Below are 56,893 nucleotides of genomic sequence, written 5' to 3' on the forward strand. Positions count from 1 at the left end.
AAGAGCGTTACGATATGGCGACGGTGGTCCGCCTCATTAGATATATCAGCTTCATTATTCTTATTCTGGGGCCTTCTCTCTACATTGCCTTAACAACATATCATTATGAAATGATACCGACTCCACTGCTGATCAGCATATTGGCTCAGCGGGAATCCGTTCCTTTTCCGGCATTTCTAGAGGCGTTAATTCTGGAGGTCACCTTTGAGATTTTGCGTGAGGCGGGTATTCGAATGCCGCGTGCGGGTGGACAAACGGTATCCGTTATAGGAGCACTTGTATTGGGTCAAGCGGCGGTGGAAGCCGGAATTGTTACCCCGCTGCTTACGATTGTAGTAGCCCTGACGGGGATAGCCAGTTTTGCAATCCCAGCCTACAACATGGCGGTGGCTGGGAGATTGTGCCGATTTATTTTCATGATACTGTCTGCGTTCATGGGGCTATACGGCGTTACATTGGGGCTGATTGCGCTGATTGCTCATATGAACAGTCTGAGTTCCTTCGGGGTGCCCTACATGGCGCCTTTCAGTCCTTTTGTGCTAGAGAGCCAAAAGGATGCCGTATTGCGACTTCCATTTTGGATGATGAAGAAACGTCCTAAAAGCATTACGTCTAAGAATCAGAAACGAATGAAGGATGGAAGCGGGACTTCCTCTTCTGATAAAACCACGCCGATGCAGGAGGGGGGCAATCAGGGTGTATCAGGGGAAGAGGAATGAACAAAGTGCAGTAACTTTTAAGGGAAGAATAGGGAGACTGTGTTTAGTCCTGTTACTGTTCGCTCCATTGTTATCCGGTTGCTGGGATTCTGTGGAGTTAAACCAGAGAGCAGTAGTAGCGGGGATAGGAATTGATATGGTGGGGGAGTCAGAATATGAGGTCTCCCTGCAAGTGATCGTGGCAGATGAAATCGCTGGAGCCAAAGCGAGAGGAGATACCCCTGTCGTTTTGTATCGGGAAAAGGGCAGAAGTCTGTTTCAAGCGATCCGCAAGGCTTCGCAAAGGGTTCCGCGGGTCATTTCTATGGCGCATATCAAACTGGTCGTTATTGGTGAAAAGCTGGCACGGGCTGGAATCGGCGATACGATGGATTTTTTGGAAAGGTCTACAGAAATCCGACTGCCGGTGAAAATGCTGGTGGTACGTGGTAATACTGGGAAGGATGTACTGGCAATCATGACCGCGATCGGCCGTATTCCCGCGAATGATATTTCAGGAAAGCTGGAAACATCGGAGCGTTTGTATGCCGGGAATTACGCGGTGACTATCGACGATGTCATTCGCAGCCTGTCTCATAAGGGTGGCGGGCCTGTGCTGACGGGCATAGGGATCAATGGGAATTTGGAGCAGGCCCCAAGCAAGAGCAATGTGGACAATATTGTACCGAAAGCCATTGTTCATATTAACGGAATGGGGGTGTTCAAAAAGGATCGGCTTGTCCGCTGGTTGGACGATGACCGGGCCATTGGACTGTCTATGATCAACAACAAGGTGAAAAGTGCCCAAACAACACTGAGCTGCGGGAAGAATAAGGAAACCATTGGCATCGAAACCTTGTTTTCTGCAACCAATATACACACTCGGATGGAGCAAGGAGAGCCTATTTTTGTGATTAACCTAAAACAGACCGGGGCAATACAGGAGGCCGAGTGCTCGATTAACTTACAAAGTCCGGAGGCGATGAAAAGACTGCAGGAGCAATGGTCAGAGGAGACGAAAAAAGTGATCGCTTCAACAGTCAGGGACATTCAGCGTACCCGCAGCGATGTAATAGGCTTTGGCCTCGCGCTGGAGAGGAGCCATCCCCAACAATGGAAGAAGCTCTCTCCCGATTGGAGTCGTTATTTTGCGGAAAGTACCGTTCGTATTCAAGTGACTTCTATACTGAAACACACTCAGTCGCGTACTAACCCATATTCCAAGGGGGAACCAGACTAGTGAAAAATAGAACGAGGAGGGAAGGCTATGAAAAAAAAGGTACAGATAGGTGCAAAAGAGATGATCTCTCTTATGGTGTTGTTTGAGATGGGCACATCCATGATGTCTATTCCTGGAAGGAATGCGGGCAAGGATGCATGGATCGCCATCCTCATTTCCACGGTTCTGGGAGCAATGCTTTTTGTATGCTATGGCAGCCTTCACCGACGCTTTCCCAACTTGCTCATGACACAGTACTGCAGAACCCTTTTGGGCAAGAAAGCAGGGAGTACGCTTGCATTTTTGTATATCGTGTTTTTTCTTTACGGCGGGGCACGGGATCTTCGGGACACGGGAATCCTGATTGCCGACCGGACACTTCAGCATACGCCGTTGACAGTCATTTGTGCCTTAATGATTGGACTTGTCATGTATGTGATGTATTTGGGAATCGAGGTTGCAGGCCGGACGGCCATCATCATGTTGATTTTGCTACTGCTGCTGGGCTTGGCTACCAATATATTAATTTTGTTGGCAGGCATTGTAGATATGGGTAATATATTGCCCATAGCCGAGCATGGCTGGCAGCCGATATGGCAAGTTGTTTATTCGCAAGCCGTGATGCTACCGTACGGCGAGATGGTTACGTTTGCGATGATTCTCCCCACATTAAAAAAGAACTATCGTGCCAACGGGGTAGGGGTATCTGCTATATTGTTCGGAGGGCTGCTCCTGTCTATGGTTACACTGTCCAATGTGCTGGCACTTGGAGAGGATGTGTTCAAACGGGCGACCTACCCGCTACTCTCGATGATCAGCAAGGTCGAAATATCTGATTTTATCGACAGAGTCGATGTCATCGGAGTTATGAGCGTTATTATTTTTGATTTTTTTAAAATTTTCATCTTCTATTATGCCGCGGTTAAAGCCGCAGAAGATGTATTGAGAATATCCTACCATAAACTGATCCTGCCATTTGGGCTGATTATGTTAGTCTCTTGTGTATTGATGGCACTGGGCTATCAAGATCACCTTCAAACAGGCGAGTTAGTGCTGAAATGGGTGTTTCCGATATTTGCCGTATTTTTTCCTATCTTGTTGCTAATCGTGTCGTGGCTGAGAAAGACCCGGAATAAAAAGGGAAAGGAAAATGTCTCATGAGTCATCGTCTTGCCGACAAAAAACATCGGTATCGGTCAAATGCTCATTTTGATGTTCCATTTTATTCTGGGAAATGCGGTCGTAAGGGTGCCTTGTTCTTTCATTCATTATTTGTTTACGTTATCCCTTGTTTGTTCTTTCTGCTGGCTCTCTTGCGAAGAAGCAGAGGAAGTAGTAGAAACTTTGAGGAAACGTGACCATTGTGAGAAAAGGAAGCGAAATGCGTTTCCTATTGGCTTTTTTCCCACATATATAAAGAACACGATAAGCATTCCTGCCAGAACGACATATTCCGATGGTCGCATCGTGCGAAAAGCCAATGAAATAGGCTCCCAAGGATGACGCGCACCGAAAAGCCATTTTATCGATATGCTTGTTCCCAGCATTAGCAGCATAAAGAGCGTGAATATCCATACTGTCTTCATAAAATATCCCTCCGATTGTAAATAAGCCAAGCATGTACTCCATGTATACATTGTGTTGCAAAGCGGCACAATTTATCCGATCTCATTGACTTGAAATAAATTAAGATTTATACTTATTCTAAATTAATTTTTATTGTGATTATAAGTTTATAATAAATATAATCTGCGTTGATTAAGGGAGATGCGGTATGAGAACTCTAAATTTAACTTCGCAGCGCCAAGCGGTATATGATGTGGTTCGTGAGGCCCACGATCATCCTACTGCTGCCGATGTTATGAATCGGCTAATGGAGCGCGGATATAATCTGGCCTATGGAACGGTCTATAATTCATTACGTTATTTAACGGATAAGGAATTAATCCGTGAGCTGAAACTAGGAGAAGCTGCTAGTCGTTATGACGGTCGAATGGACGATCATCAGCATATTATTTGTCAGGTATGCGGCCGAGTAGATGAAGTGATGAGTGAAGTCCCACACGATTGGATTGATACGGTTGCGCATGAAACGGGATATACCATTGCCCATGCCCATGTCGTATTCGGAGGAGTGTGTAAGGAATGTCAAAGCAAGCGAATCAAGTAACGAATCGTATTAAAGTGGCTGACATGCCTAGACGCGTAAAGGGCAGTTGGACATCCATGTTGTCTGCCCCGTCTACACCTGCGGTGCAGACGGTTCCTTCTAATGAACCTTTGTATTGTCCGACCACACGTCGCATCATTCTGATCAGTTCCGTGCCGGGTGTAGTCCACGGTGTGGTGCGTACGTTGTCAGATGCGTGTTTTGACGTGATGGTCTTCCATCGCTGGGAGCCTGAAGTGCAGCGTCATTTGGGGAGCGACCTCTTGATTTACGATTTGACCGCCACCGATCCACGGCGTGAATTGCTGAATATCCGCAATGACCTTGAACATGAATACATGAAAGATACACCAGTCATGTATGTAGTTCAGGATCGGATGTCTGTACGTGCGCATGAGCTGCTTCCTTCGGAAGAGGTGCTGGTATGGCCACTGGCATCCAACCAAATGGTGCATGACATCGAGCGGATGATTGTGCGTCATCCGGTCATTTCCCGCCAGGCAGCGCAGACCAGCCGTCGTACGGTGTTCAAGGACATCTGGATTGACCGTGATAAAATGTTGGTATATAAGGAAGAGAATCCATTGAATCTGACCAAAACGGAATACGATTTGCTGTTGAAGCTGATAGATTCTCAAGGAAAAGTGATCTCACGCGAGCAAATGATGCATGATATTTGGGAAACTGATTTTGTCGGCGGCAGCAATGTTGTGGATGTGCATGTCAAAAGTTTGCGTAAGAAGCTGGACGATCGACCTGCGGAGCCTGAATATATTGCTACCGTAAGAGGTGTAGGATACAGATTGGCAGATTAAACAGAAGGTTATGACTATCGATGAATTACCGCCGGATGGAGACCATTCGGCGGTTTGTATATGGTGCCTAAGCTGACATTAGGTGTGACAGTTGACTTTATCGGAATATATACACTACAATCGGTAGTGTGAGGTGCTTCTTATGAAACGACTGAATTTTAAAGCTGGCGAAACCGGACTTAACCGATTCTTCGGGCCCCTGGAAGCCAAAATCATGGATATCTTATGGTCCACTTCGGATCGGAGTATCAAAGAAGTGCAGACCGCATTGGAGGGGGATCGTGACTTTAACTTCAATACGGTAATGACTGTGATGAACCGTTTAGTGGAAAAGGGGATTTTAAGCAAAAGCATACGCGGGAGAACGTCCTTATACCGTCCTGTTTTGAGCAGAGAAGAGTTTATGGATGAGCAATCCAAAGAGCTGAGTCACGAACTGGTGGATGAATTTGGTCCGCTTGCTGTCAATCATATGATTGATGCTCTGGAAGTAGCTGATCCGATTTTGATCGAACGTTTGGAACAAAAAATTAAACAATGGAAAAAGGATATGTAGACGATGTGGAAAACACGTTCTAAATTACTGTTTACAGCAGGCGCCTTGATTTCGGGTTTTGCCCTTATGCAGATGGGGATGTACGCCGGGCAGCATGTTTTCGGCTGGAAATTGAATTTTAACGTGTTTCAAATTTGCAGAAGTTTGTTGCAGCACTACGGAATCGGCTACATGGTGGATGCGCTCAGTGGACTGGTTTTTGTAACCTTCGGTATCGCCGGAGGAGAAGCAGTCAGACAGTGCATGGCTACCAGGGCGGCTTTCCGCAGACTGCACCGAATGCGCGACCTGCCGTTGACCGAAGCACTGGGTGAGCGATATCGTGAACTCGGGACCGATCGGATTTGGGTCATTGATTATGCCAAGCCTGCTGCCTTCACCATGGGGTTATGGAAGCCGCGTATTGTATTGTCCTCTGCACTATTGTCCTTACTGGACAAGCATGAGGAAGAAGCGGTTATATATCATGAAGCATATCATATGAAACATTATGATCCATTGAAGACCTGGTTCCTGCAAATGTGCGCTACACAGCTGTTTTACTTGCCGGTGCTACGTCATATTACCAACCATTACAAGACGGCCCGTGAAATCTTGGCGGATAACGAAGCGATTTATCGAGCCGGTTCACCGGTCGGGATTGGGAGCGCATTGCTCAAGCTTCTGAGTATGACACCTGCTAATGCCCGTCTGGTAAACTCCGCCGCTTGTTCCTCTTTTGCAGAAACGTCCATTAATTATCGTATCTCACGCATTCTAGACCCTCAACAAAAGCCGATCATTCAGATGCCTTGGCGTTCGATTATGTTTTCAGGCTATGTACTCGTCATGCTCACGCTTATGTTTGCATTGGCGTTAATCTAGTTTGGCAAGATGTATCATAAAAGGTGGCGCCTTGTGCGCTACCGATTCTTGATACGCACAACACTACATTTTGTAGTGTTAATTATCTAATCCGTATACAACCTAAAAGGAGATGAGCTTATGAATCAAACGCTTGCGAATATTGGATTGTTATTGGTACGAATTTTTACAGGAGTTATTTTTATCGTTCACGGTGCACAGAAGTTTCAGGGACTAGACGGAACCTCCGGCTTCTTCCAGAGCCTCGGACTTCCTGGCTGGATGGCCCCTGTGGTCGCTACGGTTGAGCTGGTTGGAGGCATTGCACTGGTTCTGGGTATTGGAACACGACTGGCTGGAGCAGCATTGACCATCGTGATGATCGGTGTATTGCTCACTGCTAAAAAAGGACAGCCTTTTGGCTCGATTGAATTTGATCTCCTGATTTTGTTTACCAGTCTTCAGCAGGCCCTTGTCGGTGGACGCTTTTTGGCGATTGATCAGTTGTTTGGCCGTAAAAAGGCTGAAAATAGTAACGTACAGGTCTAAATGTTCATATAACCGCGTCCTTAGTCTCATAGGACGCGGTTTTTGTTTTGCTCCTTTATGAAATTTTCTTGTAAATCATTTGCTGCTTTCAACCGATATAACTAACATTGAATGTAATACAAATATATCGCTTTTTGAGCAAAGGGGAAGAAAGATACATGGGAACAAGGCGAAAGAGAAAGACAATTTGGACACTCAGGAACAAGTTAATTTTAGGTTTTTTACTTATTTTGCTGATTCCGAGTTTAAGTATTTCCATTGCAACCTATAAATCATCATATAATGCTATGGAGAAACAGCTTTACAGCAGTGCAAATCAGGGGGTAACGACAGCTAACTCCGTTATTGAATATGCAATCGCCAGTAAAATTGAAGATGTGGGATATTTGGCGGAACGCCTCGACGGTTCGATGATTGATGGGCCAAACAGTCCCTTGATTGAGCCCAAGCTGATCCAATACAAGGGCTTGCACGAAGATGCTACGGATATTTTTGTCGGTACACCAGAAGGCTTGATGATCCGGGGGGTGCCCAAAGAGGATGAAGGGACATTTGACCCTCGCACGCGACCATGGTACATAGAAGCGATGAAGCAGCCCGGTAAGGTTGCAATTACGCCTGTTATCATCAATTCATCGGGTATTCCTGTTGTCGTAGTATCTCAGACGCTTTCCGACAAGTCCGGGGTTATCGGGATTTCTTTAAATCTGGAAAGTGTACGTAAATTGGCCTCTATTAAAGTGGGCCAAGAGGGATATATCATCATTTTGGATCATTCGAAGAAATTCGTGGTCCATCCTACGGCTAAAGCGGGTTCATCTCCTCAGGAGAATTCGCTTGATAGGTTGTATACTGCGCCGAGCGGGAATTTTAAATATATGCATGAAGGTCGCGAAAAATATTTGACCTATGTAACGAATGAGGATACCGGCTGGAAAATTGCAGGTACCTTCTATCAATCCGAGATTAACGATGCCACCGCTGCCATGCGTTATGTAACCATTATTGTGCTGGCTGCCTCGTTGGTGATTGCGCTTATCGCGATTTTCCTGATTACCCGTTCTGTTCTGGTTCCGATCCGTAAGTTGCAAAAATCAGCAGAACGAATCAGTGAAGGAGATTTGACGGGCGATTTGGAAACGGGAAAAACAGATGAGGTAGGTGAACTATCTGCTCATTTTCAAACCATGGTGGATAGTTTGCGTACGATGATTCGAAGCGTACGCGAAACAACTGATCGGGTAAGCTCTTCAGCGGAGGAGCTGGCTGCGGGTGCAGATCAGACGACCCAAGCCATTGAGCATGTTACTATTGCTATTCAGGAAGTAGCTGTAGGCAGCGAACGTCAGCTGCAAAGCGTCAAGCATGGCTCTGTGAGTATGGAGGGACTGGCTCAGCAAGCAGCGGATGTATCTGAGCGCATGGTGGGTGTATCTGAACATGTGAAGATGAATGCCGAGTCGGCACAGGAAGGCAGCAAGGCTGCTACGCAGGCTGTACAGAAAATGCATGATATCGACGAGACTGTTCATGATCTTGGACACGCTATGGACTCCCTGAGTGAGCGTTCAGGTGAAATCGTGAATATTATCAGTGTTATATCTGGTATCGCCAAACAGACCAATCTGTTGGCACTGAATGCATCCATTGAGGCGGCACGGGCTGGGGACCATGGCAAAGGATTTGCCGTGGTTGCTACAGAGGTACGCAAGCTGGCTGAAGAATCCGCCAAATCGGCTACCTTGATCTCGGAGCGCATTGAAGCGATGCAGGTGGATATGAACCATGCTTTAGGCGCGATGCAACAAGCACGGGTACGGGTGACGGAAGGTATTGATTCGGTAACCACATCGGAGCATTCCTTTGCGGAAATCAGTCAGGCTGTTGAACGCGCGATGGGGCATATCCATGAAATTACCGGAGTGACTCAGGAAATGGCACGGGGGACTGTAGGTGTCGTGGATATTATGAGCGATATTTCCCATATTTCGGACGAGGCGGCGAGCAACACCGAGTCGATCTCAGCAGCGGCTGAGCAACAGCTTGCTTCCATCGAGGAAATTGCTTCATCCACAGCAGACCTCAGTCAAATGGCAGAGGAACTCCGCGAACTGGTTGGACGTTTCCAGATTGAAGAGAAATCATAAATGGTAAAAAGCGCCCGGATACCGGAGGTTATATTCCGTATCCAGGCGCTTTTTGATGTTTTATTAAACCTTTTGGTTCGCAGGGTTAGAAGTCACCGTTGAACGACTTGCGGCGATTCAGACGGAAACGGGCACCCCGTGAGCTGTTGGACGGACGCAGAGAACTTCTCTGAAACATATTGTTCAGAATCAGTGCGAAAATGACCAGTACAGTCCCATACAGTTCATAACGGCTAATGGTATAGCCTTGGAAATACATAAGTATCAGCGTGGTAATCGGTACAAAATTAATAAATAGAATTCCGTTCAGCGGAGACAGCTTGCGGATTCCGGCATTCCAGCTCAGCAAGGCCGCTAGCCCTGGAAGCAGGATCATAAAGCTCATTTCATATTTGACTGACCATACGTGTTGCCAATCCGGCACTGTAATCCAGTTGAAAGCAGAGGCAAAGGTCACGACTACAAAAGAGACCAGAGTTCCAAGCAGGCAGGTCAAGGTTGAATATCGAAGAGTAGACCACCCTGCAAAATGACTGCCTCCCATGGAATATACGACCCATCCGACAACACCTACGAAAATAAGCAGCAGCGCCAATAGATGTTGTCCGGCAAGCGTGAAAAAGGTCCATTTGCCGTTCGTGATAACCAGCAATGCTCCAGCCAGCGCAATCAACATGCTGATTAATGTATATTTTGGAGGCATTTTACGGGTCATGACCCACACCATCGCAATGGAGATCATCGGCATTAGCACTTCCATAATGGAAGCAACAAGGGTACCTGCTGCCCCCATCGCGTGCTGTCCCTGGAAAACGGCCATATTATAAATGGTAAATCCCATAGTTCCGAAGAACAATAACACCTTGCCCTTGCCCTCAAAGCGAAATGCAGTCCGTCCCTCTTTGAGCCACAATAGCACAATTAATATGAGTGTAACCGATAAATAGCGCAAAAATGAAAAGTACAGTGGATTAATATGCTGTAATGCAATGTGCGAAACCGGAAACATCGCCCCCCAGGACATACTGGCGATCAGGCATAATAAAGATCCGGTCATGATCTGTTTGTTCATGGTGTACAAAAGCTCCTCCTTGCCGGTCTCAGCGGACATATCTATGGACACATCATAAAGGATAGGAAGCTGTTGGTAAAATGATTGAAAATAAACATTATGATCATTTAAAATGATGATAAGTGACAAGGCGCGTCAATTTTGGTGGCCCTTGCCCTTCACAATAAGGGGGAACAGTAGTGGATCTGAACGATTTAAACATTTTCCAGACGGTGGCTGCACATGGCAGTGTCAGCAAGGCTGCAGCCGAGCTTAGCTACGTCCAGTCCAATGTAACGGCCAGAATCAAGCTACTGGAAAAGGAACTACAAACACCTTTATTTTATAGGCATAAGCGGGGCATGATCCTCAATGCTGAGGGCAAGCGTCTGCTGCAATATACGAAAAGCATTTTATCGCAATTTGAGGAAATGAAGCATGCGTTTCAGAACACCTCCGCACCTTCAGGGGTACTGGAAATTGGTATCGTGGAGACTGTCATTGCCCTTCCGGCCATTTTACATGCTTACTACAGTAAGTACCCGGATGTCGAATTGTCCCTTAAGGCAGGGGTTACGGAATCACTGGTGCAGGAGGTTGCAGAAATGCGACTGGATGGAGCCTTTGTAACCGGACCGGTCAAGCATCCGCTCATTGAACAGTTTGATGTATTTCAGGAAAAGCTGGTCCTCGTATCTCAAGGAAGTGACTTTTCGGTTGACGATTTTGCAACTCGTCCGCTCCTGGTATATAAAAAAGGCTGCGGATATCGGGGAAGACTGGAAACCTGGCTCAAAATGGAGGGGATTATCCCCAAGCGGATCATGGAGTTTGGGACATTTGAGACGATTATCGGCAGTGTAGCAGCAGGCATTGGAATGACTGTTTTTCCCGAATCCTCGATCAGCGGGCTGGTGGCTCAAGGTCTTGTGTGCGGTCATGCCATCCCAGAGCCTTACAATGAAGTGACAACGGTGTTTATCCGCCGTAAGGAGGCCTTCGTTACCAGTACCTTGCAGTCTTTTATAGATGAAATTACTACTCAGACAGAAGCGTAGCTTTATCGCTTGGGCTCGGGTACAATGAGAGGGATTGGATCTCATTGTTCATCCTGAAGGAGGGCTATTATGTTTACAATATATCCGGCTGCTTCCCGATTCAGCTTCGATAAGGGATGGCTGCGGGGGAGCCACAGCTTCTCATTCGCGGAGTATCAGGATGAGAACAATACAGCGTTTGGTCCTATGCGTGTCTGTAATGACGATGTCATCACACCGGGCCGGGGCTTTGGAGCGCATCCGCACAGCGATATGGAGATTGTCTCCATTGTGCTGTATGGGGAGCTGCGCCATGAAGACAACCGTGGACATGTGGCGGTGACCCGTTTTGGAGGCATTCAGCGAATGTCAGCGGGCCACGGCATCATTCATACGGAGCACAACGCTTCGCAAACCGAGGATGTCAGTCTGCTGCAATTGTGGTTTAGTCCGCACACGAGAGGACTGCAACCTTCCTATGAGACTACAGCGTTCAATCCTGAACGTCTGCACGGTCAGCTTCTGCCTGTCGTTGCTGGAAAGCGTGTACCCGGCACGGAGGGTGAAATAGCTTCAATCAATCAGGATTTAACGATTTATTTAAGCAAGCTTCTGCCCGGGGAACAAGTCGAATTCACACAGGCCGAGGGTCGGCGCGTGTTCTTGTTCGTCATCGAGGGCTCACTGCGTGTGAACGGTGAACATCTTCTGCAAGGGCGTGATTCTGCTCGTATAGAGGAGGAGCCGAAGCTGTTACTGAAGGCAGAAGATTCTGTTTTTTATATGCTGATTGATTTGCCCTAAAAGGAGGTGCGCACAATGGCGCAGCAGGAAACATGGCTGATCAAGCATGCTGTCACGGGGCGAAGCTTTGCTGACAGCCGCAAGCAGCGTTTTGATTGTCGTTTGGAATTGGCGGACGGCGTGTTTCGCTTCACACTTCAAGAGTTGCCGCGTGAGGCAGCGGAGGCGATTGTGCGTTTCAGCGAGGAGCTGAACGTATTTCGCTTTGTAACGCCCGCAGACGGTGGACCCGTGGTAAAGCATTGGTATTACGTCACCCCGGAAAGTGTGCAATATCATGCTCAGACCGGTGAGCTTACGTTTGAAGCTGGTTCTGAGATTGAATACCATCCCGAGGAGTATTGGGGAGACTAAATCTTCTTAATCATAGATGTTCGAATGTATAATCGATTTTCGAAGGCTCTGCATCATTGCAGGGTCTTTTTGCTATGTGTTCAAGATGGTGAGTTCATTGGATACATAATCCTTTGCAGGCTGGTACATCCTATATCTTATATTACCTGATCGGCTTATTCGTAAAGGGGGGACTAACGATGAAGAAAGGGCGCTTTCCCAAGTTGCCAAAGCTACCGTGGAGCCGGAGAGCGATTCCAGCCGGTGAGCGCAAAACACGAAATTCTTCTCGTATGCCTAAAGGGCTGCCGGAGTCTTCATGGCTAGAAGAGCCACTGCGCAGCAGTCTGGAAGACAATAGGGTCGCATTGCGTGATATTTTCAAGGAATGCTCTGATATCGTCTACCGAGAGCTCATGATTTCCCCTGAACGAAAAGGGTTGCTGGCATATTTCGAAGGCACGGTAAAATCAGAAGATTTGCAGGATCATATCCTGCGGCCTGTCATCTTGGGCATGATGCTCAAGGACCCTGAAGTGAACGGCAAATTGGAGCCGTTGGATGAGACTCGTATCTCCATGTCCCAGACCAAAACGATGGACGAGTGGAAGCAGGTATCGGCAGCGATACTGGACGGCAATGCCGCTCTGTTCGTAGATGGAACGGCTCGTGCTTATATTTTCAGCGCCAAGGGAGGCGTCCGCCGTGGCGTGGAGGAGCCGCAGACCGAAGCAGTTATTCGCGGGCCGCGTGAGGGCTTCACTGAGACGCTTCGCGTGAATACGGCACTGCTACGATTCAAGCTGAAGACCTCCAAGCTCAAGATGCACAGCATGACCCTCGGAACAGAAACTCAAACGAGTGTCGTCCTTACCTATGTTGAAGGGATCATAGATCCGAAGCTGGTGGAGGATGTTAAAAAGCGCCTCAGCGATATTAAAATTGATGGTGTTCTGGAGACTGGATATATTGAGGAACTGATTGAGGATCACCCATATTCGCCGTTTCCACAAATGGAATACACCGAACGTCCCGATACCGTCACCGCGCAATTACTAGAAGGACGGTTTGCCATTTTTGTGGACGGCACGCCTTTTGCCCTGATTGGACCAGTCACGATGTGGCAAATGATGCAAGCGAGCGAGGATTATTACGAGCGCTTCTTCATCAGTAATATGGTGCGCTGGATTCGTTTTCTTTTTCTCATCATGGCTCTCTTTCTGCCAGCATTATATGTAGCGGTGACAACCTATCATCATGACATGCTGCCGACGACGCTCATCTTGAGTATTGCGGCGGCTCGGGAATCCATCCCTTTTCCAGCACTTGTGGAAGCGTTGATGATGGAAATTTCTTTCGAGGCATTACGGGAAGCAGGGATTCGTCTTCCCAAAACGGTCGGTCAGGCCGTCAGTATCCTTGGCGCGCTCGTTATTGGGCAGGCCGCAGTACAGGCAGGGATCGTATCGGCGCCAATAGTCATTGTTGTGTCGCTCACAGGTATTGCCTCGTTTACCATACCGCGTTTTAACTTTGCCATCACGGTTCGTCTGCTGCGATTTCCGATCATGCTGATGGCGGGTTTATTTGGATTGTTTGGCATCATAATTGCGACAACGCTGATTGCTACGCACCTAACCAAGCTAACATCGTTTGGTGTCCCTTATATGAGTGGATATAGCCCGTACAACCACATGGACCAAAAGGATATTATCGTCCGTGCACCTTGGTGGAAAATGACCAAACGTCCTTCATGGATTGGTAAAGACAACAACAAACGAGCGAAGAAAGAGATGAATGGATCACCTAAAACCGAGGAGGGATGGTGATGAAGCCCACATCGAATACACAACAAAGGCGTAAAGTGGCTGTGCTCTGTTGCCTGCTGCTTTGTTCTGTCCTTTTGGGAGGATGTTGGGATCGCCGTGAAGTGAATGATGTGGCCTTTGTGATGGGGACCGGGCTGGATAAGGAAGGTGATCAATACCGGGTAACGATGCAAATTGCTCTGCCCGGACAGCTCGGATCTACGGGCAGTACAGGAGGGGGGGGAGGTACAAGTGGTACGAAGTCCTACTACTTGGAGTCCAAAACAGGTCCAAGCTTTCGGGGAGCAAGCACCGAGGAACAGCGCGGAGTTTCGCGAACGCTGAATTATTCTCATCGACGGGTGCTGCTGTTCGGCGAGGCGCTGGCACGAGAAGGGATTAGCAAAATGATGGATGTCATTGCACGTATTCCGCAGAACCGTCTGTCTTCCCTAGTTGTTATCACAAAGGGATCAGCGATGGAAGTGCTTCAGGCAGATGCTCCGATTGAGCAATATCCAGCGGAAATGGTGCGTGAGCTCAACTTTTCCTATATGAAAAAACCTCGTTCCGTTAAGCTGCTAATGAATTCCGTGCTGCTGGAAGGCATTGACCCGGTGGTGCCGGTAATGTCTTTGGTGAAGAATGGGCCCGCTAATATTAAAGACAAGAAGACAAACATTCAGATCGATGGACTGGCTGTTTTTCGCCAAGACAGGTTAACAGGGATTATTGATAACCACCTTAGTCGGTTTCTGCTTTTGGGGATGGAGCAAGCGAAGGAGACAGAGATATTTATCCCACCTCCCAAGGGTACTGGTTATTTATCTGTACATCTCATCGAGAATAAAGTCCATATTAAGCCCCATATTCAGGGGGATGAGATTCGAATGACTGTTCATTTGAACTGCAATGGGAATGTGAAGGAAAATGAGACGAATTTCGATATTTCCAACGAGGAAAATTTGAAGTGGCTGGAGCAGCAGACAGCCGAGGAGATCAAGAGGGAGCTGGGAGAGGCTGTCAAGGAGATCCAGCAAAAGTATCACTCAGACGTACTTGGCTTGGGCCGGGCTATTATTATGAGTCACCCGGATGAATGGAAACGGATTAAACCTCAATGGGATCAACTATATCCCAAAGTGGAAATCACTATCGATCCGGTCGTGCATATTGAGAATATCGGTGCGGTCACCAAACCATTCGGGGTCAAAAAGGAGCAAATCCAGAATGAATAAAGTATTTCTATTACCTTTATTGCTGGCTATGCTCTTCATGTATCTGGTTGACCGTAAAAGTATTAACAATGCACCCGCCGTCAATCGCTGGGTCTCCCGCGTATTGTATGTCATTAGCATTGGCATCTGGATTTACGGTACATCGACGAAGAGCACCGTTTATGTGGCTACATGGGTGGCCCGTTTCATTGACATATGGCTCCCCCCTAGATTGTAAACGTGTAATGGATGCCTGCGGGCAAAAGGAGGATGTACCTGCATGAAACAGTTCACAACCAGACAAATTGTGCTGCTTGGTGTATTGATGGAGGTCGGTATTACCCTTATACATGCTCCGGCGCAGGCAGCAGATCACGCGAATCAGCATGCCTACTGGACCTGTGCAATTGCGGCCATCGTACTATGCTTGCCGATCTGGGCGATGCTGAAACTCAAGCGGCGTTTCCCAGATCAGGATCTGATGCAGGCGATGGTGAGCTCTCACCCTGTGCTGGGACGTATGCTGCTTGCAGTCTATCTCATTTTATTCCTGATCATTTTTGCTCGGGATTTGAGGATTATTACGGATTTGGTGGAGGTGGTGCTTTTGCCACTAACTCCGATTGTTATGGTATCTCTGATTATGCTATTGACTCTGACATTTATGGCGAAAGGCGGAATAAGCACCATCGTCAATATGGCGGAGATTTTTGTACCACTGTTGATTGTGACGTTATTGACCATGCCGCTTTTTTTTGGGCGTAATATGGATTTTTCGGTGTTGAGGCCCTATTTACATCCAGAGGTAGAGGGAGTGATCAAGGGTAGCTGGCGCATGCTGGGATATATGGCCGATATCATGATGGTTCCCTTTGTGATTTCTGGGAAAAGCTATAATGGGCGTAGTGCGTGGTTTGGGCATTTGATCGGAACCGTCTTTTTGATCTTGCTGGTGTTGTTGTCGGAGTTAGTGATTGGTGTCCCTATCTTGTCACGATTGTTTTATCCATCGTATGAACTGGTACGTCAGTTGCAGCTAACGGACTTTCTGGATCGGTTCGACTTGTTCGTGGCAGCATTGACCGTACCCACCTTTCTTACGAAGATTGGAGTTGATCTGTACGTTACCAGTTTGGCGGTAAAGCGTATGTTTGCCCATGTCTGGGGGAGTCTGATGGTTTGGCCCGTAGGTTTGTTAGGTTATGTCTGTTCGTTTATGCTGTTCTCCAATATCGTACAAATTTATGATTTTAGCCGGGAATGGACTGCGGTGATGGTCATTTTTTTTGTATTCATGCCCTTCTTGCTGTGGATGTTGCTACGGCCCAAATTTAAAGGGAGTGGCAACGATGATAAGTCCTCATCTGGCAGGGAGAGGGATAGAAGTGATCAGAAAGAAGGCCAGCAGGAAAGCGAAACAGGACACACCCATTTATAAGATTACTATATTTATCGAAAAAGTAATTCTTATTTGTCTTTTGCCTCTCTGATTGTATACTTGGTAGAAAGAAATACGACTTCTACAAGGGAGGCAACAGCATGGCACAACGCATGGCAGGTAAGAGAGTCGCTCTTGCCGGTCCCCGTAAAGCAGAAGAAATGGCGCTGCTAGTTATGAAGATGGGGGGCGAGCCAGTAGAGCGTCCGGCCCAGGGGACTGTTTTTCTAGATGATATCGAGCTGCGCAACGCTGTTGTATCGTGGGTGAAGAACCCTCCGGACTGGTACATCTTCACGACCGGTATGGGACTGGATGCTCTGTTCGATATGGCGGAGGATATGGGCGTGGCCGAGCAGATTATAGAGCTGCTGCAATCCTCCAACATTGCAGCACGGGGCTACAAGACGGTCAATGGACTCAAAAAGCGTGGCTTTACGCCAGCAGTACGGGACGAGGACGGAAGTTTGATCGGATTGACACGAGCCTTTGCCCCATATGATCTGAAGGGGAAGGAAGTGCTGTTGCAACTGCATGGAGACCCGGCACCCCGGTTAGTAGAGTGGCTGGATGAGCAGGGCGCAGTGACCCGCCAAGTACTTCCTTATAAGCATATCCCACCTGAAGAAGCAAAATTGCAAGCGTTACTAGATGATGTTATAAACCGTACGATTGATGCCGTTACGTTCACGAGTGGCCCGCAAATCCGATTTTTGGCCCAATATGCCAGAGAGCAAAATCGATTTGAGGATTTACTGGAAGCTTTTCGTGAAGATGTAATTGCTGTATCGGTGGGCAAGGTGACCGCACAATCCATTTTGGAAGAAGGGATTGAACGAATCGTGTTTCCAACTGAAGAGCGCATGGGTGCGATGATGGTGGAGCTGGGCAAATATTTTGAACATAGTGATTCGGTGCATGGCTGTGGTCTGAAAAGCGTGAACGGTCATTTGAAATGAGCTAGAAATGATAATGCAGTAAGCTAAAATGAACTTATATTTACTAATAAAGCGTAAAATAGAGATAAGGGCCTACGAGGTCTTTATCTTTTTTTGTTGGACATGCATCGACAAAGTTTTTTGTTATAGCGAAAATATTTATCTAATATAATGAATAAGTTTCGATGCATGATATTGAGGACAGGAGCTGAGACGTTTATGAATTCTATTTGTGTATTTGCAGGGTCCAGACCTGGAAATTCATCGGTATATGTTGAGGCCGCAGGCAAGCTGGGTGAAGCTATGGCTCGCCAGCATATCCGTCTAATTTATGGTGGCTCCAGCAGGGGGCTGATGGGTAAGGTGGCGGATGAACTACTGGCGGGTGACGGTCAGGTCACCGGCATTATGCCCATCCTATTATTCGATGCAGAGATCATTCATCGGGGAGTTACCGAGTTTATTGAGGTAGCAAGCATGCATGAACGTAAAGCGGCGATGAGCGAGATGGCCGATGCGTTTATAGCCCTTCCGGGTGGGTTGGGAACCTTTGAGGAGTTGTTCGAGGTATTGTGCTGGGCGCAAATTGGCATACATCGCAAGCCCATTGGGCTGCTGAATGTGAATGGATATTTTGACCCGTTGATAGAAATGGTACGTCATAGCGTGCAGGAAGGGTTTACCGGAGCTGATCATCCAGCACTACTGAGTATCTCTGCGGACCCGGATGAATTGCTGCATATGCTGAAAAATAAGGCAGAGAACTTGAAATAAAGCTTTTTTCGTGCTTGCACAACTGATTGAGGCAAGGTTATGATAAGACCCATAATCAAATAGCGGACAGACAAGGTGCCTTTGCGGTTGAGCAAAGGGTAACAGGGAATCGGGTGCAAGTCCCGAGCGGTCCCGCCACTGTAAGGAAGAGGATTCTTTTAAATGGTCACTCGTACAAAACGGGGAAGACGAAAGAATCCGTTGATGCCAAGCCAGGAGACCTACCTTGATCTGTATGCACCGTTAACCTTCGCGGAGAGGATGGGTGTACGAAATCAGGAAATCAGGCACACGTTGCTTTTTCCATGTTGGTTACAGGCTTGCGTGGATATGAACGTGTAGCAGCGTTTGAAGCGCAAACAAAACAGATGGAAAACAACGGCAGATTGGAGGAAGACAAGACTGTCCTCTTACGCTGTTTCGTCTGATGAGAGAGATACGTACATAGGAACCCCATCCGGGCAGGATGGGGTTTTTTCGAGTTACAGGATGCCACAAATTATTGAAATAGATAGTATAGCTGCCCTGAAAAGGATGATAGGAGGAGCACGATGAGCCCATTAGGAAAATTGCTGGTGATTGGATTTGGACCAGGAGATATGGAACATATCACAAAACGTGCGTTGGATGCGCTGGCCGAAAGTGAGGTCATTATCGGCTACAATACCTACGTTGATTTGATCCGTCCGTTGTTGAACGGACAGGAGATTGTACGCACAGGGATGACAGAGGAAGTGAGCCGTGCGCAGGAGGCGGTTCGCCAAGCAGAGATGGGCAAGAAGGTAGCCGTCATTTCCAGTGGAGATGCTGGGGTCTATGGCATGGCAGGTCTGGTGTACGAAGTGCTGATGCAAAAAGGCTGGCGTCGCGAGGACGGGGTTGAGGTGGAGGTTGTGCCGGGGATCTCGGCTATTCAATCCTGTGCTTCGTTGTTGGGAGCGCCAGTTATGCATGATGCTTGCACGATCAGTCTGAGTGATCATCTGACCCCGTGGGAAACAATCGTGAAGCGTGTAGAAGCTGCGGCTTCGGCTGATTTTGTGATTGCATTATACAACCCGCGTAGTGGTCGGCGTACCCGCCAGATTGTGGAGACGCAGTCCATTTTGCTTCGTTACCGTGATCCGCAGACTCCGGTTGGGCTGGTGAAGAGTGCTTATCGTGAACGTCAGCAGGTTATTGTGACGACGCTGGAAGATATGCTGAACCATGATATCGGGATGCTGACGACCGTAATCATCGGCAATTCCTCGACGACAGTGTATGACGGCTTAATCGTGACTCCACGCGGCTATCAGCGTAAATACACGCTGGACGCGACCGAACAGGTGCTCAAACCGCATCAGCGGCTTCGCACGGAAGCGGAGCCGTGGTCGCTGGGCGCGCAAGAGGATCGCGCGCTGGATGCACCGCAGGGAGGCGGAGCTCTGACTGCGCCTACCGGGCCTTCCGCGAGCGGTGCTGCGGTTGCCACGCAGGCACGCCCGCAAGCGATGGCTGCTGTACAGGTGCCGCCTGCGAAGCAAACCGGGGCGACCCCAGCATCGCTGGCAGCAGAGGCGCTCGGTCGTCTTGCTGTTGGCGGCAAGCTGCCAGGCGAAGCCAACGCTCGCTGGAGCGGGCAAGCGCCTACCGCCCAGAGCGCCGTTGGAACGGCAGCAGGGGCCGGAGCAGGAGCTGCGGCTGCGAAGGCGTCAGGCGGCTTTGGCAAGCCTGCGCTGTTTGAGGTGGGGGTTTCCCCTGGCGTGGGAAACAAGAAGTTCACTGCTCGGCAGATGGCACTGCTCGCCGAGGTAGCGGGTGATGATGGCGAGCTGGAATACACGCCAGATCATCAGATCGTGCTGCGCGTGCCGTGCCTAGACCCTGAGGAACTGGTCGGTCGGCTGCGGGATGAACGATTCATTGTCATGCCGCTCGGCGATGTGTTTAAGGTCAAGGCGTGCGACTTCTGCAATATGGAGAAAGATGACGCTGTGCCTGTGGCTGAGCACCTACAGGTTGTACTCGGCGGATTACAGGCACCCAAGGAAACGAGCATTGCTTTGAACGGATGCGGCATGGCCTGCTATGGAGCGGTGCTGGAGGATATCGGAATTGTCTACCGCAAGGGAGGATATGATCTTTTCCTCGGCGGCAAAAAATTTGGCCGTAATGCTCATGCCGCTCAGCCCGTAGCGGAAGGGATTCCAGGTGATCAGATTACGGACATCGTGGAGAATATTATCGCTGAATACAAGGAAAAAGGGCATCCGAACGAGCGTTTTCATAAGTTTTTCAAACGTGTAGGCATCGTTGCGGGTTTCCGGCATGAAGATTCACCGGCAACAGTAGAAGTGAACGCGGTTTGTGGTGATTAATAGGTTTGTAGGCTTGATGAATAGGTTTGTAGGCTTGATGAACCGGATACAAGCATATATATAAAATAGGGCGTATGTAGACTATCCCTATAAATGAGGAGGAACAAACAGCAGTGGATGCAATATTGTTGGTTGGACATGGAAGTCGGGACCCAGAGGGTAATCAGGAACTACTGGAATTTGCACAGGCGGTGGCAGATCGGGCGCCAGGTACGTGTGTAGAGACCTGTTTCCTAGAGTTGGCACGCCCTAGTATTGCCGAAGGAGTACAGGCGTGTGTGGAGAAAGGGGCGACACGTGTCGTTCTTATTCCGATTATTTTGTTCGCAGCAGTGCACGCCAAAATTGATATCCCGATGGCTATTGATCGGGCAAAGGCAAAATATCCGCAGGTGGAATTTGTATACGGACGCCCGATTGGCGTTCACGAGAAAATCGTTAGCATACTGCTGGACCGCTTGAAAGAGACCCGTCCAGTTGCCGTTCCAGCGGGGATGCATAGCGCGGTGGAGGCATCTGCCGAGGTATCCAACGAAGAAACAGCGGTACTTGTATTAGGACGCGGAAGTAGCGATCCAGATGCGAACAGTGACTTTTTCAAAATCACCCGTATGCTGTGGGAGAAGCTTTCTTATACATGGATAGAAAGCAGCTTTATCGGTGTGACGCAGCCTTCCTTTCCCGATGGTCTGGAGCGTTGCGTACGATTGGGTGCCAAAAAGATTATCGTGCTTCCGTATTTTCTGTTCACGGGGGTGCTGATTAAGCGCATCGAAGAAATGACCCAGGAATTTGCTGAGGCTCACCCTGCATTACAAGTGGAAATGGGCGGATATTTTGGCTTCCATCCTCAATTGGTTGAGCTGGTGCTGGAGCGAGCTAACGAAGGCTTATTCGGTAAGGTTACGGCTAATTGTGATAACTGCCAGTTTCGTCTGGAAGCGCAGGAGCATCACCATCATCACCACGACCATGACCACGACCACCATCACCACCATGAGCATGATCACGACCATCATCACGATCATGATCACCATGCACATGAGCATGATCATCATCACGAGCACCATACACATCACCACGCTCACGATCATGTCCATGCTCACAGCCATAATGACCATGATCACGATCATTCACATACGCCGTCTGTAGTGAACGTAACCGGGCAGGTGAATGGCTCATGATTTTCATGCTGTGTGGAACGAGCGATGCACGGGAATTGGCGCTGCAAATTCGTGGCATTGGCTTTAATGTATTGACTTCGGTCGTAACCGAAAGCGCGGCGGCCAGCTTGTCCGAAGCAGGACTGGATGTGCGTACAGGCCGAATGACAGCCGATGAAATGGAGGCAATGATTCAGGAGAAGGGGATACAGGCTGTTGTTGATGCCAGTCATCCTTTTGCAGAAGAAGCACATGCGAATGCGATGGCAGCCGCTCGCGAGTCGGGTGTTCCTTATATCCGCTACGAGCGGACGGGACTAGTGTATGACAATCATCCGTTGCTCCATATCGTTCCTTCCTATGAAGAAGCGGCATTAGAAGCGAAGCAACTCAAAGGCTCTGTCATGCTTACGACGGGCAGTAAGACGCTCGGCACGTTCACCAAGCATTTACTCGGAGATCCGGAGGTTCGTCTGGTTGCACGTATGCTGCCGCGTCTGGACAATATGGAGAAATGTGGCGAACTGGGGATGGAGCAAAAAAATATTATTGCTATGCAGGGACCCTTTTCCCGTGAGCTGAACGAAGCATTGTACAAGCACTTTGGTACGACCGTGATGGTCACCAAGGAAAGCGGACGCACAGGAGCAGTGGATGAGAAGGTTCAATCTGCTCTGGACCTGGGTATCCACGTCATTTTAATTTCCAGACCGGAAGTGGAATTTGGAACGGTATTTGATCATTTCGACGGAGTAATTGATGCACTGCGCACAGCAACTGGGGAGATTTCAATTTGAGTTGAGTCAAGTTTCTACAGGTTCAGTTAATCCAGAACGACTGCTGGCATGTATCTAAAATATAGTCATCTTGAAATACGTGTTTTAATAGAAATATCTGTTATTTCAATACACGAGCAGTTATTTTTCCTAAACTAATTTTCCATAAGGGAGTGGTCGATACCATGGACTTTAAAACAGATTTTAAACCGCTAACGGTACAGCCGCAGGAGATTGAGGGTAAAAGCTTCGCGATGATCACAGAAGAATTGGGAGAGCATCCATTTACAGCAGAGCAATATCCCGTTGTACAGCGTGTCATTCATGCATCTGCTGATTTTGAGTTGGGGCGCAGCATGGTATTTCATCCGAAAGCCATTGAAGCCGGAATTGCAGCTATTCGCGCAGGACAGCCGGTGGTCGCAGATGTGCAGATGATTCAGGCGGGGCTGAGCAAGGATCGCATCCGTCAATTTGGCGGGGATGTTCATGTGTACATATCTGACCCGGACGTGATGGAAGAAGCCAAAAGGCTGAACACGACACGCGCCATTATTTCCATGCGCAAAGCGATTCAGGCGGGCGATGGTGGAATCTATGCGATTGGCAATGCGCCTACAGCGTTGCTGGAGCTGATTCGTTTGGTGAAAGAAGGAGCGGCTAAGCCCGGACTGGTGATTGGTATGCCCGTAGGTTTTGTATCGGCGGCAGAATCCAAGGACGAGCTGCGCAAGCTGGATATTCCGTTCATTACGAATATTGGACGCAAGGGCGGAAGTACGATTGTCGTAGCGGCATTGAATGCGATCTCCTTAATGGCTGTCCGCTAGATGCGGTTGTCCGTTTGCTGTATCATGAAATGAATTAGAGCATGATCAGCAGAAGAGGTTAAGGAGGAATTGGCATGGAAAAGGAAGCGGCGTCCGCTAGCAGACCCAAACGGATGAAAAGTGGTGAAGCTCCCGCGCCGGACAAGCCGATGCGGTCAGGCTTTACGACGGGGGCTTGTGCGGCTGCAGTAGCCAAAGGAGCGGTGCAACTGCTCATTACGGGCATACCGCCGAAGGAAGCGGTGATATCGCTGCCCGCGGGCTTCGATCATGCGTTTGAGCTGATCGAGCCTGTGTTGGACGCGGACGAAGCTTCCTGCACGACGATCAAGGATGGTGGCGACGACCCGGATGCCACGCATCAGGCGAGAATTAGCGCCTCTGTTAGCTGGCGCGAGGAGCCGGGCATTGAGCTGGACGGCGGCGTTGGCGTCGGACGGGTAACGAAGCCTGGCCTGCCTGTGCCCGTCGGGGAAGCAGCGATCAATCCAGTGCCGCGCCGGATGATTACGGAAGCCGTATCTGGCGTGCTGGAGGAGCACGGATCGGCCAAAGGTGTCCGTGTCGTTATCAGTGTGCCGGACGGTGAAGAAATCGCCAAGAAGACGCTGAACGGACGGCTTGGCATTCTTGGTGGTATTTCCATACTAGGTACACGCGGTGTGGTTGTTCCGTTTTCCACGTCTGCTTATAAAGCCAGCGTGGTGCAGGCTATATCGGTTGCACAAGCGATGAACTGCGAAGAAATTGTCCTAACCACAGGCGGCAGCAGTGAAAAATATGCAATGCAAATGTATGATCAGCTGACGGAAGAAGCCTTTATTCAAATGGGAGACTTCGTCGGCTTTGCAGTCAAGCACGGCAAACGATTGGGGATGAAAAAAATTATTCTCGTCGGTATGCCTGGCAAGCTGTCGAAGATTGCTCAGGGCGTCATGATGGTTCACTCCAAGAGCGCTCCGGTGGATTTTGGATTTTTAGCCGAGGTTGCGCGTGAGACAGGTGTGGACGAGTCGCTTGCAACGGCAGTAGCTGAGGCGAATACAGCTACGCAGGTAGCGGATATGATGACCGAAGCGAATGCGCTGAGCTTTTTTGAAAAGTTATGTACCTATGGGTGTCAGCATTGCCTGGAGCATGCAGGTGGTGGAATCACCGTAGAAATGGTACTGGTAACGATGAAAGGGAACGTGCTGGGGAGGGCGAGAGTCGGTGAGTAGAGTGATTCGTGTCATTGGTATCGGTGAAAATGGAACGGCAGGTCTGTCGCAGGAGACGCTGGAACAAATTGAGCGTGCCGACCTGCTGGTTGGTGGTGAGCGCCAGCTAGCCTTTTTTGAGGCAGCCGCAGGAGAAAAACGAACATTAAAGGGCGGCTTATCCACCGTGGTGGAAGAATTGGGACGGTTGCGTGAGCACAAGGATATTGTCGTGCTTGCGTCAGGAGATCCGCTTTTTTTTGGCATTGCAGGCTATTTGTCTGCCAAGCTGGGGGCTGAGCACCTGGATATTTTACCTCATCTCAGCTCGGTTCAACTGGCGTTTGCGCGTCTTGGTGAAAGCTGGCAGGATGCGGTGTTGGAAAGTGTACACGGCCGTCCGATGACCGGACTAGCGCAGCGGATCGACGGACAGAACAAGATCGCGCTGCTGACGGACGACCGCAATCATCCCGCCGCGGTTGCCGCTTATCTGCTGCATTTTGGCATGACGGAATATGATGCCTTTGTCGGCGAGCATTTGGGAGGACCAGATGAGACGTATCGGCATTATACGCTGGAGGAGATGTCGCAGGGAACCTTCCAACCCCTGAACGTGGTTGTTTTACGCCGCCGTAAGGGGGAAGACGTGCCAGCAATTCGCCGGGGATTTGGCTTCGAGGATGCGGAATTTTACCAGCGCAAGCCGGAAAAAGGACTGATCACGAAGCGTGAAGTGCGCGTATTCAGCTTGTCTGAGCTGCGACTGACCGAGCGAAGTATCGTATGGGACATCGGCGCAGGCTCAGGTTCTGTAGCTGTGGAATGTGCCCGGCTGGCCAAGTACGGGCAGGTATTCGCCATTGAAAAGAACGAAGGCGATTTGGCTAATGTGGAAGCGAACAAGATCAAGTTCCGTACTGATTTTCCAGTGATCCATGCCAAAGCACCAGCCGGGTTGGACGAGCTGCCAGACCCGGATGCCGTGTTTATTGGCGGGAGCGGAGGAGAACTGGCAGAACTGATTCGTCTGTGTGCTTCGCGTCTGCGTAAGGATGGACGAATTGTAGTGAATGCTGCAACCATTGAGACGCTGCATGACGGTATGAAGGCGATGCAAGCAGCAGGACTCGAAACCTCGGTGACGTTACTGCAAACAGCACGTAGCAAGCCGATTTTGAATATGACTCGTTTTGACGGACTCAATCCGATATATGTCATTACAGGGCAGCCGTCGGTGGACGTGGCTGACGGAGCAACAGGGGAGTAAGCTGGTAAATCAAGAGGGGGAGAGACAGCATGAATACGGCGGCAACAGGAACACTTTACGGCGTAGGTGTGGGGCCGGGTGATCCCGAGCTGATTACGGTCAAGGCTTACCGCATGATTCAGGAATGTGCAGTTGTGGCTTATCCGAAGAAACGCCGGGGAGGCAAATCGTATGCTCACGAGATTGTGGAATTATACGTTAACCCGGAGGAAAAGGAGATGTTGGGACTCATTTTTCCAATGACCAAGGACCCGGTTGTACTGGAGCGGGAGTGGAACAAAACGGTGGTTGCTTGTTGGGAGGCTCTGAGTCAAGGAAAGGATGTAGCCTTTGTCACAGAGGGAGACCCTAATCTGTACAGTACCTTTATTCACTTGGCGCGTCTTATGAAGGATCTTCATCCTGAGGTGCCGATTGTATCTATTCCGGGCATCTCTTCTGTATTGGGAGCAGCGGCAGCCCTGGAATTGCCTTTGGCAGACGGAGATCAGCAGGTCGGTATTATTCCGGCTACGGATGATCGGGAAGCGATGAAGCGGGCAATTGAGAATCACGATACGGTTGTATTTATCAAGGTTGCCAAGGTACTGGATTTGATTTTGGATGTACTGGACGAGCTCAACCTCGGGGATCGTGCATCTGTCATTACCAAAGTCACTTCACCTTATGAAATGGTATGGCGTAACGCCCGTGAGCTGCGCGGACAGGAACTTGAATATTTGAGTTTAATGGTGGTGAGCAAATGACGTTGGAGCCAAAAGTATATATCGTAGGAGCAGGTCCTGGCGACCCGGAGTTGATTACGGTCAAAGGCTCACGGATTCTGCGCACGGCAGATGTGGTGTTGTACACGGATTCACTAGTGAACGATGAGCTGATTGCTACGGCTAAGCCCGAGGCACAGGTACTGCAGAGTTCAGGCATGGATTTGGAGCGGCAGGTCGAGATTATGAGCGAGGCTGTGCAGGCTGGGCGCAGTGTAGCCCGTGTACATACAGGTGATCCGGCAGTATACGGTGCGATTTTGGAGCAAATGGTGCTGCTGAAGCAGCGCGGAGTAGCCTACGAAATCGTACCGGGCGTCAGCTCGGTCTTTGCTTCTGCGGCCGTGCTGGGTGCAGAGCTAACCGTGCCTGACTTGACGCAGACGGTCATTCTGACGCGTGCCGAAGGCCGTACACCTGTACCGGATCGTGAAAAGCTGCGTGATCTGGCATCCCATCACTGTACAGTGGCGCTGTTCCTGAGTGCAACGCTGGCGAAGAAGGTAGTCGTTGAATTTTTGGCGGCTGGCTGGAGCGAAGACACGCCTGTAGCCGTTGTGCAGCGCGCAACTTGGCCGGATCAAAAGATTGTCCGCACGACACTTGCCCAATTGCCAGCCGATCTGCGTGCAGCAGGCATTACGATGCATGCCATGATTTTGGCAGGGTGGGCGCTCGACCCGGGGTTAGTGGACAAGGACGCACATCGTTCCAAGCTGTATGACAAGTCATTCACCCACGGCTACCGAAAGGGAGTGAAGCCTGGTGAGTAATCCATTTGCCGCTGTGGCGATCACGAAGCATGGAGTCGAGATGGTCCGCAATTTGGGAGCCAGCTTTCCGGGTACGGATGTGTATTACATGTCCAAGTTTGAGCGTGGAGACGAGCAGGAGCGTGGCATTCAATTGTTCGAAGGTTCGGTCAAACTGATTTTGCCGGATTTATTCAAACAATATAACGGTATTATTTTATTTATTTCCCTCGGTGCGGTGGTTCGTATGATTGCACCGATTTTGGTGGATAAAAAGGTAGACCCAGCCGTGGTCGTCATTGATGATCGCGGAGAACATGTCATTAGCGTACTGTCTGGGCATTTGGGCGGCGCAAATGAATTGACCCGTCATGTAGCCGCTGTACTGGGGGCACGTGCGGTAATCACGACTGCATCGGACGTGCAGGGCACGATTCCAGTGGATATGTTGGGGCGGGAATTGGGTTGGGTGGTCGATAGCTTCGATAAGGCCACGCCTGTGAGCGCCGCTGTTGTGAACGAGGAGCCCGTTGTACTCATACAAGAGACAGGCGAACGGAACTGGTGGCGCTATGACAAGCCAGTACCTGCACATATCAAGGTATATGCCTCAATGGCGGAAGCGGCACAAGAACCGTTCAACGCCGCGTTGGTCGTAAGTGACCGTTTGTTGGAGCCTGAGGAAGAGGAGAGGTTTCTTTCTAATGGCGTGCTGTATCGTCCTAAAAGCTTGGTGCTTGGCATTGGCTGCAATCGGGGAACTGCATTGGAGGAGCTGGAGGCTGGGGTGCTGAACACCTTTCAAGAGCTGCGTTTGTCTGTAAAAAGCGTACGGAATATGGCTACGATTGACCTGAAAAAGGATGAAGAGGGCTTGCTCGCCCTCTGCGCCAAATACGGCTGGGAGCTGGTGACGTACACTCCGTCAGAGCTGAACACGGTGCAGCTTCCCAATCCATCGGAAACTGTCTTCAAATACACTGGCGCCTATGGGGTCAGCGAACCATCAGCCCTGTTGTCCTCCGGTGCAGACCATTGGCTGCTGGAGAAGAAAAAAAGCGGCAATATGACGTTGTCTGTGGCGCGGGTGCCTTATGAATGACGATATGAAGCAGACTGTACAGCAGCCTGATCTGTCTACTCCCGTGCGCAGAAGTCGTATCGTTGTTGCCGGTACGGGCAGTGGTGCGGGCAAAACCACGGTGACGCTCGGGCTGATGAAGGCGTTCGCCGACAGCGGCCTGCGAGTGCAGGGGTTTAAGTGCGGTCCGGATTATATTGATCCGACCTATCATACAGCCGCGACCGGAACGCCTTCCCGTAATCTCGATTCCTGGATGACCTCACCGGATACGGTGCGTGAAACCTTTATCCGCGCATCCGAAGGCGCAGATATCTCCGTGATTGAAGGCGTCATGGGGCTATATGACGGCAAGGACCCGCTCAGCAATATTGGCTCGACCGCCGAAATCGCCATGCTGACGGATAGCCCGGTATTGCTGGTCGTCGATGTACGCAGCATGGCACGCAGTGCGGCCGCTATTGTGCTCGGCTTTCAGCGCTTGGAGCCCAAGCTGCGCATTGCGGGCGTAATCGTAAATCGCTGCGGTAGCCAAGGGCATTACGGCATTGTCAAAAAGGCGATCGAGCAGGAGTGCGACATTCCTGTGCTCGGCTGGTTAAAGCGCGATGACGGGCTGGATATTCCTGAGCGTCATCTGGGCCTGGTGCCTGCTGTAGAACGCGGCGAGCTGGAGCCGCTTTTCCAACGGGCGGCAGAGCTGATTCGCGCGGGTACGGATCTGGATGCACTGCGGACATTGGCGGATTCGGCTCCGCCGCTCAGTCTGCCCGAGCACCCATTATTTCCTCCAGATCAGCCTCCCACAGCAGGACATGAAGTCGAGACTGGGGAACGTCCCATCATTGCTGTCGCCAGAGATGCGGCGTTCAATTTCTACTACCCCGAGAATATGGATTTGCTGCGCCAAGCGGGAGCAGAGATTGTCTATTTTAGTCCGCTGGCGGGAGAACGCGTCCCTGAGCACGCCAACGGCCTATATCTGGGCGGCGGCTTTCCCGAGGAGTTTGCGGCAGATATCGCTGCCAATACGGGCTTTCTGCAAGATATCCGCAACGCAGTGAGCCGGGATATGCCTGTATTCGCCGAGTGCGGTGGTTATATGATACTGGCCCGGACACTTACGGATCGGGCGGGTCACGCCCACCACATGGCCGGGGTGATCCCTTCGGACGTTCGTATGCAGGAGAAGCGGGCTGCATTGGGATACCGGGAAGCAACCGCATTGCAAGATTGCTTGCTGCTGGAGGCTGGAGAGACGATTCGTGGACATGAATTTCATTATTCGGTCATGAGCTATGATGAATCTGCCGCCCCCTATCCCTTCGCCTATCAAACCAAGGGGATGCGCGGGCTTCAGAGTGAAGGTTATGCCAAAGGGAACCTTTTGGCAGCCTACACACACATTCATCTCGCTTCTCTACCCAAGGCAGCATCACGCTGGGTTGAAAAATGTCGGGCTTACCACTAAAACACAAAAAAGCCGGGTCCCTATAAGGGTCCGGCTGTTCTAAATAAAGTAAATTAAATCTTACATAACATGGAAGCGTATACATTGTTTTTTGGACGATTCGCCTACATAAGCTTTTTCAGTTGGGAAATCCTTCCCTGACTCACGCCAAGCATGGAAGCGAGTTGTTTCTGTGAAGATGCCGGATGTTCTTCCATAAGCTCTCTCATTTTCTCCAAAATAACATCCGTGCGCTGATAAATCTTTTTCATATGCATGTTTTGCTTCAGTGGAGGTGACTGGGTTTCAGTCGCTGTGACTGGAAGTAAATCTTCCGTTTTCATCGAGGTGGCACATGCATCGCAGATAAACTGATCTTTAAAATAGGTGTTGGTATCAACCGAACCGCAAAATATACAATTGGTTGATTTGTACTTACGGAGCATGAGTGTTTGGCCTTCAATAAAAAACTCTAATGGATCGCCGATGTCAATCTCCATCGTCATGCGCAACTCTTTAGGAAGCACAATTCGTCCCAAGCTGTCCAAGGGCCGGGTCATTCCAGTCCTTTTCATTCATGCAACCTCCCCAGTGTTTTAAGATTTATAGAATGTATAAGCTTTGAGGTAATTCTTATCAATTCTATAACCGCAAGCATAGATTTCTTACGAAAAGCGGCCCCTCATTGCTAATAGAGCATGGACGCACTTTTTTTCTTACGAGTATACCATAAACGGGCGGAATCGCCAGCGTTCATGTTTATAAATTTATAATTAGTTTATTCCGAGCGAACATATATGCTATAATCTTCTGCTAAAGGATTTAATAGGCCGTCTGTAGAATTATTTATGTATGCCGTAGCTTGGACAACGATGGCGGTGTTATGGGAAAAAGATGAGGGCCAAAGGAATTTTTTAGAGCTTTTTGACCCCACAAACAAGAGACCGTTGGCACGGGACCCGCCTTTAAAGTCCTTATATACAAGTCAGGCAAGGAGGATTTATGATGGAAAAAAGAAAAGCATTGCTGCTAGGAGATTATTCATATCCAGAGTTTCACCCGCTACAAGGGGTGGACGAAGAGATTAGCCATATTTTACAAGATTGGATGACGGTACAATGCAGTGAAAATCGTAAAATGCTGCTCAAGGAAAATCTAGCCTCATTCGATCTATGCATCTCGTATTGTGATAGCCGTAAGGAGGTTCTGTCTCCTCAACAAACAGCAGGACTGCTGTCCTACGTCAGCGGTGGAGGTGGACTGCTTGTGCTGCATAACGGGATTACATTGCAAGGACGGTATGAAATTGCACAGCTCATGGGAGCACGTTTCCTGCGACATCCGGCAGCGGAGCAGCTTTCCTTCAAGGTAACAGAGCCGGATCATCCGATTATGGAAGGGATCGAGCCGTTCGAGATTCAGGAGGAGCCGTATCGTTTTGATTTTGACCCATTCACCGAAAAAACACTGTTGATGGAATACGAGTATGAAGGTCAGTGGTGGCCGGCTGCATGGTCATTGTCCTATGGCTTGGGCCGGGTCGTCTACCTGATGCCTGGACATAATCAGCCAAGTTTCCAGCACGAGGGATACCGTAAGCTGCTGCTTCAGGCTGCTAAGTGGGCCGGACGCTTTCCAGGTTAAGTATAATCATTCATTCCAACCATTATGGGAGGGGAGCTGCGAGCTTTATGCGGCTCCCCTTTTCAGGTTATACTATAGGTAATCACAGGTAGGGGAGGATATATTATGAGCGATTTGTTCAAAAAAGCCATCTCATTGGGGTGGGGCCTCACCGTTGTCAGCAAAGAAAAGGTGGAGAAAGCCGTCGAGGATCTTGTAAATCGGGGAGAACTTGCGCCCTCGGAATCCAAAGCGCTGGTCGATCGTCTGATCGAACGAGGAGCAGAGGAGCAGGGACAATTCAAAACCATGATCCGCGAGCAGGTTAGCCGCATTTTGCAGGAACTGGAAGTACCTACCGAAAATGATGTCACAAGTTTGGAGCAGCGTGTGGCATTGTTGGAAAAACAGGTAGCGGAGCTGGAAAAAGAAAAGGCGGCGCTTACGGGTTCGAGTGACGCTGAAGAAGCGAACCGGTTGGATTAAAATGGCCGTTCGCATGAAGCACGCCGGTCGTTACCGGGAAATTGCCATGGCGCTGGCGCGTCATGGCTTTGGTTATATGGTGGAAGAAATGGGACTGTTCCAGCTGCTATCCCTGCCCCGCAAGTGGCTGACGAGAGAAACCCCCGAGTCCAAAACGCTAGGTGAACGGATTCGGCTTGTGCTGGAGGACCTGGGGCCTGCATTCATCAAGCTTGGACAGTTGGCAAGTACACGTGCTGACCTGCTGCCAGAGCCTATTATTCGCGAACTGGTTAAGCTCCAGGATCAGGTACCGCCTTTTTCGCCTGAAACAGCGCGTGGCATTCTGGAACAGGAGCTGGATACGTCATTAGAGAACATACTGGTTCGTTTTGACGATGATCCGCTGGCGGCTGCTTCGATCGGGCAAGTGCACCTGGGCAAGCTGCACAGCGGTGAAATGGTTGCCATTAAAATCCAGCGTCCAGGCGTTAATCGCATCATCCGGCGGGATTTGGACATTTTACGGGAACTGACCGCAATGGCAGCCAAGCGCTGGGAATGGGTGGAGCGTTATCAGCTTCGCCAGATGGTGGAAGAGCTGGGGAGATCGCTCATTCAGGAGCTGGATTACAACCATGAAGCCCGTAACACAGAGAAGATTGCGCTCCAATTTGAGCAGGACCCTCATATCTATATTCCGAAAATATACTGGGATCATACCTCCTCACGTATACTGACCATGGAGTTTCTGGACGGGACTCACTTGGGGAGTCGTGAAGAGTTATTACACCGTGGCTACAACTTGAAAGAACTGGCGCAGCGGCTGGTCAACAGCATGCTGCATCAAATTTTTATAGAGGGCTTTTTTCATGCCGATCCCCATCCGGGCAATTTGCTCGTCCTGAGAAATGGAAGTCTCGCCTACTTGGATTTTGGCATGGCGGGTAGGCTGAGCGAAGAGATGAAGAATCATCTCGCTTCCCTCATGATCGCCCTGATGCGCAAAAATACCGATGCTATGGTTCGGGCCATCGAACGACTGGGGCTGGTCGACCCGGATGCTGACCTGAATGCGCTGCGAGCTGATCTGGACAAAATACGCGAAGATTACTCGGATGTTCCTTTCTCACAGGTCAGTATTGGCGATGCCTTGAACGACCTGTTTGGCGCAGCACAGCGCCATCGGATTGGTTTGCCATCGGATGTCCTGCTGCTTGGCAAGGCGCTGTTGACACTGGAAGGGGTCGTAGAGCATTTGGACCCCGATCTCAGTATTATTGCTTTGGCCGAGCCTTTTGGCAACAAGCTGCTGAAGGAACGCTTCAGCGGTCGTCGGATTCGGGGCAAGCTGTTGGGTGGTGCGACCGAGCTGGTGGAGACGCTGATGGAACTGCCGAGACAGACGAGGCATCTGACCTCAATTATCAGCAAGGGTAAGCTCAAACTGGAAGTTACCGTACCAGAGCTGGAACAGCTTTTGCGCAAGCTGGATCAGATCAGCAATCGCTTGTCATTCAGTATTGTGCTGTTAGCGTTCAGCATCATTATGGTCGGACTGATTATCGGTTCATCACTAAATCATCAGGCGACCATGCTGTGGAACGTACCTGCGATTGAAATTGGTTTTGTCGTAGCGCTCTTAATGGTTGCCTTTTTACTATATTCTATTTTTAAATCAGGAAGATTCTAGATACCGACTACAAAGGAGGCGTCATGGATACTCATAAGATGAACACAGCCTTAATGAATACTCTTGAAATTACAGATGTACCGTGGCACCGCCTGACTACTCCTTATGGTAGGGGGACGGACTTGCCGCATTTAATATCCAATGGGGAGTATGCAGCCATCGCTGATCTGATAGAACATCAAGGTACATTGTGGCAGGTTACCCCATGGGCGCTACTATTCTTATTGCGGAATATGCATGCGAGAAGACCGGAGGATATCACGCTGAGTGAGTTGGAGTTGTACCATACGGTTGTTCAAGCATTGGACATAGAAAATCTACAAGCGGACTCACAGGAGTCTGTGGAATCCTTGACCATGCTGCTAGATGAGAAATATTTATGGCCGGCAGACAGTGATCCAGAAGAAGATGAACTGGAGTGGGAAGAGGAAGAAGCACGTGGCTATGATCCGATAGCTTTTTGGAGCTATTATGACTATAGCTGTCGGTTACTAAAGCAAGCGCTCCCTGATTTTGAGAGCTTGCTCCAGCGCTATGCGGACTCTGAGATTGCTGAATCTCTATCGGAGCTTGTGCAGCAATTGCGAAAATTTTAAATATAAGAAAACGAAACAGATAAAGAAAACGGGCGATATTTCAAGTAAAGAGATGTTTTCTTTCTGTAAACAGCCTTTTAACTCATTCGTCTCTACAATTCCCTTGCGTTATAATGATGGACTGGATGTAACGGAACGGGTTCGTTTGAGAGAGACGAGCTGAATGATAGGAGAGCCTTGGCGATTGACCGCTGGACGGATGCCCAAAGCAATATCGGGTTGCAGGTCAAGATGCTGTTCTCTGTGAATATAGGAGGCTGGAACGAAACAGTATGAATCTTAAACAACAATGGTTCGGTAATATCCGGGCTGATATACTTGCGGGCATGACCGTGGCGCTGGCATTGATTCCGGAGGCGATTGCCTTCTCAATCATTGCAGGTGTCAACCCCATGGTCGGACTGTATGCCTCCATCTCGATGGCCATTGTCATTTCTTTTGCAGGCGGACGTCCGGCGATGATCTCGGCAGCAACCGGGGCTGTAGCTGTACTGGTTGTGGGTCTGGTCAAGGATTATGGCGTGGAGTATTTATTTGCAGCTACCATTTTGGCTGGGATCATTCAGGTGCTGCTGGGTGTTTTGAAAATAGGTCGCTTTATAAGCTTTATTTCGCAGCCGGTCATGACCGGGTTTGTGAATGCGCTGGCGATCCTCGTCTTTATGGCGCAGCTCACCCACTTTCATGGAGCGAATTGGATCATGTACGCGATGGTAGCGGGAACATTGCTCATTGTGTATATTTTACCGAGATTTGTGAAAAGCGTTCCCGCTCCATTGACAGCAATTATTATCATGACGATCATTACGTATGTATTTGGATTGAATGTCAAAACGGTAGGAGATATCGGTACGTTAACCAGCTCGCTGCCCTCATTCCATTTGCCACAAATTGAGTGGTCGTGGCACACGTTGCGGATTTTGCTGCCATATTCCTTTACGATGGCGCTAGTTGGACTGCTGGAATCACTGCTGACAGCCAGTATCTTGGATGAAATGACCGAAACGAAAAGCAATAAAAACCGGGAAGCCCGTGGGCAAGGGATTGCCAACTTTGTAAATGGCTTTTTTGGGGGCATGGGTGGCTGTGCTATGATTGGACAATCCGTCATTAATGTCAGCTCAGGCGGAAGAGGACGTCTATCCACTTTCACGGCTGGGGTGTTCTTGGCCTTTCTGCTGCTCGTGCTTGGTGGTGTTGTAAAGGAAGTGCCTATGGGCGCATTGGTGGGAGTCATGTTCATGGTGTGTATCGGAACCGTAGATTGGAAGTCACTCCGAAACATCGCCAAGGTACCCAAAGCAGATACGTTTATTATGGTAATCACGGTCATTATCGTGGTGGCTACGCATGATTTGTCCAAGGGTGTGATCGTAGGTGTACTGTTGAGTGCCCTGCATTTTGGCTGGAAAATGGCTAAAATCCGTATTAGTACGACTGAGGATCATGAAGCAAAGGTGTACCATGTCAGAGGGCCGATGTTTTTCGCCTCAACGACTCATTTTGTCGATCATTTTGAGCCTTCACATGATCCGGAGCGCGTTGTAGTCGACTTTAGCCATTCACATGTGTGGGATCACTCGGCGGTTACTGCCATTGGCAAGGTGCTGCAAAAATACAGAAACTCAGGTAAAACTATTACCCTGCAAGGGTTAAATGAGGAAAGCCGTTTAATTGTGGAGAAGCTCGGTGGTCCTGTCGTTACAGAGCCGATCATGTGATGAATCATATAGCATAAAGCAAAGTCTGAAATGGAACTTATCCATTTTGGGCTTTTTTTATTTATTTCTGAAATGAAATAACGGTTTTCTTTTTAAATCATAGATAATTATGACAAATTTTCATCAAAGTATTGACGTGGCAAATGGGCAGGAATACAATCATTGTTATTAAGCATAGCAAGTACATAGGAATAATTGAAAATTGAAAGGTATGTACATATGAACTTAGACTGGGAGTTTATTGTAGAAAGCTTGCCGCTGTATGGAGAAGCCATGTGGCTGACGTTGAAGATTGCTTTTTTTGCTATTCTGTTTTCACTAGTCGTTGGTTTGCTGTGCAGCATCGTGCTGTATTACAGGGTGAAAGGAATTAGCGGAATCATTGTAGCTTATATCGAGCTTTCCCGGAATACGCCGCTGCTTGTACAGTTATATTTTCTGTATTACGGGTTTACGAAAATTGGTCTGCACATGAGCGAAATGACGTGTGCCATTGTGGGGATGACCTTTTTGGGCGGGGGCTATATGGCTGAGGCGTTCCGCGGTGGAATTGAAGCCGTGAGTAAAACCCAAACGGAATCCGGGTTGAGCCTCGGACTGTCCAAAATACAACTGGCGAGATATGTTATTTTGCCGCAAGCATTTAGCATTAGTATTCCGTCCTTGGGAGCGAACGCGATCTTTCTACTCAAGGAGACCTCCATTGTGGGTGCCATTGCTTTATTGGATCTGATGAATGTGGCCAAAGACCTGATCGGCATGTACTACAAAACGACAGAATCGTTGATTTTGCTGGTATTGGCATATCTCGTGCTGCTTTTACCTTTGTCGATGCTGCTGACGTGGGTGGAAAGGAAGGTGCGATATGCTGAGTTCGGGGATTAATGTGCTGTTTGAGGGATCGAATTTCGAGCGTCTGTTAGGGGGATTGCTCGTTACACTGGAGATTGCATTAATTTCCATTATTATTGGTACGCTGCTAGGCATTCTGATGGGTCTGCTGCGCACCTTAAAATCAAGACCGATTCGATTTGTGCTGAGATTCTATTTGGAGACATTCCGCATTATTCCGATTTTGGTATGGTTGTATGTCGTGTATTTTGGATTTACTCCTTTACTGAATGTGGATATCAGCGGAGAGTTGACGGCAGTAATCGTATTCAGTCTGTGGGGAGCGGCGGAAATTGGCGACATCGTACGAGGTGCATTGGAATCACTGCCCAAGCATCAGGTGGAATCCGGGCAGGCATTGGGGCTGACCTATTGGCAATTATACCGTCATGTGCTTATTCCCCAGGCGGTGCGCCGCATGCTCCCGGGTTCTATTAATCTAGCGACACGGATGATCAAAACCACGTCACTTGTGGTGCTGATCGGTGTTGTGGAAGTGGTCAAGGTCGGGCAGCAGATTATTGAACTTGGTGTAATCAAGGCGCCTTCGGCATCCTTTTGGGTGTATGGTTTTATCTTTATATTGTATTTTCTTGTATGTTATCCGTTATCCAGACTTTCCAAAAGATTTGAACGCAGATGGCAAAATTAGCAGGATGGGGTGGTGTCATGGGAGAGGCTGTTGAGGTTTTATTGGAAATTCGAGGACTGGAAAAAAGCTTTGGCGACCGAAAAGTACTGCAGCAGATTAGTCTGGACGTAAGGAAAGGGGAAGTTGTGGTTATTCTCGGCCCTTCAGGATGTGGTAAAAGTACGCTCCTCCGATGTCTTAATGGTCTAGAGCCCGTCCAGGGGGGAGATATCCGTTACAGAGGACAGGATCTGACGGATACAAAAGTGAATTGGCGTGAGGTGCGGCAGCATATCGGAATGGTGTTCCAAAACTATGAGTTGTTTCCACATATGACCGTCTTGGAAAATATATTGCTTGGTCCGCTTAAAGTTCAGCGGAGAAACAAGCAGGAGGCACTTGCGCAAGCGGAGCAGCTATTGGAGCGAGTCGGTCTGCTAGATCGCAAGGATGCGTATCCGAGACAATTATCAGGCGGGCAAAAGCAACGGATTGCGATTGTGCGCGCCCTGTGTATGAACCCTGAAATTATGCTTTTTGATGAGGTCACCGCATCCTTGGACCCGGAAATGGTCCGAGAGGTGCTGGATGTCATGCGAGAGCTGGCCCAACAGGGGATGACGATGATTATCGTGACGCATGAAATGGGATTTGCCAAGTCGGTAGGAGATCGTATCGTTTTTATGGATCAAGGACAGATATGTGAAATGACTACACCACAGCAATTTTTTACCCAACCGGAAACAGAGCGTGCCCAGCACTTTCTGGATATATTTCAGTACGAAACGATATAAACAGGGGGATGAATACAGATGAGAAAAGGAATGAAGTTCACAACGTTATTACTGGCTTTGAGCTTGCTGCTCATCGGCTTGGCAGGATGTGCAGGGGCTGGTAATACCAACGGTAGTAGTTCGGGTTCGGCTAAATTTGCTTCAATTGAGGACATTAAAAAGAATGGCAAGATTCGAATTGGTGTTTTCGCGGATAAGCCGCCTTTTGGCTACGTAGATTCAGAAGGGAAAAATCAGGGCTTTGATGTGTATATTGCGAAACGGTTTGCCAAAGATCTCTTGGGCGACGAGTCCAAGGTGGAATTCGTCCTGGTGGATGCTGCCAGCCGGGTTGCCTATTTGGAATCCAACAAGGTAGATATCATCATGGCTAACTTTACTGTGACCGATGAGCGTAAAGAAAAAGTTGATTTTGCTAACCCTTATATGAAATTATCCTTTGGCATTGTGTCACCCGACAGCGCTCCAATCACCACGATTGACCAATTGAAGGGTTCGGATCAAAAGCTGATTGTTGCCAAGGGAACGACAGCAGAGACCTATTTTACGAAAAATTATCCTGACATCAAGCTGCTCAAATTCGACCAGTACACCGAAATCTTTTCAGCTCTCAAAGACAAACGTGGTGCCGCCATTGCGAATGATAATACAGAGCTGATCGCTTGGGCAAAGGCCAATCCTGGCTTCACCGTAAGCATTCCAGCCTTCGGTGGCCAAGATACGATTGCCCCCGCAGTAGCGAAGGGAAATAAGGAACTGCTGGACTGGATTAACAACGAGCTGGCTACGTTGGGCAAGGAAAATTTTGTCCATCAAGCTTATAAGGAGACACTGACCTCCGTTTACGGAGAAGGATTTACGGATCAATTGGTTGTAGAGGGCGGAAAGGTTAATTAATCATCGTATAAGTTACTTATTAAGCATAAAGAAGCGTTGGGCTTGCTGTCCCAACGCTTCTTTAATTTGGGGCAAGGGAGCACTGGCAACTTCTTATCGAGATAATACTTCCCCAAAATCTCTTGCATGCTCATAGATTTCATTATATAATTTTAAATGATTATGATTCTCATTATCATTTAAGTCTTTAGGCGCAGACTCCCAATGAGCCTAAGTGAATAGGATGGTGCTTTACACATGGCTAAAACGGATGTGGCTACTGCCAGAAGACAGCTCAGCAGTCCGAACAAGGTAACGCGCAGACGGGCTTTGAGAACGATCAAAGCTGCGAAGCGCGCGAAGTAACAAGCTTCAAGTTAACTGCAAATGCAATACCAGTTTCAAAAATTTTAGTCTCCTCGTTTTGATATTGCACCTGCTTTCCTGATGGTGGTACACAGGAAAGCAGGTGCCCTTTTTTATTTCTTTTGTGCAAACAGCCATTCAATCATGTCCTGATTTTGTAGAGCCGGAACCCAGGAGAAGTGTCCTGTAGGTTTAATAATCCCTGCTTCGTATTCAGTGAAATGAATGAGGTTTCCGTTCTGTGCTTTAATGGCAGCGACCATTTCTTGCGAGTTCTTAGGACTTACTGTCGTATCGTCTGCAGCATGGAAAGCCCAAATCGGAACATTTTTCAACACTTCAACGTGTGCAGGGTCAACAGGAGCATACATGTTAACAGCTTTTTCATAGTTGGTCAGACCGGCAATCGGCACGCCCGCAGCGAACAGATCAAGATTTTTTTCTAACAATCTCCATGTCCCCATGGCACCTTGAGAAATACCTACGATATAGATGCGGTTGGTGTCGATCGGATATTTCAAGGCCGTTTCACGTACCAAATCGGCAACAGCGCTGTTGCGTGGTTCATCTGCCCAAATAAATTTATGCTCCAAGTCAATTGGGCTTTGAGGAGCGATGACGAAGGATGGGTGTTTGGCTTGCTGCTCAGGAGAAGCCCAAGTGACAGCACCAGCATTTGCTAACAGGTTGACTCCATTTCCATCACCACGTTCGCCGTTTCCGTGTAGGAATACAACCAATGGGTAGGTTTTGCCTGGCTCTACTTTAGGTTCAAATGTAAAGTAGTTCAGTTTGAGGCCATCTTTATTTTCAAAGGTGTTTCTTTGGAAATCGTCTACAATGGGTGTCACTTTATCGGTTGCTTTTACAGTCTGTGTAGAAGCTGGAATGACTGTTTTCTTTGAAGTTGCAATATCTTTCTTTTGACTAATGTAATAGTTCAATGGATTGATGCGGTTGACTGCGCTTGTCGAATCGTAAGTAAGAGTGCTTGCATTTTTGTCCTGCACATCCAGCTCGATCACGACATATTTGCCATGAGTACTGCGGTTGGTGATGGCGCCGGTATCGTTGGTATATACGCCGGTCACGGTTCTGTCCGTGTATACATCATTGAGTACAGATTGAACCTGAAAGCTGGATGTGGACAGGGATGCTCCGTCAATATTGGTGCTGTATTTCAGTACAACGGCAGAAACAACCTCACCCAGAGGCTGTACCTGGGTAAACAGGGTAGCCTGTGGTGCTGGAACATCGGCTGCTGCCGCGGCAGAACTGGAGGATGGATAAAAGATCGTAAGCAGGAGCACGAAAGATAGTAGAACAAGGGCGAAACGTCTTTTTTGCATAAGATAATCTCCTTTGGTGTTTATTTTTAAAGCGCTTACTATATGATCGGGATGCTTGACTGTATGCTGTGGAACTCATACAAATCAAAAAAAGGCAAACTCCGGGTACACAAGTGTACTCGGGTTTTGCCTTTTCAGTAACAATCCCACTTGAAGAATAGCATCCTCCTTGGAATCTGACAAGTGAAAGCGCTACAATTTTGGATGTTTTTATAATATATATTTACCTTCGCAACGGGAGACTACTAAAATCTCTTGAGTGACTTGTGCTGAGCAATATGAAGATTGTGCTCATTGTTCTATAGCAGGAAACAAGAAAATAGAGCTTTTCAACGGGGATACGGTAGTATATAATCTCCTTAACTTAACACTGTTAACTTATATAACGACGTTAACAAGGGAGATGAAATCATGAACCAATATGATGTTATTGTCATTGGTGCCGGGCTGGGTGGTTTGTCTTGTGCAGCCAGACTTTCTGCGTTGGGTTACCGGACAGCTGTGTTTGAAAGTCATACTTTGGCTGGCGGCTTTGCTACTGAATTCACAAGAAAGGGATATACCTTTGATGTCTCCTTGCACGGCGTCGGCGGACTCGAAGAAGGCAGCTTCGGCCGGATGTTAAAGGACTGCCATGTGGACCAGCAAATCGTTCCTCTACGCAAAAAGCATCCTTACTCCATTCGCTGGGAAGGACAGACCATTGATATCCCATCTGATGTGCAGGAGTATACGCAGCTCCTCAAAGGCATGTTTCCTGCTGAGACAGCAGCCATTGACAAGCTTTTCGCAGGTATTCGCCGTTTTGAGGCAGGCTTTTCTGCTTTTTCTTCCCGTACTTCCTGGCGTAAGATGGCGGGCCTGCTCAAAGCAGGCACCTTCTTCCGCTGGACGCAAATGACTACCTGGGGGGCTGTAAGCCAGTTTGGCTTGTCTGACCGATTCACGGAATTTTTCACCGCCCTATGGGCTTATTATGGTTTGCCCCCGAAGCGGCTGGCGGCCTTGTATTTTTTCATTCCTTGGATGGGCTATCATCTGGAGGGGACGTATTACATTCAGGGAGGTGCACAGGCCTTGTCCAATGCGCTGGTCGAAGCTATTCAATCAGCTGGAGGAGAAGTTCACCTACGCAGTCAGGTGTCTGAAATCATACTTGAACGTGGTAAAGCAGCTGGTGTACGTCTGAACAAAGGGGATGTATATAAAGCCAACTGGGTTGTGTCTGGTATCAGTCCTCATCATACCTATGGTCGTCTGCTGGAAAATCATAATGCCGCCCGTCGTGAGTTGGAGGCTGTCACCAAAATGGAGACTGGCACATCTCTTACTCAGCTATACCTAGGGCTATCATGCGAGCCTCGCGAGCTTGGGATCACCGAAGAAGACTTAATCCTATGTAACGAGCCGGATTCGGAGACGGATTATGAACTCATGATGAGCGGCCAGTATACGAAAGGCAACTGGATGCTCACAAATTATAACGCCATGGACCCTACACTCAATGAAGCGGGAAAGGGTGTCATCACCGTTACATTTTTGGACAGATTGGAGAACTGGCCTAGCGCACGTCCCGAATATAAAGCCAAAAAAGAAGCAGTAAAACAGCAGATACTGGAACGCCTTGAACAGCTATACCCTGGTTTTAGCAGTAAAGTGGTAGTGGCAGAGTTGGGCACACCACGCACAATGCAGCGGTATACCGCTAATCCCGGCGGGGCTGTTTACGGCTTTGCACAAACGGTGCGGCAGTCCGGTATACACAGACTGAAGCACAAATCAGCAGTGAACCGTCTGTCATTGGTAGGGGCCTGGACACAGCCTGGGGGCGGGTTTCAAGGAGCTATGAACTCGGGTATAATGGAAGCTGATCGTATCGCCGCCAAATTGAGATAGGCAGAAAGGGCACGTATATCTATTCATGAAACATATCAAACGCCGAGAACGTGAAAGCAGTGAGATTCGCCGCAAAATCATTGAGGCCGCCCGATCGCTCTTCTTAAACCAAGGGTATGCCGAGGTCTCTATGCGTAAAATTGCGGATCAGATCGAATATTCACCAACGACTATTTATCATTATTTCTCCAATAAGGAAGCGGTTGTTCGTGAACTGCTGTTAGAAGGGAATGCTTTGTTCCTGAAGGCTCTTCAGCAGCGCGTGGATGAAGCGCAGGCAGCCGGACTGAACGCTCTGGACACACTGAAAACAGTGTCCGATGCTTATGTCCGTTTTGGCATGGCTAATCCCGAATACTACAACATCCTGTTTATCAGCAACCTTGAATCTGTAAGCTCGGTTAGCCTTATAGACAGTGGGAGTTTTAAAGGGTTTGAGTTGCTTGAGGGCGGACTCAAAGTCGCTATGGAGGAAGGGGGCATCATTCAAGGGGATGAGCACCTGATGGCTAGATCCGTATGGAGTATGTTACACGGACTAACTTCTCTTCTCCTGAATTTTGAGCTTCCTATGGCCAAAGCAAATAATGAATTGATTTCATTTACTATAGATACTTTTTTTCGAGGATTAAGCCGCTGATGCAGCGGCTCATTTTTTTGTGCTCCCACCCCGTACAGGCAAGTCTGCATACGCCGGCTCCTGTGTTAACGAAGTTTCAAATCTGAAAGCTGCTCCAGCACGGCTTCAATGCGACGTTTATCTTTTTTGAGCATCACGAGTTGTAAAGAAGCATGAAGCAGGTTTGAGATGCTAGCCCAAACGTCTGCTTCTAGACCGGGCAGAAGATCGCGCTGAATCATGATATCCAGCGCCTCGGTTGCAATTTTCTGATGAAGCTCGCTACTGGATAGCCATTCAATCACCTGCTCAGCTGTAGGACGAGAGTAGGCGAAAAGTACTGCCCAGCCATCGACCGGATGATTGACCTTATCCCGCATCCAGTCAATGACCTGCGGTGAATGAAAATGCTGTAACTGCCCGCTAACGGTGTATCCTTCTAATTTGCCATCCTTTGCCGCATGCTGTATTAGATCATTGTAAACACTTGTCAATCCTTCTTGTTCGGGCAAGCAGCGGGCAGATAGATAAGCACGTGTCGAGACAAATGCTCTCTCAGCATGTATGTTATTTGAAGCGGATGAATTCCATGCTTGCGTGATATCCGTGTCCGGCTCCCATAAGGAGCGAACCCAGTCAGCAGCCCCAATACCTGCGGTCTCCCCAATAAAAAATGCCCATGTAGCGAATTGGGCCGGGTTACGCTGAATGCGCTGCTCCCAGGCAAGAAAAATATCCTTTGGATCATAGGCCTGAAAAGCCTGCAGTACAGCAGGATGATCTACGCCATGCATGGTGGTGTAATGGATCAGTGTTTCCAGCGACCGGGCGGCATCCTCCAGCTTCATCGTACAGAACGTGTTCAACCAGCGCTGCCACAACTGTAGCGGCGGGCTGTCTAGTTGAATACCATGCTCGTCTAACACGTTAGACCAATCCCACAGCCATAACCCGTGCAAGGCAAGCATGGTTTCTATATAGGTAGGTAGACTTTCTGCGAGCAGCGTGAACCGGTCCAACTCATGCTCATAACAGAACACTGCTGGCTCTGTTGTGGATGTCGCTCTATCAAGCAGGATCGGATCACCGGCACCGTTATAGTTTAAAATTAGATATCGTTGTTCGTCCGCTGCTGAGTCGGTGTTTTCTCCATAGGATGTAAAATAGCTTATATACTCATGGTTCCAGCCAAATTCTCCTGTAATATCGTCAAGCATATTCGGTTTTTGTTTAAGGCCATTACTGCTTTCATATGAACAAGCCAGTTTATCGGCTACAATACAGTGTTGAGGGAGGCACCATAGCAAATGTAAGCTGCCACACCGCTTTACCAATTCAGACAGGGAGGCAGGCAAAGGGACCTGCAGCCGTTCCTCCAACTCAGTCAGTTCCTCTTCGGAAATCCCCTTCGTCCATTGGTATACCACGTCAGGCATCCCACCTTGTCTCAGGCGCTCAGCGATCCCTCCGATCTTTTCTAAGATATGTGCAAAATGTACTGTCATTTGTATTCGTCCTCCTCTTACTCTACAACTTGGCAATGTTCTTTTTGCAGGAATGATAGAACTTCATCATGAAGTGCTATCGCTTTAGGTTCATAAATGATCGCCACTTCGCGTCCATATGCATAATTGAAACGTACGTATCCGCCAAGAGACTGAAGAAAAGCCAAGCAGATATGCTCGTTTTCAATCCATAGATTTGAGTCAAAATGCTGTTTAAAACGCTGAGCCAATACCTGTATAGATGCTGGAGCTACTTGCAAGGCTTGATCGTTCGGATTGGCTGAACCGTAAGCTTCCGCCGTCTCTGGTGGATTAAATAGTAGAAATGTTGCAACTCTATCCAGACTGACAGGCTCGAAATAACGGGGGAATGGCTCTATTCTTCCGAATTCATCCCGTAGTATATACTCCAGCGTATCTATAAATGGTGCCTGAACATCTAATGGCTTCATAGTAATGACCTCCGAATGTCGCGGTAGCCAAAGCAAGCCTTCGACCTGAGGATGCACCGCTAGGAAATCACCATCTATGGAGCTGCCGATGACCACGCACTCGCTCAGCTGTTGCGCGGTGATCGGACAGTTATCATCATGCGTCCACAGTTCGTAATCCGCATAGGATTGCAAAAGTTGAGGATCAGGTCGTTCAATCACCAGCAGGCCGCAATAGGTACCTGGCCCGTATTGGGTGAGAAATGAAGCGTAGGGAATTGGTAAAGTTATGCCATAGGTATGTTCGAAATTTGTCAGTTCATCGGCAGCTACTGGCGTGTGTTGTGTGGAAACCCAATACATGTAGAATACACCTGCTTTCTGGCACTCTATCTATAGGGATGGAGTCCAAATGTAAATGAGAGATATGCTATAATCAGGAAATAAAATAGTTAAATATTAGTCTATCTCAATTATGTAAGAACTACAATTTGTGAGGGTATGAGAGGGGAGCACATCGTATGACATCGGGGGTACAGGCCTACATAGATCCAATTTTTGAGGAGATTGACCAGAGATACGCTTCTGAGCAAAAACGCATCGCGGAATTCAAGACCAAAAGCGTCCTTCACGAAGGGATTCATGAATACTTAAAAGTTACCTGTAAGAGAGACGGGTTATGGGTGGATACCTACGAACCGTTTGATTGGGATCATCGTAGACCAGATATGGATATTTCCGGTTTTATGGAAGGGGTGACGCTCCAGCAGGTGCAGGATGAATGGATGCCTGTGTTCAAAGAACGGATAGCGGCCCTGTATAATTCAGAAGAATTTAGTCCTATGTTTTTTCGTTATCGGCTGGAATTTCATCTAGAGGTGGTCTTGGAGAATAAGGCCAGTCATTTTACATTCTCGCTGTTGAACGAAGATAAGCGGCAGCATCTGTTAGCCACTATCGAACAGTTTGTGGAGCAAAAGCTTGACCCTGCCAGTAAAGCTATCCCGAAGGAAGAGGACGATTTTTTCTTAGTAAGGCACTTGCTTGATCCTCATTTGTACCCTATAGACGCCCAGCGGGTGAATGAGCTGTTGAATCGAATGGATGCAAAAGTGCAGGTTAGCCGTAAGCGAGAAGAAGCATGGAGGCATCAGCTGAGCAGAGGCTTAATGCATTGGGCTGAAGATGAATTTTTGGCCAAATACGCAGATCGGGAAAAAAACTACGGGCTGGAGTATACGGTGAGGCCCGATATTCTTCCTTCAGATATTCCTGCCCCCGCCATGGAGATGTTCCTGCTCACCGCGATGCGTGTGGGTTCGACCGATGCCGATGCACGGCAGAGTTATTTGGAGATTGCTGCACAACTGGGTTCAAATCAGGCAGCCGAGTGGCTTAAGAGTGGATCAGGCAGCATTCCAGCGTCATATACAAGTGAACGAGTCACCTGCCAAGCGAATGATATTTTGCAAACACTGGAGGTTCAGATTCGTTCTGAGGAAGAAGAGAGCTATAGAGAAGCACTCGTATATCTATGTGATATATTACGAAAAGGCTTTACTAAGGAATATGGGATGAAGTTCAAAAGCAAAGTGAAAAACTATCTACCCGTACCCAAGTTAGCCAAATCTGCATTACATCGTTTCTTTGCCAATGCACTTGAATACCCTTCGCTGCATCCGTTGCTGGCGGAATATGCCGAGACTGTGATGGAAGAATTCAAGTGGTACAACGATGTAGAGCCGGGGGAGAAGTCAGCAATGCCGGGAACCTATGCGGTGATGGGATTAGGGCTTAAAGGAACGGAATATTTTCCGTTAGTGAGTCGTTATATGAAGCTAGTGGATAGTGAGCACCAGTCGGTGCAGGACGGTTACGCCGCTGTGTTTGCTGAGGCACATGGACTGACACCGGATACGATTCCCGTATGGGTGAGGATTCTTTTGACAGGTAATGATTCTGCCAAACCTCTGAAATCGGCTGGCATTGAAAGTGCAGAACAGGCGAAGGCGCTAGTAAATGTACTTGAGAAGTTGGAAGACTACGAACAAGAGATGATCGTTTATCGTATATGGGGTAGTGCAAAGAAACTAAAAAACAGCCTGAAGCAGGCTGTCCCTGAGGTAAAAGAGATACTGGAGACGCTTATTCCATAAAAGCATCGTATTCATGATCATATTGCAGTCCCTGCGCAATGCGTTGAACATCCGGCTCGCTTCCACTGCGGCGCAGTACTTCAATAACATCTGTACAGTCGCTATCTCCAGCCGAGATTGCACGTGGTGGTCCGACAGACGGCCTGGACCAGTGCTTCTAGGCTGTCAAAAGTTTGTATACTCATGTTTGGAATGCTCACCCTTAGACGCTTGTTTATGCTGTAGTTTTTGTAATATTTTCGAGATGGCCTGGCGATTTTTCGCATCCTTAATGTACTTTGGAATGGAATGGGAAGCCGTTCGCATCATACCGGATGTGGGTTTTTCCCGCAACTCGGCAGAGATATAGGAGAGCAAATAATTCAGGTGTATCCGGTTAAGAGCCCACACCGGTTTCCCACGATAGTAATCAAGGAAATACAGCTGGAGCTGGAAAATAGGATCTTTTCCATTTTGGATCACGTCCGTATGCCATTCACGTGACTGCATACGATGCACCGGAACTTGATTACGTGTCTCACAGTGCGGACAGTGTATATTCGTATTTTTATGAGTAACCGTTCGGTCATCATGGATTTCAATATTAAAATATCGCTCGCAATGGCTGCATACACCGCGTGCATAGAATTTATACGGTTCTGGCTGCTGAAATGGGTAGTAACAATGAGAGCAGCGAACAACGTAATAACAGTCTTCTTTAGATCTGGAAATAAAAGCTTGGCCCTGACAGCGAGGACAGTGAACAGCTACCTGTTCTCCTCTCCGGATCACGGCGGCAAAGTCATATTTATATCCATATTCATCTTTGAAGCGTTTTTGCTCCATGTTCGTTCCTCCTTTGCGGAAAGAGCGTAAAAACGTACTTTTTATATATCATATGTTATAATATTCCTTAACAACAGAATGGCTTAGATGGGCGGTCGGCTAGTCTCCTGTAAAGGAGGTGAGGTCCTGATTCTTTCCTTCCATAAAAAGAAATAGACCGCCCGTGGTAGGAACCGGTCTATTTCGTATACCGTGAACTTGCAACCACCGCCCTTAAAAGCGGCTGTTGCCAAAGAGTGAGGATGTTGACGCATCTTCACTCTTTTTTAGAATATACATCTTATTCCCATTTTAACACTTGAAAATGGCCTTTTCAATGTGCCGAAGGGTGAAAAAGCGAATAGGATGTGCAAAAGGAGAGGGCGAGCATGAGCATTTTTACAGGGCTGCAACGTTCGCAGTTTCAGGCTTATTATGATGAAGAATTTCTTATAGAGCATCGTTTTGAAAATGGTAGGGGCTTTCCGCCTTCCTATATAGATTACGTCAAGACTCTTGGCTACGGGCGGTTATGTGGCGTATGGAACATCCATATTCCTCTCGGGGATCATCCGGATTCATGGCTTCATCGTTACCATGACTGGCGAGCCTGGTTTGATGATTTGCTGGAATCGGAGGAGGTCTTACAAGAAGCGGCGTTGGAGCCAGATGGTTTCCCGCAATTATTGGAGCATGCCGTTCCCTTCGCTTCCAGTGAAGAGGATGACCTGCTGGTCTGGGATATTCAATCGCCTGATAAACGGGGGGAATTCCCGATTTATGCTTTGAATCTGCGCACATGGGGCAACTTTCGGTATGCAGCCCCGGATTTGTATTGCTTCGTCGAAGCGCTGCTGGATAGAGAACGCGTAAAGTCGATTTTGGGAACACATCGTACACCATTCCCTTATACATTTGAACCCTTTTAAATCGTTAAAGAGCCACCCTGGTTTTCGAACTTTAAGGTGGCTCTTTAAGTTGCTATTCTTTTTGTTCTTTATGCTTGGGCTAAATATTGCTGTACCAGTTCATATCCAGCCACGCCCATTACAGGATATTGATTATATTCTTTTAGTTCCAGGTTGCGTACATATTCATCTCCGTAATACAGATGGCCCGCGCAATTAAAATATTTTAGCTGCTGTTGTTCCTCAGATAGAAGGCGATGATCGATAATGGGCCATACTCCCTTCGTCAGATTTTGGGTGGCGGTGAATATAACCTCGAACCTGCCCCGGTAATCTGTGAATGAGAGATATGTAGCTTCACCCTCGTACGCTTGATTCTGACCTATGGATAGAACACCAAAGGAGAACGCTTTTTTGAATCGACCATACAGTGCGCAGATCACCTGACATACCGCAAATCGGCCGTCATGCAGAGGGATAACAAAAATATCGCCTTCCTGATGTTTGATTCTCTTAAATACCATCGTCAGGCCAGCTCTTCCTGAAGGATCTCTGTTTTTAGACCTTTAGCGCTGGTAATTGTAATGCTAATCGCATCAAAACCGTTTCGCTTGGCCTCTTCAAAATCGCACCGTTCGCCGCTGATCAGCTCCAGCTGTCCGTTCTCGTCCACATCATCTGCAAACTCGTCATCCCAATCAACATTATAAAAAGCAGTCACGGTCACCTCAAAGGTATCCTCACCGTCATCGTCCAGATAAGGTAGCAGGGGAGTGCGATTGTTCTGCTGTTCTTCTGTATATACTTCACACAGTAGTGCATCGTAACCATGGCGAGTTCCATCAAAAATGACGATCTGCTCACCTGTGACTGCATCTTCTGCAATAATGAGCTGGGGCGCAAACTCTGTTACAGCGATCAACTCATCCATGAATTCTCCATAGTAAAAAATGTGGAATTTCGTATTTCCGGCCTGTGAACGGAGCTTACCTGTCCATTCTTGTTCAACCCATGCCTCCGGGTTTTCGGGTACAACCCAATCCTCCAAATAAGCAGGCCCTAATTTAGTATGCTGTGTTTCTGTCATTTATAGCGTCTTCCTTTCTTTTCGTTTTATTATGACATGGACAGGGTAACGATTTTGTTGTCCTCATCCACATCTACCTTCACATTTACTCCGAGCTTGTCCTTAAACAGCTTACTGATATTAATATAATCATCCTTCACCGGCCTACTTGAATTACCAGTGGTGCGAGTCATTCCAGCGGTGATGATAGAGCGCACGTAGGTTTTGTCGAGGCTGGCATCAGGATTGTAAGTATAAATAACCTGTTCCTGTTGGTTGTAATAATGGGTTAACTCCGTATAGTCGTTGGCGTTCTCATACTGTTTTTCCTCACGTACATACTCAGGATGGTCCATGGTATAGTGGATTCCCCCATCCAGAAAAGGATTTTCTTTGGAGGGCTTGAGTTCATACTGTCCATAGGCTAGCTGAAACAGATACTCTATGCCTGAGCCCTCTGCCTGATAGTAGAGCTGACGATGGTCCCCATTTTTATCTATTGCGGTATAGCTGCTGATTAAAGGCCAGGCATCATATTTTTTACCCTTTACCTCAAGGGCAAGCTTGTAATGTACAAGCACCTTCTCATTTTGGAATAATCCAAAGCTGCTCATAATGAAATAGGCAGGCACACAAATAATTCCGATAATTAATATGAAAATAAATATTCTTACACGCATAAGTAGAGTGATTCTCCTTTGGTTGTCGATTATGTGGACAGCTCACGCTGGGCAGATGCACCGAATTCCTCATGGTGCAATAATTGCTTCAGCGCCTGTTGTGCGAAAGGATGGGCTTTATGTGCACGGAGCAGTGCAAAAGCGGCCCCCTGGACTAAGATATATGTATCACTGCGGATTAAGTCCAAAGCTATACGTAGCTCTGCTTCTGAACAAGGCATCCACGCCAAAGCTTGTAAAGCTGCGTTCCGTACATCATCATCTTCATCAGGCTTGGACAGCAGCTCGCGAATTCCTCGCATGATCATCGGCTGCTGGCTTTGATCCGCATATAGCCCGATGACCTTCAGCGCTTCTATACGAAGCAGATCATCCTCAGATGATTGCTGCACAAGCTGCAAAAGGAATGCGATGGTGTCCCCCATGGGCTGGGGTATAGCTGTTAATTCGCGTAATGAGACCAATTATCTTCATACGATAGTGTAGGGAAAATAGATAAGAACGTCTTTCCGTCATCATCGGTTTGTATGGACATATACCCCCCTCATTTCTTAGCCAGATTACTTTTTGACATTGTGTATTACCTACTCTCGTTGTCTGTAGTTCGATAAAGCTTCTTCCGTTCCGCCACCCTCTAGCAGCACCATAACCGCATAGGAAATTGTATCAATCCAATCGTCAAGCGTACTAATCTGCTCTACGGTCAGCAGGTGATTTCGCTGCAGCATACCATCAGGATGCAACGCCCATGCCCGTGTATATTGGCAAATCCCCCACAGAGCGGATATAAGCTCCCGTTCTACGGACGGTTTCTCCAACTCATCTGCCAGAACTTCAATGATAGTCATGAGCTCATGAAAATTATCCTCGATCAGTTCTCCCTGGAAGGGACGAAGCATCCCTAGAAATCCGCTTCGCATTTTGGGATGCTCCAGATCATCATGAATAAAAGAATGACAGTGCAACAGCTCACGGGCTTCTTGTTTATTCATGAAGTTCCGTAATCTCTGCACGGATACCTCTGCACAGAAAGCTGCCTGACAGCCCTGACAAGGCATCGATGTCAACGACCATGTCTGCTTCTTCATAGCGGAAATCGAGCTGCAAGATGATATTTTCTGTTTCTACAGGGGTTAATACATGCTCTTTGGTTTCCAGAAATGTAAAAGTCACTGCATAGCGTGGAATATCTTTGGCTGGAGCCTCAGGGATCACTGGTGCCCCAGCCGAAGGTTCCAGATCCGGTGATTTAGGAACCAGCACGCTAGCGGGGGATAGCTCAATTGTCAGTGTAATCTGGTCTTTCGTCATATTGGCAGCCGTGATTCGGTCATAGTGAAAAGGTGGAAAATAGCCGAGCTTTTCTACAATGCTGTCTGCACCTTGAATAGAAACGGTTGGAGAGAAAGCCAGTTCCAGTCCGATGGACCCTGTCAGTTGGTCTTCATATTCTGGATTGATACGGATATGGACCTTTTCCGGCTCTACCTTCAAAATCGTACCTATAAAATACTGTTTGCCATGGATCAGAACAACATCATGCGGAACGAACGGCAGAGCTCCTCCCGCTTGATAATGAATGAGATATTCGTTTTCTTTTTTTTCAGCCTTTTGAACTTGAATTTGCATAAATTGCAGCCTCCTAGGGTTAATGGGATGACGGATTGTTTAAGTGTGTGGTAAAGGATACGGAGTCCACGATTGAAAAACATACTTCATATCCGGAGTATCCTTTTCGAGCATAAATGGAAGAATATCCATAATGGCACGTGCTTTACTGCCAGCATAAAAGTTGCGCGAGCTGTGTAACAGTTTGGTTGCCTTTATCCACTGGCTCAGCTGCATCATAACGTCTTCGACGATTGTTTGGTCGATACGTTCATAAATGTCCTGACGGATCGAAACAAGCATCCCGCAATTGTTGGGAGATTGACCCATAGGGTCATTGGACAAAAGAATGTAGACTTCCGGCGTTGTCCCTTTGTTATAGGACGATTTGATACTGGGAGCCTCGATAACCAGCATCAATGGAGTCAATTCATTATCGGTTACAATGCGGAGCAACTCCTGCTTGTCCCAGCGGATCTTACCGTGTTTGGCTTTCTTGGATTGATAGACAGACACACGGGTATTGCGGATTCCTGATATGTTCAGGAATGTTTCAAAACAATCGAACAGGTTAGTAAAGCACTCTTCGGCAAACAAAGTGTGCTTCTCCGATAAGGAACCTGTCATTATGAAATTATAATGTAGATTGTTAACCACAAGCATCCATCCTTTATTCATGAATTACCAATTCTCCTACCATAATATATGACATGGTGATTGAATTCACCTTTTGCGTTATTCGTTAAAATCGTTTGGAAACCAGTTCAACTTCGCGTATACTAGGAAAGTCATATATGGAACGGCCTGAGCCGCCTTGCGGCCGTATGTTGAGTTACATGAACAGATTCAACGATAACGGATATGCTCCCTTCCTGAAAAGGGGAGAATAAGAACCGATACAAAAATGGGAATTCTGAACTATGGAACGATAGATGTCATATGGCACATGAACCTATTTTACGTGACACATATTGAATACAGATAAGGGAAGTGAATGCAACTTGAAGAATTTTACAGCATTAGGCGTGGAGCAACATTGGGTAGAAGCCTTGAAAGAGCAGGGCATCTCAGCGCCAACACCTGTACAGCAGGAGTCCATTCCACTATTGATGGAAGGTCAGGATGTGATTGCCGAGGCACATACGGGGACAGGGAAGACGCTTGCGTTTTTACTACCGATTTTACAAAAACTGAATTTGGACAAGCGGCACCCGCAGGCGCTTGTGATTGCACCTACGCGTGAATTGGCACTTCAGATTACAGAGGAAGCTAAATGCTTGGCTGCTGCGGAGCCGAGTTTATCTCTACTAGCTGTTTACGGAGGACAGGACGTGGAACGTCAGCTTCGTAAACTAAAAGGCGGTGCACAACTGATTATTGGTACACCTGGGCGACTGCTGGATCACCTGAGACGTGGCACGCTCGATCTAGGCGGCATTAAAATGCTGGTCCTGGATGAGGCTGACCAAATGTTACACATGGGCTTCTTGAACGACGTGGAGACGATTCTGCAGGAGGTTCCTTACCGGAGACAAACAATGCTGTTTTCCGCTACGATGCCAGCTGGTATTCGTAAGCTGGCTCGTGTCTATATGAACGAACCCGTTGATGTCAAAGTGAAATCGGCTTCTTCCGTTCCAGTGAGCCAAATCCGTCAGGTCGTTGTACAAACAACAGACCGTGGTAAGCAACAGGCATTGGTAGATATGCTGAATACGGATCGTCCGTATTTGGCTGTTATTTTCTGCCGTACTAAGCGTCGGGCTTCCAAACTGAATGAGGAGCTCCAGGAGATGGGGTTCGAGAGCGGTGAGCTGCACGGGGACTTGTCCCAGAACAAGCGGGAGCAAGTGATGAAGGCGTTCCGTGAAGCGAAACTTCAATTGCTCGTAGCGACAGATGTAGCCGCACGCGGCTTGGATGTAGAAGGCGTCACGCATGTCTTCAACTATGACATGCCACAGGATGCCGAAAGCTACATCCATCGCATCGGGCGTACCGGCCGTGCCGGAGGCAAAGGCGTTGCGGTGACGCTCGCCACGCCGAGGGATGTTCCGGAGCTTCGGAACATCCAAAGAGTTGCTGGTGTCACATTCACCAGCAGTGAGGGCGGCGGGCAGCGTAGACCTGCTCCCGATACGGCTGAGCGGCAGGGTAGAAACGACCGCTCAGGCAGAAACGACCGCCGTTCCTTTGGCGGCAACGATGCTGGCGGTGGACGCCGTAGCGGCCGCGAACAGTCCGGTCGTCGTGACGGCGCAAGCGGCGAGCGTCGCTCCAACCGTAGCAGTAGTGAACGCGGCGGATATGATCGCGATCGCAGCAACGGCGGTTCCACACGCGGAGGTCAAGGCCGCTCGGCGGGGCAAAGCAGCGGACGCGGCGGATATGATCGCGGCAGCAGTGGTTCTGAACGCGGAGGTCAAGGCCGCTCGGCAGGACAAAGCAGCGGACGCGGCGGATATGACCGCAGCAGCAGCGGTTCCGCACGTGGAGGCCAAGGTGGACGCGGTGGACAAGCCAAAAGCGGTCCGCGTGGGGGTCAAGGTCAAGGAGGCCGACGCGGACGGTCCAGGTAGATAAAATAGGGGTATTCTCATAGAATGCTCCACTATGGTTATCATAATAGCCCCGGGGAGGCTCATCTTCCGGGGCTATTGTAATCTTCATCTATGCCGCTGCAAGAATAGCATCATAAGATAAAGAGCAACGAAAGATGCCTTGAGATAACCGAATAGCGGGTAGGGCATTTTTAAAAGATAATTTGGAGGGGTTATACATCATGCAGGAACAGGATATGGGCAAGCGTGCCATGGTCTCAGCATGGATCAGCCTGATTAGCAACATCCTCTTAACCGGCATCAAAATCATCGCAGGGCTCATGTTCAACAGTAAGGTGCTGGTGGCCGATGGTGTGCATAACGCCGGGGACGTGATTGCTTCTGCAACCGCACTGGGAGCGATGAGAATATCCAGCCAGCCTCCGGATGAGGATCATCCTTATGGTCATGGCAAGGCAGAAGTCATTGGTGCTAGTGTGGTGGCGGTCATATTGTTCGGGGCAGGTATATTTATCGGCTATCATTCCATTGCTGCACTGTTTGAACCGATGCCACAGGAGCATATACTGGCCTTAGTGGCAGCCATTATTTCCTTGCTCTGGAAACAGTGGCTGTATCTCTACACAATTCGTATTGGCAGAGCGGCCAATAGTCAGGGCCTCATTGCGACGGCAAAAGATCACCTCGCTGATGTGTATGCCTCTGGAGCCGCTGTACTGGGCATCGGATTAGGACTGATCGGGGAACACTGGGATATTCCGATTTTATCTTACGGCGACCCCATTGCGGGGTTTGTAGTGGCGTTGCTGGTTCTGAAATTGGCGTGGGAAATGGGCCGCGAATCCATAGATGTGCTCATGGAGAAGGCTATTGCAACCGAGGAAATCGAAAGCTACGCAGCAGCCGCACTGAGTGTAGCCGAGGTTCAGCGTATTGACCGTATCCGTGCCCGTGAGCACGGTCATTATATTATTGTAGATATCCGAGCTTCAGTGGATGCCTCTTTGACGATTCAGCAGGGACACGATATTATCCGGCTGATCAAGAGGGCCGTCATGAAGCGGGAGCCACGGGTTTATGAGGTGCTTGTCCATTTGAATCCGTGGTATGCAGACGACCTCCATGCTGTAAAATCAACACAAAAAGAACCTGAAGATAAGGTGTAACCGATACGAATAACGCCCCTAGAACAAACGCCACGAATTGACAGATAACTTGCCGGAAGGGTATGCTTTTAAAAGCCGAACGATGATGAATAAAAGCGAGGTTACCCGAAAATATGCGAAAATTTTTAAAATGGCTAGGTATTTCTGTGACTGCTGCAGTCCTTTTAGTGGGCGGATATTATGCTTATTCTATATATCATTTTACGAATCAAATTTCGGTTGCTTCCGGTCAGGACTCGAAATTTAAACCGCAAACCCAAACATCAACCAATGTACAACCTGTAGAGGTATCACTCCCACCGGAATGGGATGGAACAGAGAGAGTGAATATTCTGCTGCTTGGCGGCGATTCTCGTGGAGAAGATTCAGGGCGCTCTGACTCGGTTATGGTTGCTTCTGTTGATCCGGTTACGAAAAAGGCTACCCTGATGTCGATTCTTCGTGAT

The 56,893-nt window shown here is 48.4% G+C and carries 59 protein-coding genes and 1 riboswitch (2 of these 60 running past the window's edge); of the genes, 45 read left to right on the plus strand and 14 right to left on the minus strand.

From position 1 onward, the window contains the following. The 3 genes in view from ACXHJ2_RS25820 to ACXHJ2_RS25830 are tightly spaced (at most 27 nt apart) and all read left to right on the plus strand, a layout consistent with a single transcriptional unit that may run on beyond the window. Positions 1-719, plus strand: partial view of a spore germination protein gene (locus ACXHJ2_RS25820; protein WP_165079803.1) — the final stretch only. The gene continues 916 nt to the left of window position 1, outside the view; 719 of the gene's 1,635 nt are visible here — the last part of the coding sequence; its start codon lies beyond the left edge, outside the window; it ends in the stop codon at positions 717-719. Then, complete coding sequence (locus ACXHJ2_RS25825) at positions 697-1,938, plus strand: Ger(x)C family spore germination protein (RefSeq protein ID WP_165079802.1); 1,242 nt, start codon at positions 697-699, stop codon at positions 1,936-1,938. Before ACXHJ2_RS25820 ends, ACXHJ2_RS25825 begins: the two co-directional genes overlap by 23 nt. A 27-nt stretch (positions 1,939-1,965) precedes the next feature. Beyond that, positions 1,966-3,078 carry a GerAB/ArcD/ProY family transporter gene (locus ACXHJ2_RS25830; RefSeq protein WP_165079801.1) on the plus strand — a complete coding sequence of 371 codons (1,113 nt, stop codon included), beginning with the start codon at positions 1,966-1,968 and terminating at the stop codon, positions 3,076-3,078. 107 nt (positions 3,079-3,185) lie between these two features. On the opposite strand, the gene ACXHJ2_RS25835 is transcribed toward ACXHJ2_RS25830, so the two are convergent. Then, on the minus strand, positions 3,186-3,503 hold the full coding sequence (locus ACXHJ2_RS25835; protein ID WP_165079800.1) for a hypothetical protein: 318 nt from the start codon (positions 3,501-3,503) through the stop codon (positions 3,186-3,188). Between the two features lie 188 nt (positions 3,504-3,691). Here ACXHJ2_RS25835 and ACXHJ2_RS25840 point away from each other — a divergent pair, with 188 nt between their 5' ends. The 6 genes from ACXHJ2_RS25840 to ACXHJ2_RS25865 all read left to right on the plus strand — a co-directional run bounded on the left by ACXHJ2_RS25840 (position 3,692) and on the right by ACXHJ2_RS25865 (position 8,997). Continuing rightward, positions 3,692-4,087, plus strand: coding sequence for a Fur family transcriptional regulator (locus tag ACXHJ2_RS25840; RefSeq protein WP_013373543.1), 396 nt, complete (start codon positions 3,692-3,694; stop codon positions 4,085-4,087). Then, a complete protein-coding gene (locus ACXHJ2_RS25845) occupies positions 4,063-4,902 on the plus strand; it encodes a response regulator transcription factor (protein ID WP_013373542.1) in 840 nt (279 codons plus the stop codon). The genes ACXHJ2_RS25840 and ACXHJ2_RS25845 overlap by 25 nt, the downstream gene beginning before the upstream one ends. Before the next feature lie 142 nt (positions 4,903-5,044). After that, complete coding sequence (locus ACXHJ2_RS25850; protein WP_016324858.1) at positions 5,045-5,458, plus strand: BlaI/MecI/CopY family transcriptional regulator; 414 nt, start codon at positions 5,045-5,047, stop codon at positions 5,456-5,458. A gap of 3 nt (positions 5,459-5,461) precedes the next feature. Next, the gene (locus tag ACXHJ2_RS25855) at positions 5,462-6,322 is read left to right on the plus strand and encodes a M56 family metallopeptidase (protein ID WP_165079799.1); all 861 of its coding nucleotides are present in this window, start codon (positions 5,462-5,464) and stop codon (positions 6,320-6,322) included. 120 nt (positions 6,323-6,442) lie between these two features. Beyond that, positions 6,443-6,850, plus strand: coding sequence for a DoxX family protein (locus ACXHJ2_RS25860; RefSeq protein WP_137079431.1), 408 nt, complete (start codon positions 6,443-6,445; stop codon positions 6,848-6,850). A 158-nt stretch (positions 6,851-7,008) separates the two neighbouring features. Further along, positions 7,009-8,997 carry a methyl-accepting chemotaxis protein gene (locus tag ACXHJ2_RS25865; RefSeq protein WP_165079798.1) on the plus strand — a complete coding sequence of 663 codons (1,989 nt, stop codon included), beginning with the start codon at positions 7,009-7,011 and terminating at the stop codon, positions 8,995-8,997. Positions 8,998-9,082: 85 nt separating this feature from the next. Here ACXHJ2_RS25865 and ACXHJ2_RS25870 read toward each other — a convergent pair whose 3' ends face one another. Then, complete coding sequence (locus ACXHJ2_RS25870) at positions 9,083-10,069, minus strand: DMT family transporter (RefSeq protein ID WP_165079797.1); 987 nt, start codon at positions 10,067-10,069, stop codon at positions 9,083-9,085. 179 nt (positions 10,070-10,248) lie between these two features. Here ACXHJ2_RS25870 and ACXHJ2_RS25875 point away from each other — a divergent pair, with 179 nt between their 5' ends. From ACXHJ2_RS25875 to ACXHJ2_RS25965, 19 genes are all read left to right on the plus strand, one after another. Beyond that, a complete protein-coding gene (locus ACXHJ2_RS25875; protein WP_013373535.1) occupies positions 10,249-11,106 on the plus strand; it encodes a LysR family transcriptional regulator in 858 nt (285 codons plus the stop codon). A 69-nt stretch (positions 11,107-11,175) separates the two neighbouring features. Then, complete coding sequence (locus tag ACXHJ2_RS25880; RefSeq protein WP_165079796.1) at positions 11,176-11,889, plus strand: pirin family protein; 714 nt, start codon at positions 11,176-11,178, stop codon at positions 11,887-11,889. Between the two features lie 15 nt (positions 11,890-11,904). Beyond that, complete coding sequence (locus ACXHJ2_RS25885; RefSeq protein WP_165079795.1) at positions 11,905-12,243, plus strand: hypothetical protein; 339 nt, start codon at positions 11,905-11,907, stop codon at positions 12,241-12,243. A gap of 179 nt (positions 12,244-12,422) precedes the next feature. After that, the gene (locus ACXHJ2_RS25890) at positions 12,423-14,051 is read left to right on the plus strand and encodes a spore germination protein (RefSeq protein WP_151255184.1); all 1,629 of its coding nucleotides are present in this window, start codon (positions 12,423-12,425) and stop codon (positions 14,049-14,051) included. Then, positions 14,051-15,268, plus strand: a complete 1,218-nt coding sequence (locus tag ACXHJ2_RS25895) for a Ger(x)C family spore germination protein (protein ID WP_165079794.1) — start codon at positions 14,051-14,053, stop codon at positions 15,266-15,268. Before ACXHJ2_RS25890 ends, ACXHJ2_RS25895 begins: the two co-directional genes overlap by 1 nt. Next, complete coding sequence (locus ACXHJ2_RS25900; protein WP_165079793.1) at positions 15,261-15,485, plus strand: hypothetical protein; 225 nt, start codon at positions 15,261-15,263, stop codon at positions 15,483-15,485. Before ACXHJ2_RS25895 ends, ACXHJ2_RS25900 begins: the two co-directional genes overlap by 8 nt. A gap of 42 nt (positions 15,486-15,527) precedes the next feature. Then, positions 15,528-16,685: a GerAB/ArcD/ProY family transporter gene (locus ACXHJ2_RS25905; protein WP_165079792.1), complete on the plus strand. Its 1,158-nt coding sequence runs from the start codon at positions 15,528-15,530 to the stop codon at positions 16,683-16,685. A 101-nt stretch (positions 16,686-16,786) separates the two neighbouring features. Beyond that, positions 16,787-17,644: a uroporphyrinogen-III synthase gene (locus ACXHJ2_RS25910; protein ID WP_013373528.1), complete on the plus strand. Its 858-nt coding sequence runs from the start codon at positions 16,787-16,789 to the stop codon at positions 17,642-17,644. A 198-nt stretch (positions 17,645-17,842) separates the two neighbouring features. Beyond that, positions 17,843-18,397 (plus strand): LOG family protein, encoded by a 555-nt coding sequence (locus tag ACXHJ2_RS25915; protein ID WP_165079791.1) that lies wholly within the window; start codon positions 17,843-17,845, stop codon positions 18,395-18,397. 57 nt (positions 18,398-18,454) lie between these two features. Then, positions 18,455-18,640, plus strand: a riboswitch (cobalamin riboswitch). A gap of 308 nt (positions 18,641-18,948) precedes the next feature. Continuing rightward, positions 18,949-20,757: a precorrin-3B C(17)-methyltransferase gene (gene cobJ, locus ACXHJ2_RS25920; protein WP_090737877.1), complete on the plus strand. Its 1,809-nt coding sequence runs from the start codon at positions 18,949-18,951 to the stop codon at positions 20,755-20,757. 113 nt (positions 20,758-20,870) lie between these two features. Continuing rightward, complete coding sequence (locus ACXHJ2_RS25925) at positions 20,871-21,941, plus strand: sirohydrochlorin chelatase (RefSeq protein WP_165079790.1); 1,071 nt, start codon at positions 20,871-20,873, stop codon at positions 21,939-21,941. Next, positions 21,938-22,717, plus strand: coding sequence for a precorrin-6A reductase (cobK, locus tag ACXHJ2_RS25930; protein WP_165079789.1), 780 nt, complete (start codon positions 21,938-21,940; stop codon positions 22,715-22,717). Before ACXHJ2_RS25925 ends, cobK begins: the two co-directional genes overlap by 4 nt. 164 nt (positions 22,718-22,881) lie before the next feature. Next, positions 22,882-23,526, plus strand: a complete 645-nt coding sequence (locus ACXHJ2_RS25935) for a precorrin-8X methylmutase (protein ID WP_165079788.1) — start codon at positions 22,882-22,884, stop codon at positions 23,524-23,526. 74 nt (positions 23,527-23,600) lie between these two features. Beyond that, entirely contained in the window at positions 23,601-24,746 is a 1,146-nt protein-coding gene (locus ACXHJ2_RS25940; RefSeq protein WP_165079787.1) for a cobalt-precorrin-5B (C(1))-methyltransferase, read from the plus strand. Continuing rightward, positions 24,739-25,995 (plus strand): precorrin-6y C5,15-methyltransferase (decarboxylating) subunit CbiE, encoded by a 1,257-nt coding sequence (gene cbiE, locus ACXHJ2_RS25945; RefSeq protein WP_165079786.1) that lies wholly within the window; start codon positions 24,739-24,741, stop codon positions 25,993-25,995. Before ACXHJ2_RS25940 ends, cbiE begins: the two co-directional genes overlap by 8 nt. Before the next feature lie 29 nt (positions 25,996-26,024). Beyond that, entirely contained in the window at positions 26,025-26,741 is a 717-nt protein-coding gene (cobI, locus tag ACXHJ2_RS25950; protein ID WP_025719607.1) for a precorrin-2 C(20)-methyltransferase, read from the plus strand. Beyond that, a complete protein-coding gene (gene cobM / locus ACXHJ2_RS25955; RefSeq protein ID WP_013373518.1) occupies positions 26,738-27,532 on the plus strand; it encodes a precorrin-4 C(11)-methyltransferase in 795 nt (264 codons plus the stop codon). Before cobI ends, cobM begins: the two co-directional genes overlap by 4 nt. Beyond that, positions 27,525-28,613 (plus strand): cobalt-precorrin 5A hydrolase, encoded by a 1,089-nt coding sequence (locus tag ACXHJ2_RS25960; protein WP_165079785.1) that lies wholly within the window; start codon positions 27,525-27,527, stop codon positions 28,611-28,613. Before cobM ends, ACXHJ2_RS25960 begins: the two co-directional genes overlap by 8 nt. Beyond that, positions 28,606-30,063 (plus strand): cobyrinate a,c-diamide synthase, encoded by a 1,458-nt coding sequence (locus ACXHJ2_RS25965; RefSeq protein ID WP_165079784.1) that lies wholly within the window; start codon positions 28,606-28,608, stop codon positions 30,061-30,063. The genes ACXHJ2_RS25960 and ACXHJ2_RS25965 overlap by 8 nt, the downstream gene beginning before the upstream one ends. Positions 30,064-30,167: 104 nt before the next feature. Here the strand turns inward: ACXHJ2_RS25965 and ACXHJ2_RS25970 are convergent, their stop codons facing one another. After that, positions 30,168-30,617, minus strand: coding sequence for an AbrB/MazE/SpoVT family DNA-binding domain-containing protein (locus ACXHJ2_RS25970; protein WP_013373515.1), 450 nt, complete (start codon positions 30,615-30,617; stop codon positions 30,168-30,170). A 430-nt stretch (positions 30,618-31,047) separates the two neighbouring features. Between ACXHJ2_RS25970 and ACXHJ2_RS25975 the strand changes: the two genes are divergently transcribed. From ACXHJ2_RS25975 to ACXHJ2_RS26020, 10 genes are all read left to right on the plus strand, one after another. Beyond that, on the plus strand, positions 31,048-31,686 hold the full coding sequence (locus ACXHJ2_RS25975) for a ThuA domain-containing protein (RefSeq protein ID WP_017428602.1): 639 nt from the start codon (positions 31,048-31,050) through the stop codon (positions 31,684-31,686). A gap of 105 nt (positions 31,687-31,791) precedes the next feature. Beyond that, the gene (locus ACXHJ2_RS25980) at positions 31,792-32,151 is read left to right on the plus strand and encodes a phasin family protein (protein WP_013373513.1); all 360 of its coding nucleotides are present in this window, start codon (positions 31,792-31,794) and stop codon (positions 32,149-32,151) included. A gap of 1 nt (position 32,152) precedes the next feature. After that, entirely contained in the window at positions 32,153-33,823 is a 1,671-nt protein-coding gene (locus tag ACXHJ2_RS25985; protein ID WP_040102671.1) for an ABC1 kinase family protein, read from the plus strand. Positions 33,824-33,846: 23 nt separating this feature from the next. Beyond that, positions 33,847-34,419 (plus strand): hypothetical protein, encoded by a 573-nt coding sequence (locus tag ACXHJ2_RS25990; RefSeq protein WP_165079783.1) that lies wholly within the window; start codon positions 33,847-33,849, stop codon positions 34,417-34,419. Positions 34,420-34,691: 272 nt separating this feature from the next. Then, positions 34,692-36,140 carry a SulP family inorganic anion transporter gene (locus ACXHJ2_RS25995; RefSeq protein WP_058711259.1) on the plus strand — a complete coding sequence of 483 codons (1,449 nt, stop codon included), beginning with the start codon at positions 34,692-34,694 and terminating at the stop codon, positions 36,138-36,140. Positions 36,141-36,359: 219 nt separating this feature from the next. Further along, positions 36,360-37,025, plus strand: coding sequence for an amino acid ABC transporter permease (locus tag ACXHJ2_RS26000; RefSeq protein WP_013373509.1), 666 nt, complete (start codon positions 36,360-36,362; stop codon positions 37,023-37,025). Further along, positions 37,006-37,683, plus strand: a complete 678-nt coding sequence (locus tag ACXHJ2_RS26005) for an amino acid ABC transporter permease (protein ID WP_117288753.1) — start codon at positions 37,006-37,008, stop codon at positions 37,681-37,683. The genes ACXHJ2_RS26000 and ACXHJ2_RS26005 overlap by 20 nt, the downstream gene beginning before the upstream one ends. Before the next feature lie 17 nt (positions 37,684-37,700). Continuing rightward, entirely contained in the window at positions 37,701-38,456 is a 756-nt protein-coding gene (locus ACXHJ2_RS26010; RefSeq protein WP_117288751.1) for an amino acid ABC transporter ATP-binding protein, read from the plus strand. An 18-nt stretch (positions 38,457-38,474) separates the two neighbouring features. After that, complete coding sequence (locus tag ACXHJ2_RS26015) at positions 38,475-39,353, plus strand: cysteine ABC transporter substrate-binding protein (protein WP_058830249.1); 879 nt, start codon at positions 38,475-38,477, stop codon at positions 39,351-39,353. Between the two features lie 237 nt (positions 39,354-39,590). Then, positions 39,591-39,698, plus strand: coding sequence for a putative metal homeostasis protein (locus tag ACXHJ2_RS26020; RefSeq protein WP_016822819.1), 108 nt, complete (start codon positions 39,591-39,593; stop codon positions 39,696-39,698). 113 nt (positions 39,699-39,811) lie between these two features. On the opposite strand, the gene ACXHJ2_RS26025 is transcribed toward ACXHJ2_RS26020, so the two are convergent. Continuing rightward, entirely contained in the window at positions 39,812-41,047 is a 1,236-nt protein-coding gene (locus ACXHJ2_RS26025; RefSeq protein ID WP_165079782.1) for a PHB depolymerase family esterase, read from the minus strand. 411 nt (positions 41,048-41,458) lie between these two features. On the opposite strand from ACXHJ2_RS26025, the gene ACXHJ2_RS26030 reads away from it, so the two are divergent. Both ACXHJ2_RS26030 and ACXHJ2_RS26035 read left to right on the plus strand, forming a co-directional pair. Beyond that, entirely contained in the window at positions 41,459-42,943 is a 1,485-nt protein-coding gene (locus ACXHJ2_RS26030) for a phytoene desaturase family protein (protein WP_165079781.1), read from the plus strand. Between the two features lie 25 nt (positions 42,944-42,968). Beyond that, positions 42,969-43,583, plus strand: coding sequence for a TetR/AcrR family transcriptional regulator (locus tag ACXHJ2_RS26035; RefSeq protein WP_013373502.1), 615 nt, complete (start codon positions 42,969-42,971; stop codon positions 43,581-43,583). Between the two features lie 65 nt (positions 43,584-43,648). On the opposite strand, the gene ACXHJ2_RS26040 is transcribed toward ACXHJ2_RS26035, so the two are convergent. Together ACXHJ2_RS26040 and ACXHJ2_RS26045 are read right to left on the minus strand one after the other, a co-directional pair. Continuing rightward, positions 43,649-45,067: an SMI1/KNR4 family protein gene (locus ACXHJ2_RS26040; RefSeq protein ID WP_165079780.1), complete on the minus strand. Its 1,419-nt coding sequence runs from the start codon at positions 45,065-45,067 to the stop codon at positions 43,649-43,651. A 17-nt stretch (positions 45,068-45,084) separates the two neighbouring features. Then, on the minus strand, positions 45,085-45,861 hold the full coding sequence (locus tag ACXHJ2_RS26045) for an SMI1/KNR4 family protein (protein WP_165079779.1): 777 nt from the start codon (positions 45,859-45,861) through the stop codon (positions 45,085-45,087). 158 nt (positions 45,862-46,019) lie between these two features. Here ACXHJ2_RS26045 and ACXHJ2_RS26050 point away from each other — a divergent pair, with 158 nt between their 5' ends. Then, positions 46,020-47,654 (plus strand): DUF6138 family protein, encoded by a 1,635-nt coding sequence (locus ACXHJ2_RS26050; RefSeq protein ID WP_165079778.1) that lies wholly within the window; start codon positions 46,020-46,022, stop codon positions 47,652-47,654. Between the two features lie 165 nt (positions 47,655-47,819). On the opposite strand, the gene ACXHJ2_RS26055 is transcribed toward ACXHJ2_RS26050, so the two are convergent. After that, on the minus strand, positions 47,820-48,479 hold the full coding sequence (locus tag ACXHJ2_RS26055) for a hypothetical protein (protein WP_165079777.1): 660 nt from the start codon (positions 48,477-48,479) through the stop codon (positions 47,820-47,822). Positions 48,480-48,847: 368 nt separating this feature from the next. Between ACXHJ2_RS26055 and ACXHJ2_RS26060 the strand changes: the two genes are divergently transcribed. Continuing rightward, positions 48,848-49,387: an SMI1/KNR4 family protein gene (locus ACXHJ2_RS26060; RefSeq protein ID WP_165079776.1), complete on the plus strand. Its 540-nt coding sequence runs from the start codon at positions 48,848-48,850 to the stop codon at positions 49,385-49,387. 68 nt (positions 49,388-49,455) lie between these two features. On the opposite strand, the gene ACXHJ2_RS26065 is transcribed toward ACXHJ2_RS26060, so the two are convergent. The 7 genes from ACXHJ2_RS26065 to ACXHJ2_RS26095 all read right to left on the minus strand — a co-directional run bounded on the left by ACXHJ2_RS26065 (position 49,456) and on the right by ACXHJ2_RS26095 (position 53,398). Further along, positions 49,456-49,890 (minus strand): immunity 26/phosphotriesterase HocA family protein, encoded by a 435-nt coding sequence (locus ACXHJ2_RS26065; RefSeq protein ID WP_013373496.1) that lies wholly within the window; start codon positions 49,888-49,890, stop codon positions 49,456-49,458. A gap of 2 nt (positions 49,891-49,892) precedes the next feature. After that, the gene (locus ACXHJ2_RS26070) at positions 49,893-50,453 is read right to left on the minus strand and encodes a hypothetical protein (RefSeq protein WP_013373495.1); all 561 of its coding nucleotides are present in this window, start codon (positions 50,451-50,453) and stop codon (positions 49,893-49,895) included. Between the two features lie 29 nt (positions 50,454-50,482). Beyond that, positions 50,483-51,112 (minus strand): hypothetical protein, encoded by a 630-nt coding sequence (locus tag ACXHJ2_RS26075; protein ID WP_064961643.1) that lies wholly within the window; start codon positions 51,110-51,112, stop codon positions 50,483-50,485. Between the two features lie 29 nt (positions 51,113-51,141). Further along, positions 51,142-51,504 (minus strand): HEAT repeat domain-containing protein, encoded by a 363-nt coding sequence (locus ACXHJ2_RS26080; RefSeq protein WP_238791349.1) that lies wholly within the window; start codon positions 51,502-51,504, stop codon positions 51,142-51,144. 192 nt (positions 51,505-51,696) lie between these two features. After that, on the minus strand, positions 51,697-52,104 hold the full coding sequence (locus ACXHJ2_RS26085) for a hypothetical protein (RefSeq protein WP_025677547.1): 408 nt from the start codon (positions 52,102-52,104) through the stop codon (positions 51,697-51,699). Next, on the minus strand, positions 52,097-52,741 hold the full coding sequence (locus ACXHJ2_RS26090; protein WP_165079775.1) for an immunity 50 family protein: 645 nt from the start codon (positions 52,739-52,741) through the stop codon (positions 52,097-52,099). The genes ACXHJ2_RS26085 and ACXHJ2_RS26090 overlap by 8 nt, the downstream gene beginning before the upstream one ends. A gap of 39 nt (positions 52,742-52,780) precedes the next feature. Then, positions 52,781-53,398 (minus strand): hypothetical protein, encoded by a 618-nt coding sequence (locus ACXHJ2_RS26095; protein WP_040102681.1) that lies wholly within the window; start codon positions 53,396-53,398, stop codon positions 52,781-52,783. A 323-nt stretch (positions 53,399-53,721) separates the two neighbouring features. Between ACXHJ2_RS26095 and ACXHJ2_RS26100 the strand changes: the two genes are divergently transcribed. The 3 genes from ACXHJ2_RS26100 to ACXHJ2_RS26110 all read left to right on the plus strand — a co-directional run. After that, the gene (locus ACXHJ2_RS26100; protein WP_165079774.1) at positions 53,722-55,299 is read left to right on the plus strand and encodes a DEAD/DEAH box helicase; all 1,578 of its coding nucleotides are present in this window, start codon (positions 53,722-53,724) and stop codon (positions 55,297-55,299) included. A gap of 203 nt (positions 55,300-55,502) precedes the next feature. Beyond that, positions 55,503-56,447, plus strand: a complete 945-nt coding sequence (locus tag ACXHJ2_RS26105; RefSeq protein ID WP_040102683.1) for a cation diffusion facilitator family transporter — start codon at positions 55,503-55,505, stop codon at positions 56,445-56,447. A 113-nt stretch (positions 56,448-56,560) separates the two neighbouring features. Further along, on the plus strand, positions 56,561-56,893 hold the 5' portion of the coding sequence (locus ACXHJ2_RS26110; protein ID WP_025677555.1) for an LCP family protein. The gene runs 681 nt beyond the window's last position; only the first 333 of its 1,014 coding nucleotides appear in the window; the start codon lies at positions 56,561-56,563; its stop codon lies beyond the right edge, outside the window.

The organism is Paenibacillus sp. ALE3 (genome assembly GCF_054113405.1).

What these genes read in the sequence shown, in the direction of transcription:
- ACXHJ2_RS26105 (WP_040102683.1), top strand. Translation starts at nt 55,503, where the DNA reads ATGCAGGAACAGGATATGGGCAAGCGTGCCATGGTCTCAGCATGGATC.
- ACXHJ2_RS26050 (WP_165079778.1), top strand. Translation starts at nt 46,020, where the DNA reads ATGACATCGGGGGTACAGGCCTACATAGATCCAATTTTTGAGGAGATT.
- ACXHJ2_RS25895 (WP_165079794.1), top strand. Translation starts at nt 14,051, where the DNA reads ATGAAGCCCACATCGAATACACAACAAAGGCGTAAAGTGGCTGTGCTC.
- ACXHJ2_RS26015 (WP_058830249.1), top strand. Translation starts at nt 38,475, where the DNA reads ATGAGAAAAGGAATGAAGTTCACAACGTTATTACTGGCTTTGAGCTTG.
- ACXHJ2_RS25860 (WP_137079431.1), top strand. Translation starts at nt 6,443, where the DNA reads ATGAATCAAACGCTTGCGAATATTGGATTGTTATTGGTACGAATTTTT.
- ACXHJ2_RS26055 (WP_165079777.1), bottom strand. Translation starts at nt 48,479, where the DNA reads ATGGAGCAAAAACGCTTCAAAGATGAATATGGATATAAATATGACTTT.
- ACXHJ2_RS26060 (WP_165079776.1), top strand. Translation starts at nt 48,848, where the DNA reads ATGAGCATTTTTACAGGGCTGCAACGTTCGCAGTTTCAGGCTTATTAT.
- cobI (WP_025719607.1), top strand. Translation starts at nt 26,025, where the DNA reads ATGAATACGGCGGCAACAGGAACACTTTACGGCGTAGGTGTGGGGCCG.
- cobJ (WP_090737877.1), top strand. Translation starts at nt 18,949, where the DNA reads ATGAGCCCATTAGGAAAATTGCTGGTGATTGGATTTGGACCAGGAGAT.
- cobK (WP_165079789.1), top strand. Translation starts at nt 21,938, where the DNA reads ATGATTTTCATGCTGTGTGGAACGAGCGATGCACGGGAATTGGCGCTG.
- ACXHJ2_RS25840 (WP_013373543.1), top strand. Translation starts at nt 3,692, where the DNA reads ATGAGAACTCTAAATTTAACTTCGCAGCGCCAAGCGGTATATGATGTG.
- ACXHJ2_RS26030 (WP_165079781.1), top strand. Translation starts at nt 41,459, where the DNA reads ATGAACCAATATGATGTTATTGTCATTGGTGCCGGGCTGGGTGGTTTG.
- ACXHJ2_RS26085 (WP_025677547.1), bottom strand. Translation starts at nt 52,104, where the DNA reads ATGAATAAACAAGAAGCCCGTGAGCTGTTGCACTGTCATTCTTTTATT.
- ACXHJ2_RS25890 (WP_151255184.1), top strand. Translation starts at nt 12,423, where the DNA reads ATGAAGAAAGGGCGCTTTCCCAAGTTGCCAAAGCTACCGTGGAGCCGG.
- ACXHJ2_RS25940 (WP_165079787.1), top strand. Translation starts at nt 23,601, where the DNA reads ATGGAAAAGGAAGCGGCGTCCGCTAGCAGACCCAAACGGATGAAAAGT.
- ACXHJ2_RS25865 (WP_165079798.1), top strand. Translation starts at nt 7,009, where the DNA reads ATGGGAACAAGGCGAAAGAGAAAGACAATTTGGACACTCAGGAACAAG.
- ACXHJ2_RS25965 (WP_165079784.1), top strand. Translation starts at nt 28,606, where the DNA reads ATGAATGACGATATGAAGCAGACTGTACAGCAGCCTGATCTGTCTACT.
- ACXHJ2_RS26035 (WP_013373502.1), top strand. Translation starts at nt 42,969, where the DNA reads ATGAAACATATCAAACGCCGAGAACGTGAAAGCAGTGAGATTCGCCGC.
- ACXHJ2_RS25880 (WP_165079796.1), top strand. Translation starts at nt 11,176, where the DNA reads ATGTTTACAATATATCCGGCTGCTTCCCGATTCAGCTTCGATAAGGGA.
- ACXHJ2_RS25845 (WP_013373542.1), top strand. Translation starts at nt 4,063, where the DNA reads ATGTCAAAGCAAGCGAATCAAGTAACGAATCGTATTAAAGTGGCTGAC.
- ACXHJ2_RS25850 (WP_016324858.1), top strand. Translation starts at nt 5,045, where the DNA reads ATGAAACGACTGAATTTTAAAGCTGGCGAAACCGGACTTAACCGATTC.
- cobM (WP_013373518.1), top strand. Translation starts at nt 26,738, where the DNA reads ATGACGTTGGAGCCAAAAGTATATATCGTAGGAGCAGGTCCTGGCGAC.
- ACXHJ2_RS26040 (WP_165079780.1), bottom strand. Translation starts at nt 45,067, where the DNA reads ATGACAGTACATTTTGCACATATCTTAGAAAAGATCGGAGGGATCGCT.
- ACXHJ2_RS26065 (WP_013373496.1), bottom strand. Translation starts at nt 49,890, where the DNA reads ATGGTATTTAAGAGAATCAAACATCAGGAAGGCGATATTTTTGTTATC.
- ACXHJ2_RS26090 (WP_165079775.1), bottom strand. Translation starts at nt 52,741, where the DNA reads ATGCAAATTCAAGTTCAAAAGGCTGAAAAAAAAGAAAACGAATATCTC.
- ACXHJ2_RS26025 (WP_165079782.1), bottom strand. Translation starts at nt 41,047, where the DNA reads ATGCAAAAAAGACGTTTCGCCCTTGTTCTACTATCTTTCGTGCTCCTG.
- ACXHJ2_RS25900 (WP_165079793.1), top strand. Translation starts at nt 15,261, where the DNA reads ATGAATAAAGTATTTCTATTACCTTTATTGCTGGCTATGCTCTTCATG.
- ACXHJ2_RS25870 (WP_165079797.1), bottom strand. Translation starts at nt 10,069, where the DNA reads ATGAACAAACAGATCATGACCGGATCTTTATTATGCCTGATCGCCAGT.
- ACXHJ2_RS25975 (WP_017428602.1), top strand. Translation starts at nt 31,048, where the DNA reads ATGGAAAAAAGAAAAGCATTGCTGCTAGGAGATTATTCATATCCAGAG.
- ACXHJ2_RS25885 (WP_165079795.1), top strand. Translation starts at nt 11,905, where the DNA reads ATGGCGCAGCAGGAAACATGGCTGATCAAGCATGCTGTCACGGGGCGA.
- ACXHJ2_RS25910 (WP_013373528.1), top strand. Translation starts at nt 16,787, where the DNA reads ATGGCACAACGCATGGCAGGTAAGAGAGTCGCTCTTGCCGGTCCCCGT.
- ACXHJ2_RS26005 (WP_117288753.1), top strand. Translation starts at nt 37,006, where the DNA reads ATGCTGAGTTCGGGGATTAATGTGCTGTTTGAGGGATCGAATTTCGAG.
- ACXHJ2_RS26010 (WP_117288751.1), top strand. Translation starts at nt 37,701, where the DNA reads ATGGGAGAGGCTGTTGAGGTTTTATTGGAAATTCGAGGACTGGAAAAA.
- ACXHJ2_RS25855 (WP_165079799.1), top strand. Translation starts at nt 5,462, where the DNA reads ATGTGGAAAACACGTTCTAAATTACTGTTTACAGCAGGCGCCTTGATT.
- ACXHJ2_RS25905 (WP_165079792.1), top strand. Translation starts at nt 15,528, where the DNA reads ATGAAACAGTTCACAACCAGACAAATTGTGCTGCTTGGTGTATTGATG.
- ACXHJ2_RS25835 (WP_165079800.1), bottom strand. Translation starts at nt 3,503, where the DNA reads ATGAAGACAGTATGGATATTCACGCTCTTTATGCTGCTAATGCTGGGA.
- ACXHJ2_RS25915 (WP_165079791.1), top strand. Translation starts at nt 17,843, where the DNA reads ATGAATTCTATTTGTGTATTTGCAGGGTCCAGACCTGGAAATTCATCG.
- ACXHJ2_RS26045 (WP_165079779.1), bottom strand. Translation starts at nt 45,861, where the DNA reads ATGTATTGGGTTTCCACACAACACACGCCAGTAGCTGCCGATGAACTG.
- ACXHJ2_RS25935 (WP_165079788.1), top strand. Translation starts at nt 22,882, where the DNA reads ATGGACTTTAAAACAGATTTTAAACCGCTAACGGTACAGCCGCAGGAG.
- ACXHJ2_RS26070 (WP_013373495.1), bottom strand. Translation starts at nt 50,453, where the DNA reads ATGACAGAAACACAGCATACTAAATTAGGGCCTGCTTATTTGGAGGAT.
- ACXHJ2_RS25995 (WP_058711259.1), top strand. Translation starts at nt 34,692, where the DNA reads ATGAATCTTAAACAACAATGGTTCGGTAATATCCGGGCTGATATACTT.
- ACXHJ2_RS25970 (WP_013373515.1), bottom strand. Translation starts at nt 30,617, where the DNA reads ATGAAAAGGACTGGAATGACCCGGCCCTTGGACAGCTTGGGACGAATT.
- ACXHJ2_RS26075 (WP_064961643.1), bottom strand. Translation starts at nt 51,112, where the DNA reads ATGCGTGTAAGAATATTTATTTTCATATTAATTATCGGAATTATTTGT.
- ACXHJ2_RS26095 (WP_040102681.1), bottom strand. Translation starts at nt 53,398, where the DNA reads ATGAATAAAGGATGGATGCTTGTGGTTAACAATCTACATTATAATTTC.
- ACXHJ2_RS25830 (WP_165079801.1), top strand. Translation starts at nt 1,966, where the DNA reads ATGAAAAAAAAGGTACAGATAGGTGCAAAAGAGATGATCTCTCTTATG.
- ACXHJ2_RS26020 (WP_016822819.1), top strand. Translation starts at nt 39,591, where the DNA reads ATGGCTAAAACGGATGTGGCTACTGCCAGAAGACAGCTCAGCAGTCCG.
- ACXHJ2_RS26000 (WP_013373509.1), top strand. Translation starts at nt 36,360, where the DNA reads ATGAACTTAGACTGGGAGTTTATTGTAGAAAGCTTGCCGCTGTATGGA.
- ACXHJ2_RS25980 (WP_013373513.1), top strand. Translation starts at nt 31,792, where the DNA reads ATGAGCGATTTGTTCAAAAAAGCCATCTCATTGGGGTGGGGCCTCACC.
- ACXHJ2_RS25990 (WP_165079783.1), top strand. Translation starts at nt 33,847, where the DNA reads ATGGATACTCATAAGATGAACACAGCCTTAATGAATACTCTTGAAATT.
- ACXHJ2_RS25985 (WP_040102671.1), top strand. Translation starts at nt 32,153, where the DNA reads ATGGCCGTTCGCATGAAGCACGCCGGTCGTTACCGGGAAATTGCCATG.